57 protein-coding genes and 1 pseudogene are annotated in these 57671 nt (G+C 45.7%); 17 read left to right on the forward strand and 41 right to left on the reverse strand.

What is annotated here, in order from left to right:
- The 5 genes from NI461_RS05910 to NI461_RS05930 form a co-directional block, all read right to left on the reverse strand.
- The coding region (locus NI461_RS05910; RefSeq protein ID WP_072292276.1) for a GTP-binding protein at window positions 1–90 on the reverse strand (90 nt) is incomplete at its 3' end.
- Between the two features lie 93 nt (window positions 91–183).
- Window positions 184–2319, reverse strand: a complete 2136-nt coding sequence (fusA, locus tag NI461_RS05915) for an elongation factor G (protein WP_151203691.1) — start codon at window positions 2317–2319, stop codon at window positions 184–186.
- Between the two features lie 130 nt (window positions 2320–2449).
- On the reverse strand, window positions 2450–2920 hold the full coding sequence (rpsG, locus tag NI461_RS05920) for a 30S ribosomal protein S7 (protein WP_151203689.1): 471 nt from the start codon (window positions 2918–2920) through the stop codon (window positions 2450–2452).
- Between the two features lie 179 nt (window positions 2921–3099).
- A complete protein-coding gene (gene rpsL / locus NI461_RS05925) occupies window positions 3100–3474 on the reverse strand; it encodes a 30S ribosomal protein S12 (protein ID WP_002050319.1) in 375 nt (124 codons plus the stop codon).
- A 149-nt stretch (window positions 3475–3623) separates the two neighbouring features.
- The gene (locus NI461_RS05930; protein ID WP_253156835.1) at window positions 3624–5150 is read right to left on the reverse strand and encodes an EcsC family protein; all 1527 of its coding nucleotides are present in this window, start codon (window positions 5148–5150) and stop codon (window positions 3624–3626) included.
- A 275-nt stretch (window positions 5151–5425) separates the two neighbouring features.
- Between NI461_RS05930 and NI461_RS05935 the strand changes: the two genes are divergently transcribed.
- Together NI461_RS05935 and hemJ are read left to right on the forward strand one after the other, a co-directional pair.
- Complete coding sequence (locus tag NI461_RS05935; RefSeq protein WP_253152226.1) at window positions 5426–6655, forward strand: beta-ketoacyl synthase N-terminal-like domain-containing protein; 1230 nt, start codon at window positions 5426–5428, stop codon at window positions 6653–6655.
- A 23-nt stretch (window positions 6656–6678) separates the two neighbouring features.
- On the forward strand, window positions 6679–7131 hold the full coding sequence (gene hemJ, locus NI461_RS05940) for a protoporphyrinogen oxidase HemJ (RefSeq protein ID WP_151205609.1): 453 nt from the start codon (window positions 6679–6681) through the stop codon (window positions 7129–7131).
- Window positions 7132–7186: 55 nt separating this feature from the next.
- Here the strand turns inward: hemJ and NI461_RS05945 are convergent, their stop codons facing one another.
- The 4 genes from NI461_RS05945 to NI461_RS05960 all read right to left on the reverse strand — a co-directional run bounded on the left by NI461_RS05945 (window position 7187) and on the right by NI461_RS05960 (window position 11593).
- Entirely contained in the window at window positions 7187–8626 is a 1440-nt protein-coding gene (locus NI461_RS05945; RefSeq protein WP_253152224.1) for an amino acid permease, read from the reverse strand.
- 158 nt (window positions 8627–8784) lie between these two features.
- The gene (locus tag NI461_RS05950; RefSeq protein WP_151205607.1) at window positions 8785–9147 is read right to left on the reverse strand and encodes a RidA family protein; all 363 of its coding nucleotides are present in this window, start codon (window positions 9145–9147) and stop codon (window positions 8785–8787) included.
- Between the two features lie 29 nt (window positions 9148–9176).
- Window positions 9177–10295: an alanine racemase gene (gene alr, locus NI461_RS05955; RefSeq protein ID WP_253152222.1), complete on the reverse strand. Its 1119-nt coding sequence runs from the start codon at window positions 10293–10295 to the stop codon at window positions 9177–9179.
- Window positions 10296–10333: 38 nt separating this feature from the next.
- The gene (locus NI461_RS05960) at window positions 10334–11593 is read right to left on the reverse strand and encodes a D-amino acid dehydrogenase (RefSeq protein ID WP_174659404.1); all 1260 of its coding nucleotides are present in this window, start codon (window positions 11591–11593) and stop codon (window positions 10334–10336) included.
- A 140-nt stretch (window positions 11594–11733) separates the two neighbouring features.
- Here NI461_RS05960 and NI461_RS05965 point away from each other — a divergent pair, with 140 nt between their 5' ends.
- Window positions 11734–12201, forward strand: a complete 468-nt coding sequence (locus NI461_RS05965; RefSeq protein WP_151205518.1) for an Lrp/AsnC ligand binding domain-containing protein — start codon at window positions 11734–11736, stop codon at window positions 12199–12201.
- Window positions 12202–12331: 130 nt separating this feature from the next.
- On the opposite strand, the gene lysM is transcribed toward NI461_RS05965, so the two are convergent.
- The 6 genes from lysM to NI461_RS05995 all read right to left on the reverse strand — a co-directional run bounded on the left by lysM (window position 12332) and on the right by NI461_RS05995 (window position 16092).
- Window positions 12332–12811 carry a peptidoglycan-binding protein LysM gene (lysM, locus tag NI461_RS05970; RefSeq protein WP_151205519.1) on the reverse strand — a complete coding sequence of 160 codons (480 nt, stop codon included), beginning with the start codon at window positions 12809–12811 and terminating at the stop codon, window positions 12332–12334.
- A 188-nt stretch (window positions 12812–12999) separates the two neighbouring features.
- Window positions 13000–13236, reverse strand: a complete 237-nt coding sequence (gene acpP / locus NI461_RS05975; protein ID WP_004893297.1) for an acyl carrier protein — start codon at window positions 13234–13236, stop codon at window positions 13000–13002.
- Between the two features lie 86 nt (window positions 13237–13322).
- Complete coding sequence (fabG, locus tag NI461_RS05980) at window positions 13323–14057, reverse strand: 3-oxoacyl-ACP reductase FabG (RefSeq protein WP_151205520.1); 735 nt, start codon at window positions 14055–14057, stop codon at window positions 13323–13325.
- Window positions 14054–15040, reverse strand: a complete 987-nt coding sequence (gene fabD / locus NI461_RS05985; RefSeq protein WP_253152220.1) for an ACP S-malonyltransferase — start codon at window positions 15038–15040, stop codon at window positions 14054–14056. Before fabD ends, fabG begins: the two co-directional genes overlap by 4 nt.
- A 234-nt stretch (window positions 15041–15274) precedes the next feature.
- Window positions 15275–15457: a 50S ribosomal protein L32 gene (rpmF, locus tag NI461_RS05990; RefSeq protein ID WP_151204915.1), complete on the reverse strand. Its 183-nt coding sequence runs from the start codon at window positions 15455–15457 to the stop codon at window positions 15275–15277.
- Between the two features lie 77 nt (window positions 15458–15534).
- Window positions 15535–16092, reverse strand: coding sequence for a DUF177 domain-containing protein (locus NI461_RS05995; protein ID WP_151204914.1), 558 nt, complete (start codon window positions 16090–16092; stop codon window positions 15535–15537).
- Between the two features lie 97 nt (window positions 16093–16189).
- Here NI461_RS05995 and NI461_RS06000 point away from each other — a divergent pair, with 97 nt between their 5' ends.
- From NI461_RS06000 to rluB, 6 genes are all read left to right on the forward strand, one after another.
- Window positions 16190–16852, forward strand: coding sequence for an elongation factor P hydroxylase (locus NI461_RS06000; RefSeq protein ID WP_253152217.1), 663 nt, complete (start codon window positions 16190–16192; stop codon window positions 16850–16852).
- A gap of 85 nt (window positions 16853–16937) precedes the next feature.
- A complete protein-coding gene (locus tag NI461_RS06005; RefSeq protein ID WP_174659401.1) occupies window positions 16938–17555 on the forward strand; it encodes an L-threonylcarbamoyladenylate synthase in 618 nt (205 codons plus the stop codon).
- A 39-nt stretch (window positions 17556–17594) separates the two neighbouring features.
- A complete protein-coding gene (locus NI461_RS06010) occupies window positions 17595–17864 on the forward strand; it encodes a hypothetical protein (protein WP_253152215.1) in 270 nt (89 codons plus the stop codon).
- Window positions 17865–18388: 524 nt separating this feature from the next.
- Window positions 18389–19183 carry a segregation/condensation protein A gene (locus NI461_RS06015; protein WP_253152213.1) on the forward strand — a complete coding sequence of 265 codons (795 nt, stop codon included), beginning with the start codon at window positions 18389–18391 and terminating at the stop codon, window positions 19181–19183.
- A complete protein-coding gene (gene scpB, locus NI461_RS06020) occupies window positions 19180–19770 on the forward strand; it encodes an SMC-Scp complex subunit ScpB (protein WP_151204909.1) in 591 nt (196 codons plus the stop codon). The genes NI461_RS06015 and scpB overlap by 4 nt, the downstream gene beginning before the upstream one ends.
- Before the next feature lie 41 nt (window positions 19771–19811).
- Window positions 19812–20846, forward strand: coding sequence for a 23S rRNA pseudouridine(2605) synthase RluB (gene rluB / locus NI461_RS06025; RefSeq protein ID WP_151204908.1), 1035 nt, complete (start codon window positions 19812–19814; stop codon window positions 20844–20846).
- Window positions 20847–21468: 622 nt separating this feature from the next.
- Here the strand turns inward: rluB and NI461_RS06030 are convergent.
- The 6 genes from NI461_RS06030 to bfr form a co-directional block, all read right to left on the reverse strand.
- Complete coding sequence (locus NI461_RS06030; protein WP_253152202.1) at window positions 21469–23202, reverse strand: ABC transporter ATP-binding protein; 1734 nt, start codon at window positions 23200–23202, stop codon at window positions 21469–21471.
- An 8-nt stretch (window positions 23203–23210) separates the two neighbouring features.
- The gene (locus NI461_RS06035; protein ID WP_253152200.1) at window positions 23211–24356 is read right to left on the reverse strand and encodes an ABC transporter permease; all 1146 of its coding nucleotides are present in this window, start codon (window positions 24354–24356) and stop codon (window positions 23211–23213) included.
- Window positions 24357–24364: 8 nt separating this feature from the next.
- On the reverse strand, window positions 24365–25303 hold the full coding sequence (locus tag NI461_RS06040; protein WP_253152198.1) for an ABC transporter permease: 939 nt from the start codon (window positions 25301–25303) through the stop codon (window positions 24365–24367).
- Window positions 25304–25320: 17 nt separating this feature from the next.
- Window positions 25321–27321: a M3 family metallopeptidase gene (locus tag NI461_RS06045; RefSeq protein ID WP_253152232.1), complete on the reverse strand. Its 2001-nt coding sequence runs from the start codon at window positions 27319–27321 to the stop codon at window positions 25321–25323.
- A gap of 19 nt (window positions 27322–27340) precedes the next feature.
- Window positions 27341–29152 (reverse strand): ABC transporter substrate-binding protein, encoded by a 1812-nt coding sequence (locus NI461_RS06050; RefSeq protein ID WP_308729487.1) that lies wholly within the window; start codon window positions 29150–29152, stop codon window positions 27341–27343.
- Window positions 29153–29461: 309 nt separating this feature from the next.
- The gene (gene bfr / locus NI461_RS06055) at window positions 29462–29926 is read right to left on the reverse strand and encodes a bacterioferritin (RefSeq protein WP_151204903.1); all 465 of its coding nucleotides are present in this window, start codon (window positions 29924–29926) and stop codon (window positions 29462–29464) included.
- 342 nt (window positions 29927–30268) lie between these two features.
- On the opposite strand from bfr, the gene NI461_RS06060 reads away from it, so the two are divergent.
- On the forward strand, window positions 30269–31336 hold the full coding sequence (locus NI461_RS06060) for an aldehyde reductase (RefSeq protein ID WP_253152197.1): 1068 nt from the start codon (window positions 30269–30271) through the stop codon (window positions 31334–31336).
- Between the two features lie 83 nt (window positions 31337–31419).
- Here NI461_RS06060 and ligA read toward each other — a convergent pair whose 3' ends face one another.
- The 5 genes from ligA to NI461_RS06085 all read right to left on the reverse strand — a co-directional run bounded on the left by ligA (window position 31420) and on the right by NI461_RS06085 (window position 39739).
- Window positions 31420–33459: an NAD-dependent DNA ligase LigA gene (gene ligA / locus NI461_RS06065; protein ID WP_253152195.1), complete on the reverse strand. Its 2040-nt coding sequence runs from the start codon at window positions 33457–33459 to the stop codon at window positions 31420–31422.
- Between the two features lie 94 nt (window positions 33460–33553).
- Entirely contained in the window at window positions 33554–34585 is a 1032-nt protein-coding gene (locus NI461_RS06070) for a cell division protein ZipA C-terminal FtsZ-binding domain-containing protein (RefSeq protein ID WP_253152193.1), read from the reverse strand.
- 1 nt (window position 34586) lies between these two features.
- Complete coding sequence (gene smc, locus NI461_RS06075) at window positions 34587–38039, reverse strand: chromosome segregation protein SMC (RefSeq protein WP_253152230.1); 3453 nt, start codon at window positions 38037–38039, stop codon at window positions 34587–34589.
- 11 nt (window positions 38040–38050) lie between these two features.
- On the reverse strand, window positions 38051–38746 hold the full coding sequence (locus NI461_RS06080; protein ID WP_151205026.1) for a GntR family transcriptional regulator: 696 nt from the start codon (window positions 38744–38746) through the stop codon (window positions 38051–38053).
- Between the two features lie 189 nt (window positions 38747–38935).
- Window positions 38936–39739, reverse strand: a complete 804-nt coding sequence (locus NI461_RS06085; RefSeq protein ID WP_174659390.1) for a sulfite exporter TauE/SafE family protein — start codon at window positions 39737–39739, stop codon at window positions 38936–38938.
- A gap of 27 nt (window positions 39740–39766) precedes the next feature.
- Between NI461_RS06085 and NI461_RS06090 the strand changes: the two genes are divergently transcribed.
- Together NI461_RS06090 and NI461_RS06095 are read left to right on the forward strand one after the other, a co-directional pair.
- A complete protein-coding gene (locus NI461_RS06090) occupies window positions 39767–40522 on the forward strand; it encodes a biotin--[acetyl-CoA-carboxylase] ligase (protein ID WP_174659389.1) in 756 nt (251 codons plus the stop codon).
- Between the two features lie 14 nt (window positions 40523–40536).
- Window positions 40537–41277 (forward strand): type III pantothenate kinase, encoded by a 741-nt coding sequence (locus tag NI461_RS06095; protein WP_151205023.1) that lies wholly within the window; start codon window positions 40537–40539, stop codon window positions 41275–41277.
- Here the strand turns inward: NI461_RS06095 and NI461_RS06100 are convergent.
- The 3 genes from NI461_RS06100 to ffh all read right to left on the reverse strand — a co-directional run bounded on the left by NI461_RS06100 (window position 41231) and on the right by ffh (window position 44156).
- Window positions 41231–41836, reverse strand: a complete 606-nt coding sequence (locus NI461_RS06100) for an alpha/beta hydrolase (RefSeq protein WP_174659388.1) — start codon at window positions 41834–41836, stop codon at window positions 41231–41233. The genes NI461_RS06095 and NI461_RS06100 overlap by 47 nt on opposite strands.
- 186 nt (window positions 41837–42022) lie before the next feature.
- Entirely contained in the window at window positions 42023–42598 is a 576-nt protein-coding gene (locus NI461_RS06105; protein ID WP_174659387.1) for an alpha/beta hydrolase, read from the reverse strand.
- Between the two features lie 151 nt (window positions 42599–42749).
- The gene (gene ffh / locus NI461_RS06110; protein WP_151205020.1) at window positions 42750–44156 is read right to left on the reverse strand and encodes a signal recognition particle protein; all 1407 of its coding nucleotides are present in this window, start codon (window positions 44154–44156) and stop codon (window positions 42750–42752) included.
- A 138-nt stretch (window positions 44157–44294) separates the two neighbouring features.
- On the opposite strand from ffh, the gene NI461_RS06115 reads away from it, so the two are divergent.
- The 3 genes from NI461_RS06115 (at window position 44295) to NI461_RS06125 (ending at window position 46869) form a co-directional block, all read left to right on the forward strand.
- Window positions 44295–45104: an inner membrane protein YpjD gene (locus NI461_RS06115; protein WP_151205019.1), complete on the forward strand. Its 810-nt coding sequence runs from the start codon at window positions 44295–44297 to the stop codon at window positions 45102–45104.
- A gap of 89 nt (window positions 45105–45193) precedes the next feature.
- The gene (locus NI461_RS06120; RefSeq protein WP_228723970.1) at window positions 45194–45673 is read left to right on the forward strand and encodes a hypothetical protein; all 480 of its coding nucleotides are present in this window, start codon (window positions 45194–45196) and stop codon (window positions 45671–45673) included.
- 260 nt (window positions 45674–45933) lie between these two features.
- Entirely contained in the window at window positions 45934–46869 is a 936-nt protein-coding gene (locus NI461_RS06125) for a tRNA-dihydrouridine synthase (protein WP_174659386.1), read from the forward strand.
- A 52-nt stretch (window positions 46870–46921) separates the two neighbouring features.
- On the opposite strand, the gene NI461_RS06130 is transcribed toward NI461_RS06125, so the two are convergent.
- The 4 genes from NI461_RS06130 to rpe all read right to left on the reverse strand — a co-directional run bounded on the left by NI461_RS06130 (window position 46922) and on the right by rpe (window position 49804).
- Entirely contained in the window at window positions 46922–47584 is a 663-nt protein-coding gene (locus NI461_RS06130; protein WP_253152191.1) for a nuclease-related domain-containing protein, read from the reverse strand.
- 35 nt (window positions 47585–47619) lie between these two features.
- A complete protein-coding gene (locus NI461_RS06135) occupies window positions 47620–48102 on the reverse strand; it encodes a methylated-DNA--[protein]-cysteine S-methyltransferase (protein WP_253152189.1) in 483 nt (160 codons plus the stop codon).
- A gap of 69 nt (window positions 48103–48171) precedes the next feature.
- Window positions 48172–48489 carry a quaternary ammonium compound efflux SMR transporter SugE gene (sugE, locus tag NI461_RS06140; RefSeq protein WP_151204363.1) on the reverse strand — a complete coding sequence of 106 codons (318 nt, stop codon included), beginning with the start codon at window positions 48487–48489 and terminating at the stop codon, window positions 48172–48174.
- 628 nt (window positions 48490–49117) lie between these two features.
- Entirely contained in the window at window positions 49118–49804 is a 687-nt protein-coding gene (gene rpe, locus NI461_RS06145; protein ID WP_151204362.1) for a ribulose-phosphate 3-epimerase, read from the reverse strand.
- A 169-nt stretch (window positions 49805–49973) separates the two neighbouring features.
- Here rpe and NI461_RS06150 point away from each other — a divergent pair.
- A pseudogene (locus NI461_RS06150) lies at window positions 49974–50277 on the forward strand (DUF2218 domain-containing protein).
- On the opposite strand, the gene NI461_RS06155 reads toward NI461_RS06150, so the two are convergent.
- The 8 genes from NI461_RS06155 to NI461_RS06190 all read right to left on the reverse strand — a co-directional run bounded on the left by NI461_RS06155 (window position 50267) and on the right by NI461_RS06190 (window position 56764).
- Entirely contained in the window at window positions 50267–50449 is a 183-nt protein-coding gene (locus NI461_RS06155; protein WP_253152188.1) for a hypothetical protein, read from the reverse strand. The pseudogene NI461_RS06150 and the gene NI461_RS06155 sit on opposite strands and share 11 nt — an antisense overlap.
- Window positions 50450–50680: 231 nt before the next feature.
- Window positions 50681–51517 (reverse strand): S-formylglutathione hydrolase, encoded by an 837-nt coding sequence (gene fghA, locus NI461_RS06160; protein WP_174659381.1) that lies wholly within the window; start codon window positions 51515–51517, stop codon window positions 50681–50683.
- Window positions 51518–51561: 44 nt separating this feature from the next.
- Complete coding sequence (locus NI461_RS06165) at window positions 51562–52944, reverse strand: C13 family peptidase (protein WP_151204358.1); 1383 nt, start codon at window positions 52942–52944, stop codon at window positions 51562–51564.
- 124 nt (window positions 52945–53068) lie between these two features.
- Window positions 53069–53887, reverse strand: coding sequence for a class I SAM-dependent methyltransferase (locus NI461_RS06170; RefSeq protein ID WP_253152186.1), 819 nt, complete (start codon window positions 53885–53887; stop codon window positions 53069–53071).
- Entirely contained in the window at window positions 53881–54705 is an 825-nt protein-coding gene (locus NI461_RS06175; RefSeq protein ID WP_151204356.1) for an undecaprenyl-diphosphate phosphatase, read from the reverse strand. Before NI461_RS06175 ends, NI461_RS06170 begins: the two co-directional genes overlap by 7 nt.
- 16 nt (window positions 54706–54721) lie before the next feature.
- A complete protein-coding gene (tsaB, locus tag NI461_RS06180) occupies window positions 54722–55387 on the reverse strand; it encodes a tRNA (adenosine(37)-N6)-threonylcarbamoyltransferase complex dimerization subunit type 1 TsaB (RefSeq protein WP_253152184.1) in 666 nt (221 codons plus the stop codon).
- A 217-nt stretch (window positions 55388–55604) separates the two neighbouring features.
- Window positions 55605–56135: a gamma carbonic anhydrase family protein gene (locus NI461_RS06185; protein WP_151204354.1), complete on the reverse strand. Its 531-nt coding sequence runs from the start codon at window positions 56133–56135 to the stop codon at window positions 55605–55607.
- A gap of 14 nt (window positions 56136–56149) precedes the next feature.
- Window positions 56150–56764: a CoA pyrophosphatase gene (locus NI461_RS06190; RefSeq protein WP_151204353.1), complete on the reverse strand. Its 615-nt coding sequence runs from the start codon at window positions 56762–56764 to the stop codon at window positions 56150–56152.
- A 122-nt stretch (window positions 56765–56886) separates the two neighbouring features.
- Between NI461_RS06190 and NI461_RS06195 the strand changes: the two genes are divergently transcribed.
- Window positions 56887–57435, forward strand: coding sequence for an NUDIX hydrolase (locus NI461_RS06195; protein ID WP_174660547.1), 549 nt, complete (start codon window positions 56887–56889; stop codon window positions 57433–57435).
- The last annotated feature ends 236 nt before the right edge of the window (window positions 57436–57671 follow it).

Genomic DNA, 57671 nt, shown 5'->3' on the forward strand with positions numbered 1-57671 from the left:
AGCTGTTAAAGTTGTTTTACCATGGTCAACGTGACCGATTGTGCCCACGTTAACGTGTGGCTTATTACGTTCAAACTTAGCCTTAGCCATGAGATCTTCCTTTTTGAATTACTCATGCAGGATCGCTGCATGAGCACTTGGTTTTTAACTATAAATTAGTTTGGGCTTATAGTAATCCAAAGATTACTCGTCGTCACCTTTTTTACCGCCAGACTGGAATTTAGCAATAATGCCTTCCGCCACGTTACGTGGAGTTTCAGCATATTTAGAAAATTCCATAGAGTAAGTCGCACGACCTTGAGACATAGAGCGCATTTGAGTTGCGTAACCAAACATCTCAGCCAGTGGAACTTCAGCGCGAATGGCTTTAGTACCGCCAGGCAGATCGTCCATACCTTGAACCATACCACGACGACGGTTAAGGTCACCCATGATATCGCCCATATAGTCTTCTGGCGTTTCTACTTCAACTTTCATGATTGGCTCAAGAAGGATAGGATCCGCTTTCATGAAACCATCACGGAAGGCATAAGAACCTGCCATTTTGAACGACAATTCGTCAGAGTCGACATCGTGGTAAGAACCGTCGAACAATGTCGCTTTGATGCCAACTACTGGATAACCAGCAAGGACACCATTCTTCATACGTTCTTGGATACCTTTGTCAACCGCACCGAAGAACTCTTTAGGTACTACACCACCTACAACTTCTTCAGCGAATTCGTAATCTTTACCAGCATCTTCAGCAAGCGGTTCTAAACGTACGTATACGTGACCGAATTTACCTTTACCACCAGTTTGACGTACGAATTTACCTTCTTGTTCAACCGATTTTTTGATCGTTTCACGGTAAGAAACCATTGGTTTACCAATGTTTGCTTCCACACCAAATTCACGCTTCATACGGTCAACAATAATGTCCAGGTGAAGCTCACCCATACCAGCAATAATGGTTTGGCCAGATTCTTCATCAGTACGTACACGGAATGATGGATCTTCTTTTGCCAAACGGCCTAAAGCAACAGACATTTTTTCTTGGTCAGCTTTAGTTTTAGGCTCAACTGCAAGTGCAATTACTGGCTCTGGGAATTCCATACGCTCAAGTGTAATTACTGCATTTTCATCACACAGCGTATCACCAGTCGTTGTATCTTTAAGACCTACACACGCTGCGATATCGCCTGCACGAATTTCTTCGATATCCTGACGATCGTTTGCGTGCATCTGTACGATACGGCCTACACGTTCACGCTTCATTTTCACCGGGTTATAACACGGGCTACCCGCTTTTAGAACACCAGAGTAAACACGTACGAAGGTTAAGTTACCTACGAATTTGTCGTTCATGATTTTGAACGCAAGCGCAGAGAACGGTGCATCATCAGACGCTTCACGAGACGCTTCAGTTTCGTCTTTGTCGTTAAGGATACCCTTAATCGCTGCAACGTCAGTCGGTGCTGGCAAGAATTCAATCACCGCGTCCAACATACGTTGAACACCTTTGTTTTTGAATGCTGAACCACACATTGCCGGTTGAATTTCACAAGCTAATGTACGAGTACGTAAACCTGCAACGATGTCTTCTTTAGAAAGATCACCTTCTTCCAGGTATTTATCCATGAGTTCTTCTGATGCTTCAGCAGCAGCTTCGACCATGTTCGTACGCCACTCTTCAGCAGTCGCCTGAAGTTCAGCAGGAATCTCGCCGTATTCAAACTTCATACCTTGAGAAGCTTCATCCCAGATGATTGACTTCATTTCGATCAAGTCAACAACACCAGTGAAGTTTTCTTCTGCGCCCACTGGAACAACGACTGGCACTGGATTCGCACCAAGACGAGTTTTCATTTGCTCGATAACGCGGAAGAAGTTCGCGCCAGTACGGTCCATCTTGTTGATAAATGCAAGACGTGGAACGCCATATTTGTTTGCTTGACGCCATACAGTTTCAGACTGAGGCTGTACACCACCTACAGCACAGTAAACCATACACGCACCGTCAAGAACACGCATAGAACGCTCAACTTCAATCGTGAAGTCAACGTGTCCCGGGGTGTCAATTACGTTAATACGGTGTTGGTCGAACTGGTTAGCCATACCTTTCCAGAAGCATGTTACAGCTGCTGAGGTAATGGTAATACCACGTTCTTGCTCTTGTTCCATCCAGTCAGTCGTTGCTGAACCTTCGTGAGTTTCACCTAGTTTGTGGCTCTCACCTGTATAGAACAAAATACGTTCAGAGGTAGTTGTTTTACCTGCGTCGATGTGCGCAGAAATACCAATGTTACGGTAACGAGAAATTGGGGTTTGACGTGCCATGATTTCTAGCATTCCTAAATTTTGTTGTTTAAAACAGGACGCTTTAAGCTGCTAGCAACTTAAAGCGCTTTGATGACAATTGCGTGAAAGCAATGTTGTCATCTTCCTGATTAGGGCCTGTTTTATGTGCTTAGAAACGGTAGTGAGAGAAGGCTTTGTTGGCTTCAGCCATACGATGCACATCTTCACGTTTTTTAACCGCTGCGCCTTTGCCTTCAGATGCATCAAGCAACTCGCCAGCAAGACGTAAAGCCATAGTTTTTTCAGAACGCTTAGCAGCAGCATCTACCAACCAACGCATCGCTAGAGCAGTACGACGGGATGGGCGTACTTCCATAGGAACTTGATAAGTAGCACCACCAACACGGCGTGCTTTTACTTCGACCATAGGACGAACTTTTTCAAGCGTAGCTTCAAAAAACTCAACTGGGTCTACTTTAGATTTTTCTTGAACGCGTTCTAAAGCACCGTAAACGATACTTTCAGCAATAGATTTTTTACCATCTTGCATTACGTGGTTCATGAATTTAGCGATTGTTTGGCTGCTGAACTTAGGATCCGGAAGGATTTCACGAGCAGCAACTACGCGACGTCTTGGCATTTTAAACTACCTATATATATGACACTTCAGGTTAATCCAGCAGTAGCACAAAGTGTCATGTGCATTCGCTGGCCTTACTACACGTCGCTTGAATTTTCACAAAATTAAATGAAGAAATCAGACAAGCGAGACGATAAAGGATTACAGTTCTACAGTCTTAGAAAATTGTTCTTAAACAATTATTTCTTAGGACGTTTAGTACCGTATTTAGAGCGAGACTGGTTACGATCTTTAACACCAGCACAGTCTAAAGAACCACGAACAGTATGGTAACGTACACCTGGTAAATCTTTAACACGACCACCACGGATCAGAACAACACTGTGCTCTTGTAGGTTATGGCCTTCACCACCGATGTAGCTAGAAACCTCAAAACCTGAAGTTAAGCGAACACGGCAAACTTTACGCATTGCTGAGTTAGGTTTTTTAGGTGTAGTTGTGTAAACACGTGTACAAACACCACGGCGTTGTGGACAAGCCTTTAACGCAGGAACTTTAGATTTTTCAACTAAAGTCGTACGACCCTTGCGGATCAACTGATTTGTTGTTGCCATGTGGCAATTCTCCCGTTAATAAAAAGCCCCAAAAAACTACTACTTTTTGAGGGCATGCAATTGTAAGTCAAGATGGAAAATCGGTCAATATATCTGTGCCAGACAAAGTCCGATAAGTTCAAGACTTACACTATTCATTACAGCATCATTTACTGCTTGTTTTTTGATTTTTTAGCGGTATTTTTTGTAACATCTTCAGCTTTCTCGGTAGCTTGCGGCTGCTCAGCCTCCACTGCCTGATCCTTCTGTTCCGCCGCATCGATATTTTCTGCTGTAGTAACAGTTTCAATACTTTCAGTATTTTCTGATGGCAGGCCCAACTCTTCGTCCAAGGCGGCATCCGCATCAAAAGCATCTTTAGGAATTGCAGGCCGCTGCATGTGTTTATCTGCTACCGGCTCAACCAATTGATCTGTTAGTTTATCCAGCCCTTCTCTGACTTTTTCATCTTCTTTCACTTCAGCATCTTCAGGGCTCAAATCCTGTTGTTGTTTTTTAACCAGCTTCACCTGAGTGATATGATCATTTCCTTCAAGCGTAATTTCTTTGTCTAAAACTGGCTTGTCTGGGGCAGGAGCAACCTCCTCCGCATCATTTTTTTCCAGTAATTTCGGTGCAGCCTGCTCTAACAGACTCATCGCTTTTTCATAAGCTGAATATGGCGATAAACTGGCATCCTGATGCTGTAACAGATACTGACGTGCATGCGAGAAAACGTCCTGAGCTTTTTGATTCACATCATCCACAAAACGATGGCTATATACTGCACCAATTCCCGCACTAGCCAGTGGAGTCAGCTTAGTTAACTGCTCTAGAATAGAAAACTTCGACATATGGTTCATCCAGTCCCATTTCATGCTGCCATCTTCTTTACTGAGCCATTTTTTCAGAGCTTCGATATCATTATCCGAGCCCAGCATGTTCTGTAATTGAGAGAGATCATGAGTTTTAAGGGTATTGCTGATGGCTTTCAGACCAAGCAGCAAGGTCTGTTTTTCTGCAATCAGGCTGAGATCAATCTGTTTAAAAATATGCTGAACGATTTCTTGGTCATCTTCTTTACTCAGGTCGAAACCATAAGAACGGCCCACCTGATAAATGGTACGTAAAGCCAGTAATAACGACGCGGGAATATCAATTGCCGTTCCCACGACACCTGTGGTACCAGTCACTGCACCCTGTAGCGTAGCAATCCATTTATTCTGTTCGCCAAAAGCCTGAGAAAGACGCTTTGAGCGGTCTATGTCCTGAGTCAGCTCTTCCAGCTCTCGTGCACCTGCTTCATCCAGAATGGCATCAACTGAACTCATCTGGTTACTGAAATGATTTAAATGATCAAAGAAATAATCCGATACTTTTTCAGTAAGCTGCGGAGAAACAAAATGTGCCACGTTATTGACGGTATTAAAGCGACGGCCCAATAACTGACGGGAAACATTCGGGAGATGCTCACGCAACATCTGCTTTGGATTTTCATATTTTTTTGCTGTAAACGGACTTTTCACTTTGGCTGAACCCTCAATTATAGAATTATTATTTAAAACTTTACCGACTTTAGTAACCGAATCAGGTGCGACATGATGTAACAGATCCAATCCTGTTGAGCTGAACTTTTTCGCCACTCCAAACGCATTCGAAATCAGACCATTAGATGATTTATTATTAGCATTTCCCATTTTCCACCTCAGCATGCACGTGCTTGTATTTGGTATAAATACTAGGTGTAGTCAGCATTTATCTCAACCTTATTCTGTTTCATTTGGTAAAAGCCCCACCCAGCACTTTATGCACTCAATTCACTGTCACACGGCATAACATTTGCCATAAGATTTCAAAAACCTTTCTGCTATGATGTTCACCATCGTGAAACAGGTGTCAGCGCCATATTTCGCTGTTTTTACAAGGCCAAATATCTCCCTCTGACCCAGAGATAAACTATAAGGATCTGTAGATGAAACGTGTTGTCATCACTGGTATGGGTATTAACTCGTGCATCGGTAATACATTAGAGGATGTAAACCATTCTTTACAAAACGGGATTTCAGGAACACGTTTTAACCCGACTTATGCCGAACTGAATTTTAAAAGCCATGTCAGTGCAGCTGCTGAACAGAATTTCGATGGAATCGACCGTAAACTGAAACGCTTTATGGGCGTCTGCGCCATGTATGCTTATAACACGGCTATCGCAGCAGTTGAACATGCAGGCTTAAAACAGGAAGACCTGGCCAATAATCCGCGTTATGGTATTGCAGGCGGTTCTGGTGGCAACTCGACGGCATCTGTTGTAGAAATGGTTAAACTGCTGGAAGAAAAAGGCGCACGTAAAGTTGGTCCGTTCTTCGTACCACGCAACATGTCCAATACGATTACAGCAAACGTGGGCGTGGCTCTAAAACTTCAAGGTGTGGCACATTCAATCACCAGCGCATGTGCAACCTCTGCCGATGCCATTGGTTATGCGTACAACCTGATTCAGCTGGGCAAACAGGACCTGATGCTGGCTGGCGGCGGTGAAGAAGATCACTGGTCACAAAGCTTGCTGTTTGATGCAATGGGTGCGCTGTGCTCTAAATATAACGACACACCTGAAACGGCTTCACGTCCGTACTCGGCAGACCGTGACGGCTTCGTCATTGCTGGCGGTGGCGGTTTCGTAGTGCTTGAGTCTCTGGAACATGCGCAGGCGCGTGGTGCCAACATTCTGGCAGAAGTGGTGGCGTATGCGGCTAACTCTGATGGCGCGGATATGGTTGCCCCAAGTGGTGAAGGTGCAACACGCTGTATCCTGATGGCACTGGAAGAAGCCAAGCAACATGGTGTCGATAAAATTGACTATGTGAATACACATGGTACTTCGACGCCAGCGGGTGACGTGACCGAACTTAAAGCAATGGAGCGTGCATTTGGTGAAGGTCAGGTTCCCCCACTGAGTTCAACTAAATCTATGACCGGTCATAGCTTAGGTGCAGCGGGTGTTCAGGAAGCCATTTACTCAGTTCTGATGATGCAGAACGATTTTATTGCACCAAACATCAACGTGACTGAACTGGATGAAGGCGCAAAACCATTTGATATCGTACTTGAAAAACGTGATGCAAAACTGAATACTGTGATGAGTAATAGTTTCGGTTTCGGCGGCGTAAATGCCTGTCTCGTTCTCAAGAAATGGGAAGGTTAAGCTGCCCCAAATAGGGTGACTTGATGGATGCTCCTTCTGATGCTTTCTTGTGGGTAAAAGCATTACATATTATTGCTGTGGTATGCTGGTTCGCTGCCCTGTTCTACTTACCACGGCTTTATGTCTACCATGCGATGAGTGAAGATGCGATCAGCCATCAACGCTTCCAGATCATGGAACGCAAGCTGTACCGCGGCATTATGTGGCCTGCAATGATCGCCACCTTAATTACCGCACACTTTTTGGTAGATTGGGGCGATGCAACGCGCCACTATCATGAAGCCTTATGGTTTTACCTGAAAGTGGGTCTGGTCGGCTTACTGGTGATTTACCATCTGGTTTGTGGTTATTACCGCAAGCAACTGATGAAAAATGCGCATTACAAGTCCCATAAATTTTGGCGTTTTTTTAATGAAATGCCGACCTTCATTCTATTTGCAGTGGTGATTCTGGTGGTGGTTAAACCCGTCTTCTAATGTCATAACAAAATAAAAAAATCCCCGATCATTCGGGGATTTTTTTATTTAACCGTTACTCTCCAGAGAGTAGCTGTTGACGCTTGCGTGCACGTGGTTTGTATAACAGGTGATAAGTCGCAAATAAGATCATCAGCCAGAGCGGACTAATCATGAGTGCCTTCATGGTATCCGGTTCCAGGCTAAGAATGACCAGCGCGAAGAACAAAAAGATTAGCACGATATAAGACATCCAGATACCACCGGGCATTTTAAAGCTGGACGCTTCATGCTTTTCCGGCTGCTGCTTGCGGTAGCGGATATAACACACCATGATCAGGCTCCAGATACTGATAAACAGAATGACACAGAGCGCACTCGCTAAGGTAAAGGCTTCCATGGTATTCGGCACAAAATACTGAAATACCGCACCGGCCATAATAAAACCACAGGAAAATAGCAGGCCTTTAGCCGGAACTGCACGCTTGGAAAGCTCAGCCAGCCCCTGAGGTGCCTGTCCGCCACGTGCCAAACCAAACAGCATACGACTGGTGGAAAATACTCCACTATTCATGGAAGACATGACCGAAGACAGCACTACCAGGTTCATGATAATCGCTGAAACAGGAATACCTGCATGCAGAAACAGCGTCACAAATGGGCTTTGATCGGCTGGAATTTCTACCCACGGGGTCACTGACATAATAACCAGTAAAGACAGTACATAAAACAGGATAATCCGTGTCGGGATTGCATTCACGGCTTTCGGCAGATTCTTTTCAGGATCCTTGGTTTCAGCCGCCATTGTTCCTAACAGCTCCACCCCAACAAAGGCAAACATGGCAATCTGGAAGCCAGCCAGGAAGCCCATGGCTCCTTTCGGGAACATACCGTCATGTACCCAGACATTACTCAAGCTGGCAACCGAGCCATCAGGTGTCTGAAAATTACTAAAGATCATATAGCCACCGATGGCAATCAGACCCAGAATAGCCAGAATCTTGATCAGGGCAAACCAGAATTCAATTTCGCCAAACAGTTTGACTGTAAGCAAGTTAATTCCAAGTACCAGGAGTACACAACCCGCACTGATCAGCGCTTGCCCCAAAGGGGTAAAGACCATATCAGGTGGCAACCAGAAGTTCAGATAATTGATAATCGCGGCCAGATCGGCAATACCGACCAAAACCCAGCCCAGCCAGTAAGACCAGCCAATATAATAACCGGCACCCGGACCAATCAGGTCATGCGCCATATCAATAAAAGATTTATAGTGCAGATTGGATAGCAGAATTTCCCCTAATGCGCGCATCAGAAAAAAAAACATTGCCCCAATGATCATGTAGATAAATAAAATTGAAGGGCCTGCTAGCGCAATGGTTTTACCAGAACCCATAAACAGGCCTGTTCCAATGGCGCCACCAATCGCAATTAATTGTAGATGCCGGTTGGAGAGTTTACGTTGCAACTCATGGGGAGACGCTTGCGTCGCGTCAGTACGGGGAGGTGTTTTCATATCTGAACATCCTTTTAAACATCTACAGGACTTACAAAAAAACTCTTCAAATTCGATCCTGAACTGAAGAGTTAATGCTGCTCACCCCAAAGGAGTGAGCTTGAGCCTGTCTAATGTACTGCAGTTATTTACTAACCGATATAAAACCATAGTTCTATCTAGGCTTGAGCTGCGATCACCGCAATCTCGATCAACCAGTCAGGATTAACCAGATCGGCCTGAATGGTGGCACGCGCAGGTGTACCACAACCTTCCATCCAGTTAATCCAGAGCGCATTCACCTGTTGAAAATCCGCCAGATTTTTCACAAACAGCTGTGCAGACAACAGACGGCTTTTATCCGTCCCTGCCAGTTCCAGCAACTGATCAATCTTGGCCAGCACTTCTTTAGTCTGACCTTCAATATCAAGATGGGTACTGTCCGGTACCTGGCCTGACAGATAAACTGTCTGCTGATGAATGGTCACAGCACTCATGACCTGATTGCTGTTTAAACGTTGAATATTTGCATGTTCCGTCATGAATTGCTCCTCGGTTTGCATTTGATATTTTAAAATTTGCAGGCGTCTATTTGGATAGGCACCCGCGCTGTGATAGCACACATAAGTTCATAGCCTACAGTGCCTGAACCTGCTGCCACCTCATCAATGGGCAAAACAGCCCCCTTAACAGACTGCCCCCACAGCACCACTTCACTTCCAGGCTGTGCCTGCGGAACAGGCCCCAGATCAACAGCCAGCATATCCATACTGACCCGGCCCAAGGTGCGGGTTCTAATCCCATCGACCAGAACTGGAGTTCCGGTTTGGGTAATGCGCTGATAACCATCCGCATAGCCACAGGCCACAATTCCGACCTGCATTTCCTGCTCGACCACAAAACTGGAGCCATAGCCAATCGTATTGCCGGGTGGCACCTGCTGCACCGCAATCAGTTCACTGCGTAGGCTCATGGCCGGTTGCAAATTCCAGTGCGCGATACTATGCGCCGGATAGTCCGGTGAACTGCCATAGAGCATAATGCCGCTACGCACGATATCTGAATGCAGCTGCTGATGTCGGAGAATGGCTGCGCTATTGCTCAGCGAGATTTTGCCCGGCAGACCTTGGGTCGTTTGAGCAAAAACCAGTTGCTGATGTTCAGTGCCCTCTCGGCCCAAACGCATGCTATCGGCATCAGAGAAATGTGTCATATGGCTAATTGAGCGTATCTGCCGGATGCTTTGCAGTTCTTGAAATACTGCGGCATATTGTTCGGGCAGAAATCCGAGCCGGTTCATGCCGCTATTCATTTTCAGAAATACATCCAACTGAGCTTCTGGTTGCAGACTGACAAATGATTTAAGCCATTCCAGCTGATGCGGAGCATGAATGGCAAAGGCCATTGCATACTTGGCACAGTCAAATAAATCTTCTAGACCAAAGATACCTTCGAGCAATAATAGCGGTTTGTCGCAGCCCAAGGCTCTGAGACGTTTGCCTTCAGCAATATCTAGAAAGGCAAAGCCATCCGCCTGTTGCAAGGCCGGATATACCCGCTCAATGCCGTGCCCATAGGCATCTGCCTTAACCACGGCAAAGACCTGACTTTGGGCGGCAAAGGAACGGGCGACTTTCAGGTTATGTTTTAGTGCCTGTTGATGAATGACCGCGTGAATTGGACGTGGCATAACTCGCTTCCCTGAATCCAAAAATCCTTAAAAACTGCTTAAGCTGCCTGCTGATAACGGTTCAGCGACAAGCCCTCAGTACTGATTTCAGGCGTTTGACCCAACACCAGATCACTAATCAGCTTTCCTGAACCACATGCCATAGTCCAGCCCAAAGTTCCGTGTCCGGTATTCAGGAACAGGTTTTTATAACGGGTTTCACCAATAATCGGGGTACTGTCCGGCGTCATTGGACGTAAACCAGTCCAGAAACTGGCCTGCTCCATGTCTCCACCCGGGAACAGGTCACGAGTCACCATTTCCAGAGTCGCACGGCGATCTTCATTTAGGCCTAAATTAAAGCCGGTCAGTTCTGCCATACCACCCACCCGGATACGCTGATCAAAACGGGTCAGGGCAATCTTGTAGGTTTCATCCAGCACTGTCGATTCAGGTGCATGAGCAGCATCCACAATCGGAATGGTCAGTGAATAACCTTTCACCGGATAAACCGGTAAGTCCAGATGCAATGGTTTTAAGAAATCACGTGAATAACTACCAAAAGCCAGCACATATTTGTCAGCAGTCAGCACCTTGCCATTCACCATAACACCTTTGATTTGATCCCCTTCCACAATCAGTTTTTCAACATTCTGATTAAAGCGAAATTCAACTCCCATACCTTTGGCATAGTTTGCAAGCGCATTGGTAAACAGGTAGCAATCCCCAGTCTCATCATTCGGCAAATGCAGACCACCCACCAGTTTGTCCTTGGCTTCGGCCAGAGCAGGTTCAACCTTGGCCAGTCCATCACGGTCTAGCAGCTCAAATTCAACACCCGTTTCTTTCAGGACTTCAATATCTCGCTGGACTGCCTCTACTTGTGCCTCTTTACGGAAGATCTGTAAGGTTCCTTTAGAGCGGTTTTCATAAGAAATACCGATATCACGACGCAAATTGCGTAAACAGTCACGGCTATATTCTGCCACGCGCACCATACGTTCTTTATTGACGGCATAATGCTGGGCATTACAGTTTTTCAGCATTTGCGCCATCCATTTCAGCTGCCACAAGCTGCCATCGACATTAATGGCCAGCGGTGCATGATGCTGAAACATCCACTGCACAGCTTTAAACGGAATACCAGGTGCGGCCCATGGCGTCGAATAACCTGGAGAAATCTGGCCGGCATTACCAAAACTGGTCTCTTCAGCCGGCCCTGCCTGGCGATCAAGAACAGTGACCTCTGCTCCCTGCTGTGCAAGATAGTAGGCACTTGTGACTCCAATGACTCCACCACCCAGTACAATAACGCGCATGACATGATCCTCAATGACATTTATAGTTTATTTCACTAGTATATTTTTGGTTAAATAGTGAATTTCACTGTTTTATGAGGATTAATCCAGTGAATCAGCCAATTTTATCGTGCGAATTTAAAAAAGAGAGGAAATAACAAATGCGTAAACTGGACCGGGTAGACCGCATGATTCTAGACATCCTGCAACACGATGGACGGATTGCCATTAGTGAGCTGGCCGCCCGGGTCAACCTGTCGACAACGCCCTGTTCAGAACGGGTCAAACGACTGGAACGTGATGGTATCATCATGGGATATTACGCCCGTTTAAATCCCGCAAAGGTTGAGCGCAACTTGCTGGTTTTTCTGGAAATCAAGCTCTCTGCAAAATCTGGCGATGTTTTTGATCAGGTGGCGCGGGATTTAATCGAAATCCCGGAAGTACTGGAATGTCATCTAATTTCAGGTGAATTTGATTATCTGGTCAAAGCGCGTCTCAAAGAAATGAGTGCGTACCGTCGGCTACTCGGCGATTTACTCAAAAAATTACCCTCTTCTGCATCTTCGCATAGCTATATTGTGATGGAGGAAGTAAAAGAAAGTTTATATCTGGATGTCGGACTTTAAACGCTTGTTCAGACTCTTCCAAAACCTGAAAATAGCAAAGCCTCTATCCGAGGCTTTGCTATGAGATATTGATCTAAATAAAATGGATTCGGTTCCTCTGTTTAGATAGATCAAGAGGATCATTTAAACCTCAGGTAGGAATACGCAACACCTGACCCGGGAAAATATCATCTGCGTCTTTTAATAAAGGGCGATTGGCCTGAAAGATTTTATTATACTGGTTGGCATCGCCATAAAAATCCTTGGAGATTTTAGATAAAGTGTCTCCAGATTTGACGGTATAAAATTTACTTTCTGCTTCAGGATTGCTTACAGTCAACTGATCATCAACTTGGGCTACATGATCAATATTTCCCACTGCCAGAATAATTTTTTCACGGTCGGCCTGACTCTGTACTTTTCCGCGTACGGTAGCCAGATCGGTTGTCGAATTATAACTAATTGATAAACCGCTAATCGGTAGGCCCAAACTCTTTACATGCCCCAATAATTTATTGGCAACTTCTTGTGCAGAAGGTTCTGCTGCGGCAGCTTGTGGCGTAGTCTGTTGTGGCTCTGCTGCAGCCGTATTTTTCTTGCCTATCCCTTTTACGAAATCAAAAATCCCCATATCCCAACTCCTTTCTCATTGTTAATTAAGATCATTGTTATTAGTATAGTGAAAGCAGCAGATACAGAGTTATACATTGGTAAGCAAGAGTAATGGACTGTAAAGACTTTAAAATCTTTTTAGACAAAAACAAAAAAACCACCTGAATGGTGGTTTTTAAGTTCAGCCCAAGAGCTGAAAATCAGTAATTAACCCAGTTTCTTAGAAACATAGTCAATTGCAGATTGAACAGTAGTGATTTCGTTAGAATCTTCATCAGGAATTGTGATGTCGAAGTCATTTTCGAAAGACATAACAAGCTCAACCAGGTCTAGAGAGTCAGCACCCAAGTCATCCATGAAAGATGCTTCGTTTTTAATCTCTTCGACTTTGATACCAAGTTGTTCTGCAACCGCTTGCTTAACGCGTTGTTCGATATCGCTCACAGGAATTCTCCTCATTGCTTGTGGCGTTTTTAATGCCGTTAGTTTAATTGAATCTAAAAAATTTGGAAAGTTAATACATGTGCTGTTTAGCTCATGTATAAACCACCATTTACGTGAATGACTGTACCAGTAATGTAACTGGCTTTTTCAGAAGCCAGAAAACTTACCGCATTAGCGATATCCTGTGGGTCACCTAAACGGTTTAAAGCCACCTGATCACTCATCTTCTTGCGAATTTCTTCACTTAACTGCTCTGTCATTTCAGTCGCAATAAAACCTGGTGCAACTGAGTTGACTGTAATCTGACGGCTGCCCATTTCTTTGGCCAGACTGCGGCCAAATGCCTCAATTCCTGCCTTTGCCGCAGAATAGTTGGCCTGTCCCGGGTTGGCAAAGTGCGCGACCACAGAACTGATATTGATAATGCGGCCAAAACGCGCCTTGGTCATACCTTTCAGGACACGTTTAGACAAGCGATAGACGGCTTTTAGATGAATGTTCAGAATGTCATCCCAGTCATCTTCCGACATACGCAATAACAGGTTGTCTTTGGTAATTCCGGCATTATTCACCAGCACCAGTACCGAACCGAAGTCTTTTTCAATCTCGGTTACCAGCGCATCAATAGCAGCACCATCGCGCACATCCAGCACCTTGCCTGCACCCTGCTCTGCAAACTGTGCAGAAAGTTTTTCCGCACCAGCTTCAGAAGTTGCAGTTCCTACCACAAAATAACCGTCTTGAATTAATTGTTGTGCAATTGCCGCACCAATACCACGGCTTGCACCTGTCACCAAGGCAACTTTACGTTCCTGTGTCATGCAATTTTCCCTTCTGCCACCAATACGGTGTTTAGTGCGTCTTCCAGACGAGACTGAGTATCGAGTGGAAGTGCTTTTTCAATTTTTGGTAAACGTTTTGCCATATTGGCCAATACATTCCCCGGACCACATTCTACGATGTATTCAATTCCTTCATCTTGCAGGAATTGTAGGGTTTTGGTCCATTGTACCGACTCATAAAGCTGCGCCGTTAAAGCCTGACGAAGCGCATTAACATCAGTCGCTGCTTGAGCGCCTACATTTTGTAATACAGGTATACGCGGCATCTCAATGGCACTTTGTTCCAAAGCCTGAGCAAACTGCTCAGCGGCAGGCTTCATCAACGAGCAGTGAGATGGAACTGAAACAGGCAATGCAATGGCTTTACCGCCATTTTCTTTGGCCAGTGCCATCACTGCTTCAACGCGTTCCTTATTGCCCGCAACTACTACCTGACCTTGTGCATTATAGTTGGCTGCTTCAACCGAACCCTCACCTGCTTCAGTCGCCTGTGCACACAGTTCAATAACTTTAGCATCATCCAGACCCAGGATCGCTGCCATGGCACCCACACCCTGAGGAACAGCCGTTTGCATCAGCTTACCGCGCAGGTTCACCAGTTTCACAGCATCGCCTAGACTCAAAGCACCTGCTGCAACCAGCGCACTGTATTCACCCAGTGAATGACCGGCCAGATATTTTGGCGCTACACCGCCCAATTCCAGCCATACGCGCCATAAAGCAACCGAGGCAGTCAGCAGTACAGGTTGGGTAAATTCAGTCTGGTCTAAACCTTCACCGCTTTGAGCGATTTGCCACAGATCAAAACCTACCGCTTCGGACGCTTCTGCAAAGGTCTCACGAATACCAGCAAACGGTTCTGCCAGTTCAGCCAGCATGCCGGCTTTTTGTGAACCTTGGCCCGGGAATACAAAAGCAGTTTTGCTGGCTTGAGCTGCTTGTTCGAGCTGTTGAGCAGACATAAATAAATCCTTTCATTCAAGAGGTGGCTTTGAATTAAGGGTCATTTGATTGACCAATCCAACCACCTAACTCATGGTGGAGCGCAATTTAACATGGAATTTTGCTGTCTGTAATTGCCAAATACAACAAAATCTGCGGCTTTAGCTTTATAAAGACCAAAAGCAGACATAAAAAAAAGGGAGCTTAATGCTCCCATTTTTTCTACTAAGCTCTAACGCTTAATACATCACCAATTATTCAGCAGATGCTTTAGCGAATAATTGACGACCACGGTAGATACCATCTTTAGATACGTGGTGACGACGGCGAGTCTCACCAGTAGCTTGGTCTACAGTTAATGCATTCTCGGTTAAAGCGTCATGTGAACGGCGCATGTCACGGCGAGAGCGACTTTTACGGTTTTGCTGAACGGCCATGATGGCTCCTTACAAAGATCGAAAAAATGGATCAGAACAAATTCGATTGTCTTATACCTATGAGTATAACACAAAAATTAGTTAAGTTTACCCTTCAAAGCAGCCAAAGCTTCAAACGGATTATCCCGTTTTTCTTCAACTAACTCTTCTTGAGCAGGCTGGTGCTTATGCTCACAAACATCATGCTTAGGAGACAAAGGCAACAACAATAACAGCTCATCTTCTATCAGTGCCAGTAAATCAGCAGTCGCCGGTGCATCATAATCACCTTTGCTCGTTGCTTCACTTTCACCTAGGACGATGAAATCAGCATCCTCATCCAAGCGCTCTATCAGTGACTCATCATCTACAAGAGCCAAATGGAAATCTGAAACAAGTTCAATTTCTACAGGTTCCAGACAGCGCTGGCACTCCATAGGAACTTTTGTTTCAACGTGACCATCTAGCCATGCAATCCGATGATAGGCATCCATTGATAGCTTACAGTCTATGTTAATCAATTGATCATCAATTGATCCAACAGCTTCACGAGCAATACGAACAAAGCGGGATAAAGGCAGTTGACCTGACCATTTAAAGCCCTGTTCAGCCCATTTAAACGGCTCAATCTGTGCCGGAAAGGTATTTGCTGACATAATTAAGGCGGCAATTCTACAAATTCATCAGTACTCTGTCAAAGATTAAGATACAATTTTGTACTTATTTAGACAGACCATTTGGGTAACTTAAGTCATGCATCTGTTGCAGCCGCAAACAGAAGTGAATATTTCATCACTCGTTAGCACACTTTCAACGCCTGATTCTGATAACTCACTCAAGCAATTGCAACTCTCACTCTGGGCGAATTTATCCTCAGAAGCAGAACAGGTTGATTGGCTCATCTTACACTTTAATCACTGGTTTTCCCACTTAAATGTCAGCTTAGTTCGTGGTGATTTTGAACCAGAATATTTCCCGGCCAGCTCGGACGGTCCGGCAAGAATCCAGTTTGCTCATGGCTTTTTCAACAGCGCCCTGCATGAGATCAGTCACTGGACCATTGCTGGCGATGAGCGCCGCAAACTGCCAGACTTGGGCTATTGGTATGCGCCAGATGGCCGGACCCGGGAGCAGCAGGCCTTATTTGAACAGGTGGAAATCAAGCCGCAAGCAATTGAGTGGATGTTTGCCACCGCCTTTGGGCGTAAATTCCGGGTTTCTTTAGATAATCTGACTGGTGAAGGCGGGGATGGAACCAGCTTTAAAGACAATGTTCATGCCCAGGTGCAGCGCTATTTTAATGGCGACGCCAGACTGCCACGCGATGCCAATCGCTTCATTGAGTATATTTGCATCTGTACGCGGAATGGCGAAAGTTTACAAGCTCATGAGTTTTTACGTGAAATGCTTGATTAGATTACACAAATCTACCTGTTTATAATTGCCAGTGGCTCAATATGCGCTTCATAATAGAGCAATGGCAGAGTTTGGAGGAATATTTATGCTGCATTTACGTGTACACCCGGATAATCCGCAACCTCGTTTAATCAGCCAGGCGGTCGAGCGTATCCGTGCCGGGGATGTGATTGTTTATCCTACCGATGCGGCCTATGCGATTGGCTGCCAGATCGGAAATAAAAATGCCATGGAACGGATTGCACAGATTCGTGGACTTGGCCCCAAGCATCAATATGCTATTCTCTGCTGTGACCTGTCCGATATTGCGACCTACGCCAAAGTCGACAATGCCATGTATCGTTTGTTGAAAAACAATACACCGGCCGTCACTACCTTTATTTTACCAGCCACCAGTGAGGTGCCACGCCGCCTGATGCATCCAAAGAAGAAAACTATTGGGCTGCGTATTCCCAGCAATCAGGTCTGCCAGATGCTCCTTAAAGAGCTGGGGGAGCCTTTACTGACCTCCACCCTTATTCTTCCCGGTCAAGACGATCCTCTGGATGATCCTTTTGATATTGAAACCCAGCTCGGCAAGCGTATTGATGTATTTGTGGATAGTGGCTTGGGAACCTTAAGTACCACCTCAATTGTAGATCTTTCGGGGGAAAATCCGGAAATTGTGCGTCGCGGCGTAGGTGATGTAAGTGCTTTTGAGTAAATCCCGTAAATAGATTAAAAAAATACAGGAGGCATATAAATGGATTTATTTTATATCCTCCTGAATTACCATACCTTTCCGGCACATCAGCTGATTTACGCAGAACAGCCTTGGACCTTGCAATCAAGAGCCATCCTGGTCGAAGCTAGTTCTTCTCCGGTCTTGAATCTTGACCAGATTGAATATAGGTTCTTTCTTGAGCTTTCTTGGGTTCACAGACTTTTCCAGCTCTATTCAAACCAGAATTTATGTCTGGCCAGCAGCTATCAACGTATAATTGAATTTGCCTTACGGCAACAGTCCGATTGACGAATTCAGTACCTTTCTGTTCAATTCCAAGCTATAGATAATTTCAGCAAGTATTTTGAAGAGCTTCAAATACATAAACAACTTAAACCAAGAAAGTTCGATCTTGCACCTTTCATTTGTGGACGCTTTAGCCTCTGTGATTCTATATTTTTAAATCCTGGCATGATTCAAGAGAAAATTGACCATGCGATGTAGTGTATCGTTTGAAATTTCATGAGTTCATATCGCTCAATCAGATAATGCTGATCTATACTCATTTTCATGCACTCCAACACATCTAAACTCACCATAGAATTCTGCGAGAAGCTTTCACTCTATTGAGCTTTTTATAAGGATAGAGCAGATTTCAAATACATGAATAGTGGATTTAATTTCGCGTTTTTAGCAAAATTATTTTCAAACAATTTATTTAGCAAGTTTTTTACCGTACAATAGCGCCACCCTTTATGTGCTTTTTCTTTCGATACAATATCGAAGTCCTAGCCCTTTCATGCCTTTGAAAATTCGCGTGGCCTATAATTGTAATGAATCAAACGACCTCTAGTGTGGTGGAATCAGCTCTGCAAATCCGTGTATTGGATGAGTGGCAAGATCAGATTCCAGAGGACCTCTATATCCCGCCTGCCGCATTTGAAATTCTGTTAGAACATTTTGAAGGCCCACTCGACTTCTTAATTTACCTGATTCAGCGCAACGGTTTTGATTTATTACAGGTCGATATTGCACCGATTGCGTCACAGTATTTATCTTATATGAATGCTATGAAGTCCCTGAATATTGAGCTGACAGCTGATTATATGGTGATGGCCGCATTATTGGCGGATCTTAAATCGCGCTTACTGCTTCCCAAGCCTAAAACAACTTCAACTGTCGAGCAAGATCCAAGGCAGGAACTGATTGACCGTCTGGAAAATTATCTACGGATTAAACAGGCAGCAGAGCATCTGGGGCAGATGAGTGTTCTGGAACGTGACACTTTTGCTACCAATGTCAGCCTGGGTGAGTTTATCCAGTCCAATGAAGGCCACAATATTGACCTGCTCCGGGATGCGCTGCTGTGCGTTTTTAATCGTCCTGAACCAGTCATTCATCAGGTTCAGCAAGAACCGGTGTTACTCGAAGAGCGGATTGCTTATATTGAAAGTTGTATTGAATCGGGTGAAGTGCTGTTATTTGATGCACTATTAAAACCGAGTCAGGGCCGTATGGGCATGGTCGTGACTTTTATGGCCGTACTGGAACTGACTCGCCAACAAAAAATCCAGATTATTGCTACAGGCGTAGAAGCCCCGCTCGCAATTCAAGGAGCTCGCTCATGACCCTCGATCCAGCCAGTCCTTTATCTGCCGAAGATAACCGGCATGAAGTGTTAATGCAGCTTGAAGCGATTATATTCGCCAGTGATTCAGCCGTGTCATTGGCACGCCTCAAGGAAGCGTTTCATGACCGTTATAGCAAGCAGGAATTGCGCCAGTATTTACAACAGCTCTCGATGCTATTCCATGGCCGGTCCATTGAACTGATTGAAACGGCCCAAGGTTACCGTTTTCAAGTCCGTGCAAAATATCGTAAAATTATTGCACAGACCTGGCCTGAGCGACCAACACGTCTCTCGCCTGCTTTACTGGAAATACTTGCAGTCATTGCGTATCACCAGCCGGTCACACGAGCCGATATTGAACAGATTCGTGGAGTCACCAATAACAGCCAGATTTTGCGTACGCTGTTTGACTGGAACTGGATTAAGGAATCCGGGTTTCGTGAACTCCCGGGAAGACCTGCGTTGTTAGTCACAACGCCACAATTTTTGAACGCTTTTGGCTTAATCAGTTTAGGCCAATTGCCTCCCTTACAGAATGCCAAGGAAGCTTTTATGATGCTCGATACAAATGGATTGACATCATAAATAGGTGAACTGTTGATAATTATTTCTAAGGTTATGCTGTCATGAGTGAAAAATTGCAAAAGGTACTTGCACGTGTTGGTCTGGGTTCTCGCCGTTATATGGAAGAAGTCATTGCCGCTGGACGTGTAAGTGTAAATGGGCAAATTGCCCAAGTGGGAGAACGTATTGAACCAGGTGATGAGCTTCGCATTGATGGTCGTAAGGTTCATTTCCAGATTGAAGATGAAATTCGTCGTCGTGTACTGATTTATTATAAGCCTGAAGGCGAAATCTGTTCGCGTAATGATCCTGAAAGCCGTCCAACGGTATTTGATAATCTGCCTGCTCTGGCAAATGATCGCTGGGTAATGGTCGGCCGTCTGGATATTAACTCGACCGGGTTGTTACTGTTCACCAATGATGGTGAACTGGCGAATCGCTTGATGCACCCTTCAAATGAAATTGAACGTGAATATGCCGTTCGTGTCATGGGTGAAGTAACTCCACAATTGAAAAACAACATGCTAAAAGGTGTGGTACTGGATGATGGTCCGGCCAAGTTCGAGTCTTTCTCTGAGCTGGGTGGCGACGGTATTAACCGCTGGTATCAAGTAGTGGTAAAAGAAGGTCGTAACCGTGAAGTGCGCCGTATTTTTGAATCACAAGGTCTGAAAGTCAGCCGTCTGTTACGTACACGTTATGGCACGGTAATTCTGCCACGTGAGCTGCGTACAGGTCGCTGGATGGAACTGGATAAACAGGATATTGATAACCTGACCAAGGCAGTTGAGCTTAAGCCGCGCCAAGGTACGGGTCTATACGGTATGGCAAAACGCCGCAATGAGCGTATGCAGGAAAAACCGCTGGCAGCACGCCGTGGGGGGTATTTGCGTCAGCAACGTCGTGATACCGATGATCAGCCACAAAATACTCATGGCCGTGAAGACAGTGGTTTTGTACGTCGCGAAAACCAGAACGGTACCCAGTTCGCACGTCGTGACAATCGTCATGAACAGGGTTTTGGTCGTCGTGAAGAGCGTGATGAAAATGCACCGCGTCGTCCTTATGGCATCAACAAAGGCTTTAAAAAGTTTTAAGCTTTCATTAAGGTAGAGTCACTTCGGTGGCTCTTTTTTTTGCAAGAACAATAATAATGACCCAATATTATCATCTTGTGGCACCTCAGGCTTCCCGGCTTTATGGTTTCTACATACTAATGCTAGTGCATTTTATGCTGGTTCATTACAGCAGCTGGCAAAGAGCAGATCCAGAACGCCGCTCTATCTCTTTCAACGATCTTGATTTTATTCTTGCTTTCATTACACAGCCTATGTAAATGCTAGCTCTATGGATCTGTATACCGATCGGATGTTCTCTATTATTGGTAATCAGCCACCATATTATAAAAACCTATCGAGTACTTGTTATTTCCGAGGGCAATACCGCTTGGGCGCTCTTTGCTGATCCTTCTCATAAGATATGTAAATTCAGTAAGGTTCAACAGATGTAATCTAGTGTGACTTCTCCTGCAGATCAGCAGCAGACTGGGCTGCTCCGCTTCCATACAGCCGCACAGGATCATGATCTTAACCTTAGTCTGTTCAGTACAGCCGACCAGAATCTGATACCTATGCAGCTATCCCACCTGTTTCCTGAGAACATCGTTCAGTCATAAAAAATGCCCAACAATGTGGGCATTTTGATTTGGAACTTAAAATATTATTGTGGAATCCCTTGCGGAATGGCGCTGAGTAAACGCTTGGTATATTCATGCTGCGGAGATTGATACAGTTCATCTGAATTGGCGATTTCTACCAACTCCCCATGATTCAGTATCATGATCTGATCAGAAATATATTTCACTACCGACAAATCATGCGAAATAAAGATATAGCTCAGGCCAAATTCATCCTGTAAATCCTGTAGCAAATTCAGTACTTGAGCCTGAACCGAGACATCTAGTGCCGAGACCGATTCATCACAGATCAGAATTTCAGGCTTGAGCGTCAGGCAACGTGCAATCGCAATCCGCTGACGTTGTCCCCCTGAAAACTCATGCGGATAACGATCAAAGGCCTGCACGGGCAGGCTGACCCGTTTCAGTAGCTCCAGTGCCAGCTGTTTACGTTCTGCATCATTCGCACCAATACTATGAATCTGCATTGGTTCCATCAGGATTTGTCCTACACTAAAGCGTGGATTGAGTGAGGCATAAGGATTTTGGAAAACGATCTGAATCTTGCGTTGGTATGGCTTAAATTCTTTTTCTGACATGGACAAAATATCCTGTCCCTGAAACAGGGCCTGACCGCCTGTAGCTTGGTGTAAACGCATCAGCAACAGCCCAATGGTGGTTTTCCCAGAACCTGACTCACCAACCAGACCCAAGGTTTTACCTTTGGCCAGCTGAAATGACACCCCCTTCACTGCCTGAAATTCTTCTTTTCGAAATAGGCCTTTGGGGCTATAAAATGATTTATTCAGATCGCGTACATCCAGAATAATTTCTTCATTGCCCTTTAAGCCTCGGCTACGTTCTGTCAGTTTTTCAGGATTTGGAGGCACATTTTCAAGCCATTGCTCTCCTTTTTGCTGGATAAAGTCACTGATTACCGGCAGACGCTGTGGCCGATGAGAAAGCTGAGGCCGACAATGTAAAAGCGCTTTGGTATACACGTCTTTTGGATGCTCAAGTACGGATTTGACTGCTCCCTGTTCACGGATTTCTCCATCACGCATTACAATGACCTGATCTGCAATTTCAGCGACCAAGGCCAAGTCATGACTAATCAGCAAAATTGACATTTGCCTGCGCTGACGCAAGGATTCAAGCAAGTCTAGAATCTGCTTTTGAATGGTCACATCCAGCGCTGTGGTCGGTTCATCGGCAATCAGGAGTTTAGGTTCGCAGGCAATCGCCATGGCAATCATCACCCTTTGCTGCTGTCCACCAGATAGTTGGCCCGGATAAGCATCAATCCGGGCTTCCGGTGAAGGAATACCCACTTCCTGCAACAGCTCCAAAGTTCTCTGACGGGCCTGTTTTTTATTCATGCCCAAATGCAGTCTTAATACTTCTGCAATCTGCATACCAACCGTAAAGACCGGATTGAGCGAAGACATGGGTTCCTGAAAAATCATGGCGATGTCTCTTCCACACATCTGGCGCATTTTACGGACAGGTAGTGTAAGCAGATCCTGTCCTTCAAACATAATTTTACTGTCGGGAGAAATCTGGCTATTTTCAGGGGCCAATAGTCCCATGGTGGCCAGCGCAGTCACAGATTTTCCACTTCCCGACTCTCCGACCAAGGCTACGGTGGTATTGGCGGGGATCTCGAACGAAATACTTTTGACCGTTTCAATATATTGTTGATGTTCATCTTTAAAACTGACGCGCAGGTTTTCTACACGGAGCAATACAGGGGCTGGATGAAAGTTCTGATCAGACATGTTGGCTCCTATTTCAGTTTGGGATCTAATGCATCACGCAGTGCATCGCTAAACATCGAAAATGCCGTCACCAACACCGCCATGGCAATGGAGGCGGCTGCCAGTTGCCACCATTTTCCTAAAATCAGCTCACTTTGTGCTTCATTCAGCATGCTGCCCCACGACACCACACCTGTCGGTACGCCAAAGCCCAAGAAGCTTAAAATCACTTCAGACTTGATAAAGGCCACCACCAGAATGGACATCTGTACCAGCGCAATATGGCTTACATTGGGAAAAATATGCACAAACATACGCCGCATATGGCTGACCCCTATAGCTTTGGCAGCCATTACATATTCACGTGAAGTGTGCTTCATATACTCAGCCCGTACCAGACGAAATACCCCGGTCCAGCCCGTCAGCCCTAAAATCAGGATAATGGCTAGAATACCTTTTTGCTGCAATACCGCCGCAATGGCCAGTATCAGTAACAGATAAGGAATTGAGGTAAAAATATTATAAAACCAGTTCAGTGCATCATCGACCCAGCCACTGAAATACCCTGCGACTGCACCCAATAACGTGCCGATAGCCACCGACATTACTGCGGCAACCAGCCCCACCAGAATCGAAGTTTCTGCACCTTTAATGGTTTTTAGCAGTATATCCTGTCCCCATTTATCTGCACCAAAAATCAGGCTCTGTTTCAGCTCATTGCGCTGATCTATTAACTGGCCTCCCAGTTCCTGTTCGATGGCCAGCATATCTTCAGCCAAAGGATCGACCACCCTATAATCCTCTATGATCTGACCTGCTCCCTGCACAGTAGCAACTTGCAGATTTAATGCCGTGCCGTTATTTTGTAAAGGCTCGACTGGTTTTCCTGATGCCGCTCTGAGCTGGCTTTCTTCAGGAAATGAAACCTCGACTGCCGGGGTACTCTTCATAAAAGTGGGAGGTGCATAGCTCACCGCCACTTCCTGATCCCAGTCTTTGGCAAGCATGCCACTGAGAGATAAGATCAGCAGCAGAAAATAGAATCCAACAATCCACAACGACAACATGGCAATACGGTCACGCTTTAGACGGCGCCAGGCCAGTTGCCATAATCCGCTTGAGGCAGATGCAGCTGTCTGGTGAGCCTGCGTTCGTTTTAAAATGGCACTCAGCATACCTTCACCTACTTCAACTGTATACGCGGATCAATCCATTTATAGATGACATCCGCGATCAGGTTGAACAGCATGGTCGCGACTGCCACATATACGGTAATGGCTTTAATAACCGGAAAATCAGAGCGCTCTACCGCAATAATCACTTCACGTCCAATGCCAGGAATACCAAAGAAACGTTCAATCAAAAAAGCACCGATCAGCAGGGCCGGCAAGTTCGACATGACATCCGTAATCATGGGAATTGAAGCATTACGCAGTACATGTACGCCCAGAATCCGGCTTTCCCCCAAGCCCTTTGCCCGTGCGGTACGCACATAGTCCTGATTGACTTCATCCAGTACAAAGCTGCGATATAAGCGCAGCATCGGTGCAATACTGACCACCAGCATAATCAGAATCGGCAGCATGGCATATTGAAACAGGTTGTTAGTCAGACTGTCGCTCCAGCCCTGAACCGGGAACCAGCTCAGCTGATAGGCCAGTACATACTGAAAAACGATGATATACACCAGAATGCTGATCGACATGCCAATGGTGCAGAGCATCATGATCATGCGGTCAGTCAGCGAGCCTCGTACAGCAGCCACAGCCAGTGCCAGAATAATGGCAATTAAAGTTTGTAAAATGGTTAAGGGAATTAAAATGGTCAGTGAAGGTCCCAAACGGGTGATGATAATCTGCGAGACGGGTTCTCCGGTACTCCAGCTCAGGCCATAATCAAAGCTGACGATCTGCTGGATAAATATCCAGAGCTGGACATAATAGGGCTGTTCAACTCCCAGCTGCTGCCGGATATTTTCAATCTGTTCCAGATTGGCCATTTTCCCTGCCAGAATATACGCCGGGTCTCCTCCCACCCAATTAAACAAAAAGAAAATCAGCAAGATCACACCCAGCATGGTGGGAATCATTTGCCAAATCCTGCGAATTATATATGCCAGCATTGTATCCCTGCCCTGACTTAATGTCCTGAAATTTCCTTGAAGAACGCCTGACTGTCTGGCTCACGTCCCAGTAAGTCTTTGACCATCTGCTCACCCGGCTTTTGCCCCCCCTGAGCCAGTACCGTAGCGCGATAACGTGCTCCCACTTTAGGATTCATCAAATGCTCCCCAAAAGCAGACAGCATGTCGAGTGCCAAAACTTGTGACCACATATAGCTGTAATAACCTGCCTGATAGCCCCCCATCAAATGCCCAAACTGGCCCGGAAACTGTTGTCCCGAGACATATCCCAGGGCAGTTTGACTTTCCATTTCCTGCCAGAGTTTTAAGGGATCAAGGCTTAAGGCATTTTGGCCATGCACAGCCATGTCATACTGCGCATATAGGGTCTGACGTGCATAATGCGCTCCCCGGCCATAATTCTTGACGCTTTTTAAGCGCTCGGCCATGGCTGAATCAATGCGTGGACAGGCGGGTTCACAATAGTCGGCCACTTTAGACAGCGTTTCAAAACGGCGCGCCCATTCTTCATACATTTGTGAAGGAGCTTCAACAAAGTCACGTTCTACCGATGTGCCTGACTGCTCACTATAGCGGGTTTTAGATAGCAGGCCATGCAAGGCATGTCCCATTTCATGTACAAAGGTTTCCAGCTCATTGCTGTTCAGCCCTTTACGGTTAAAGTTGGTCACCAAAACGGAGATGGGACGGCGCTCATTTAAACGGCTGCCCCCATACACACCCCACACCGCGGCATGGCCATACTTACCTTTACGTGGGTATTTATCCAGATACAGGCCGCCCAGAAACTCTCCGGAAGCAGTGTCATGCACAGCATAGTATTCCACTTCATCATGCCAGGCTTTGACTTTCACCGGCTTGAACTGGGTGCCGTATAGTTCAGAAGACAGGGCAAATAACCATTTCTGTGCAGCTTCAGTTGGAAAATAATCGCGCAGTTTTTCCTGATCAATCTGGTATTTGGCCTGACGTAGCTTTTCATTCCAGTAAAGCTGGTTCCAACGCTCAATTTTTGCTGTTTCTACAGGAATTTTTAAGCTTTCTGCCTTGAAACGACGTAATTCCTCTATCTCCTGTTTTTCTAGCGGCGCCACCTTGGCATGAACTTCCTCCAGAAAAGCATTGACGGCTTCAGGGGTTTTAGCCATACGATATGCCAGGGCAAAATGGGCATAGCTGTCTTTTCCAAATAGTTGTGCCTGCTCATAACGCAGATCGATTGCCCTTTTCATCAGCTTCAGGTTTTGTTCAGTACCACGCCGGCTATACGCCGTCTGATAGCGTTTACGTGCTGCATCGCTGTCTGCCAGCTCCATAAAAGGCTGATATTCCGGGTAATCAAAGCCTAACTCATAATTCCCACGGGTATTTGTCTTCAGGCCTGCCATATAACTGTCTGGCAAACCTTTCATTTCCTCTGGATTAAATTCAACCTTGTCCTGATTATCCCGTACGTTTTTGGAGAAATCCTGAGAGAGCCTGGTGCTCTCATCCATAATTTCCTTTAAGCGTTTCTGCTTGTCTGCGCTCAGCTGTATACCGTTTTTTTCAAACTGTTCCAGAATATCCTTCAGATATTTCTGATCAATTTCATCTATTGCGGTTAATTTCTTGAATTGGACATAAAGCTGTGGACGCTGATACAGTGCCGTCAGATATTGATCACTTTTAAGCTCACAATCATCTGCGGCCTGACGTATGGCCGGATCAGGATCTATATTGCTATATAGTCCAATCGGTGAAATAAAATCGCTCGCTTCGGCCAGAATGTTGTCCCACTCTGCCAAATAGGCCGAACTCCGGGCATTGTTTTTTATTTTTTTGTTTTCAAACTTTTTAACCTGCTTGTGCATTTTTTTTAAGTTTGCATCACATAAGACGGGAATCTCGCTTGCCTTAAATAAAGGCAAGAATGAGGGCTGAGCCGCGATTGCCCCGGAACTGCTCATCATGAGCAACACACTGAGAGTGCTTATTTTCATTTTCTTTGACTGCATCCATCGCTCCAGTGTTGGATTATTTTTTAGAATCGACATCGAGATACATCCATTCTGCTGACAAAATCGGATGGTTCTTATAGCCAATCACCCGCGCTTGAGTGAGTACATTACGGTAGCTGCTGTACAGCATGAGAACCGGCATATTAACCTCCAGAATGCGTGACATCTTGCGATACAGGGCATCACGTTCAGGACCCGGATTCATGCTCTGGGTCTGCTCATAGAGCCGGTCAAATTCGGGATGCCTGAAACAGGAATTATTGCTCATGTGGATATTTTTACCGTAAAACAGCTGCATAAAGTTATCGGCATCCGGATAGTCTGCAATCCAGGCCGAGCCTTTAAACATGGTCTTGCACTGCTTTTCCAGTTTAAGGGCTTCAGCAAATGGCATGGCTTTACTCACCATCTTGATCTGGATGCTGTCGAGTGCCTTTTTCCAGAATTCAGCCTGCTGTTGGCCACGGCTGGTATTTCCCACAATCAGCTCAATTTCCAGCGGCTTGCCATTCGGCTGACGCCGCCAGCCATCCGTCCCGACCTGATATTGATAGCGGTCCAGCAGCAGATTGGCCGCCTTGACTGAGTAGGGAATACTGCTCTTGTACTGTGGAGAATAACCGACCATCCCGGGAGGAATCGGCATTTGTAGCTGATTGGCATCGCCTTTATACAGAATATTGATCATCTTCTCAGTTGAAAATGCCATTGCCATTGCCCGACGTAAGGCTATTTTTTCCTTTGCCAATCCGCCGACGACCGGATGCCGCATATTCCAGTACTGATAGCCAATTAAAGGATCGCTAATGCGAGAAAGCTGTATGCCCTGCTTTTTTAAATTCGGTTTGAGTACACCATTTTCTAATGCCTGTACCACCAGATCACCCTCAATTTCACTGATATCCAGCTCATTTTTACTAAAAGCCAGCCAGCGAGACTGAGCTTCTTCAATCACCCGAATATCAATGGTACCAATCTGTGGCATTTTCTTTCCTTGCATGGCCTTAATAATAGGCTGATCTGCATGATGACTGGCCTTAAAGTTCCAGACAAAGCCACGATAGTTCGGATTGGCGGTTAAGATGATCCGTGAAGCTGGTGTCCAGTGACTCAGCAGATAGGGCCCGGTGCCCACCGGATGATCCATCACAAAGCCGGCCTTATTACGATATTTTTCAATGACCTCTCTGGCGACCGCCGCTGCCGGCTGATGGGCAAGCAGCATTGCAAAGTTCTGATCCGGTTTAATCAGCTTTAAAATCAGGGTATAGCGATCCGGCGTCTGGATGCCTTCAAAGGGCTGATCATAATCAAACTTGCCGGTTTTTTTAGCCTGTGCCAGTAAGGCTTCCGTCCCCTTGATCCGGCCCTCCAGCAACCAGCTGTTTGGAGAATGTAAGGTCGGGTCTATCAGCCGTTTCAGTGAATAGGCATAGTCAGCAGCCGTCAGTTCACGCTTCTTGCCTTTAAATACCGGATCATCTGCAAAATAAATTCCCTTCTTGATTTGAATAATATAAGTCAGACCATCCGCGCTGACCTGTGGTAAAGCGACTGCCGTATTCGGTACCAGTTTGACCGGGGACGCCAGATAATCATAACTAAATAGATTTTCAAAAATGGCAGCGTTGACCCGGCCAGAATAGACATCATGAGTCGCAGCCGGATCAAAGCCGGTTTCAGCCACAGGAAAAACATCACGCAGGATTTTATTTGGATCGGCTGGATTGGCAGCCCCGACCGGTACTGCAGCAGTTGCAAACAGACAGCTTACGATCAGACAGTGAGTCAGCTGTAAAAATGGAGTTAAAAATTTTTCTTTTAGCATGCACTTGATCTAATTCTTTATTTTTTTAACAGGTTCAAGCTCTAGATAATGCCACAGTCTGCTTAGAATAAGAGCAGCTTTATAAACTTAAATTTAAGATTCATCCGGTTCTGTAGATCTGAGCTACTATTTTTTCCAAGCCTTGTCATTACACGCTTCAATTTTATTGTTTTATATCAATCACTCATTTTATTGCTTGTCATTTAGCAGTCTGCCCGCGTCTGGATTATCAAAAATGGTTGGGTGTTCAAAATAGCGCCTTTCAATATAGAAAATCCCGCCAAAATTGCGGGATTTTCTATCTATGTTTTACATCTGTGACTGGATATAATTTTGCAGACCAATCAACTCAATCAACCTCAGCTGTTTTTCCAGCCAGTAAGTATGATCTTCTTCAGTATCAGACATTTGCTGGCGTAGCAGATCACGGGTGATATAATCCCCTTTTTCCTCGCACAGCTTGATTCCCTGAGCCAGCTTTTCACGCACATGATACTCAAGTTTTAAATCGGCTTTCAAGCAACTGACCACATCTTCACCGACTTCAATATCATCACGCATCATGTTCGGCTTGCCTTCCAGAAACAGGACACGACGGATAATTGCATCCGCATGTTGGGCTTCTTCCTGCATTTCATGATCAATTCGTTCGAAGATCTTGCTCAAGCCCCAATCTTCATACATACGAGAGTGAATCAGATATTGGTCACGGGCAGCCAGCTCGCCGCCAATCAGCATATTCAAATAGTCTACGACTTCTGGATTACCACGCATTTTGAACTACTCCCTATTTTATAAAATCTATTATGAATAAAACTGTGCGGTTTTGCAAAAGTTAAATTTACGTAAATATATGATTTTTATAAAATTAAAATGAGAAGCACTTGCATTTACCCTCTCAATTCAGATAAATCCCGTTTAGAAAACAAGATGTTGCAACTGCTTGTATCTTTTCCAAAGTCAAAATTTTACTAGAAAAATCAAACGTTAAAAATTGTAAAAAATCATCGTGATAAAAAATACTCATCATATTTGTATAAATATCATTATATTGGGGTATTTTATGCATGATTTGTCTTATGATGCAGGGAAATTTAAAACAACAACGGTTTCATTATGATACAACCATCAACTACAGCGCCTGTGCTCGTGACCGGTGCCTCTGGCTATATCGCCAGCTGGGTAATTCAAAAACTTTTAACTCAAGGGTATACCGTTCACGCTACTGTTCGGGATTTAAACAAGACGCAAAGTTTTAAGCATCTGGAGCAGATTGCCGACACTGCTCCTGGCACACTTAAACTGTTTGCAGCCAATCTGCTAACCCCGGGTTCTTTTGATGCGGCGATGCAGGACTGTGAAATCGTGTTTCATATGGCTTCGCCTTTTGTTGTGACCAATTATACAGACCCCGTAAAAGATATCATTGAGCCCGCAGTTGTGGGCACAGAAAATGTATTAAATAGCATCAATAAGACCGAATCGGTTCAACGCGTGGTGGTGACTTCTAGTATTGCCTCGACCTATGGCGATGCCATCGATATCTTACAAACCAAACAGCAGCGTTTTGATGAGTCGCACTGGAATATGACCAGCTCGTCCCATCATCAGCCTTATCCTTATTCCAAGGTGATGGCAGAACGCAAGGCTTGGGAAATGGCGGAGGCGCAGGACCGTTGGGATCTGATTTGTATTAATCCTGCTCTGGTATTTGGAGAATCCCTTACCCCCAACACCCAGTCTGGCAGCGTGGAAGTTCTGCAACAGTTTGCCAATGGTCTGACCCTGCTGGGTGTTCCGCCTATGTGGAATGGGGTTGTCGATGTACAAGACGTGGCTGAAGCACATCTCCGTGCAGCATTTAATCCCGAGGCCGAAGGCCGTTATATTATTTGTAGTGAGACTTTAAGCCTGCTGGAGATGGGAAAAATTTTGCGTAAAGCTTTTGGTGCCAAGTTTCCTTTCCCACGTAATCAGTTACCTAAAACTGCATTTAAGATGTTCGGCCCACTTGCCGGCTTTAGCCGGAAATTTGTCGAACTCAACATGGGCTATCCAATTTATTTTAATGCACAAAAAAGTCAGGATCAGCTCGGAATTCAATATCGTCCGGTACAAGAAAGTCTGGTTGAGCATTTTCAGCAGCTTCTTGATGACGGATTGGTCAAACGCTATATTCCTTAACGGGTAGAGTGATTTGAAAGTAAAAGACACCCGAAGGTGTCTTTTTTAATATTTAGAGGCGATTAAAAAGCCAAGAAAATAGCTTAGGCTTCCAGCAGGCCATAATTATGCATCAAATCAATAAACTGCTCTTCATTCATCACGGGTACGCCCAGTTTTTCAGCCTTATCCAGTTTCGAGCCGGCCTTTTCTCCAGCCACCACACATTTGGTTTTAGCAGATACACTGCCACTCACCCGAGCACCGAGGGCTTGCAATAATTGCGTTGCTTCATCACGTCCCATACTGCTGAGGGTTCCGGTCACCACCCAACTTTCACCATTGAGTGGCTGGCGAGTCGGAGCAACCGGTGCATCCCAGTGAATGCCTGCGGCAAGCAGACGATCCAGCACTTCCAGATTATGCGGTGCCTGAAAGAAATCAATAATCCATTCTGCGGTAATATCCCCCACATCCGGTGTTTTCTTTAAGGTTTCAAGATCAGCATGGCGTAAGGCGTCCAGAGTCTGGAAGGTATTGGCCAGCATCCGCGCCGTGGTTTCACCTACCCCCCGAATACCGAGTGCATAGATAAATGCTGCCAGTGTGGTTTTCTTGCTGTTTTCAATCGCATCCAGCAGGTTCTGAACCGATTTGGCTCCCATCTTTTCAATACCAAGCAAGGTTTCACGATGCTCATGCAGATGGTAAATATCCGAGATATCTTTCAAGAGATTCAGATGCAACAGCGATTCTACCCAACGGTCGCCCAGACCTTCAATATCCATGGCCTTACGCGAAACAAAGTGACGAATCGCCTCGATCCGCTGTGCCGCACAGTATAGCCCCCCTGAACAGCGTGCCAGTGCCTCACCTTCTGGCATAACTACTGGTGAATCACAGACCGGACAGGTATCTGGCAAACGAACCTCAAGTGCATCGGCAGGACGAAATTCCGGCCAGACTTTTTCAACCTTAGGAATCACATCTCCACTGCGATAGACACTCACGGTATCACCAATCCGTACATCCAGACGGTGAATCTCGCCTATATTATGCAAGGTCACATTGGAAACCGTGACGCCACCCACTGCAACTGGATTCAAGCGCGCCACTGGGGTCAAGGTACCAGTGCGGCCGACCTGCCAGTCAATATGCTCAACTGTGGTAATGGCCGCCACGGCTGGGAATTTATAGGCAGTGGCCCAGCGCGGTTCACGGCTCAAGAAGCCGAGTTGCTGCTGCTGTTTCAGGTCATTGACTTTAATGACCAAGCCATCAATTTCTACGCTTAGATCAACCCGCTGCTGAATCATCCGCTCATAAACAGCCTGCACTTCCTCAATCGACTGGCAGATAAAGTGCTGCTCTCCGGTTGCAAACCCGAACTGGCTCAGCCATTCCAGACTGGCTGACATGCTGTCCTGACCATGATGCGGTACGCACTGGGCAATGCCATATGCATAAAATGCCAGAGGGCGTGAAGCGGCAATTTTCGGATCCAGCTGGCGTAAACTTCCTGCCGCAGCATTTCGTGGATTGGCAAAGGTTTTTTCCCCTTTGTCCAGATTGGCGGCATTCAAGCGTTCAAAACCGGACTTCGGCATCAGGACTTCACCGCGCACTTCAAGCAGCTCTGGAATGATTCCATTCACCGCTACCAGAAACTTCGGCAAGTTCCGGATGGTTTTGACATTCTGGGTAATATCTTCACCCGTTTCGCCATCACCCCGCGTGACACCGCGCACCAGTACCCCATGTTCATACCACAGAGAAATCGCTAGGCCATCGAACTTTAATTCGACATCATATTCAATTGTCTGCTTTGGCAAACGCTCTTCAATCCGGCGGGCAAAGGCAAAGAGATCATCCTGGTTAAAGACATTGCCCAGAGACAGCATAGGCACTGCATGAGTCACGGAAACAAATTTTGCCAGCGGCTGCCCTCCGACCTTGTCGGTTGGCGTATCCGGTTGTCTCAAATGTGGATATTGTTGTTCCAGCGCTTTAAGCTGATGAAAAAGCTGATCATATTCACTGTCTTCAATGGTTGGCTGATCCATTACATAATAGGCATGATTATGCCGGGCAAGCAGTTGAATCAGTTGACGCATTTGCGCAATGACAGTGGCATCTTGGGTCATAATTTCACCATAAAAAAGGGCGGTTAATCCGCCCTATACACATTCAGCTGTTGGCTATTATAAAAATCGGAACCGACAGATTCAATATTGCAAATCAAGCTTCTGCAGCAGTTTGTCCGGCACGATAATCGATGGCCTGATGACGCCAGAATTCACGTAATTGCGGGGTAAATTCCTGATGATTCTGATCATAGACAATCCCGTCTACTTCACGGGCAATCAGGCGTGAAACACTGTCCATGGTATCAAAGGCATTTTGTACATCGCTATGCGGCAGTGCCAGGAAGAAAGCCAAACCTTTCACTTCTTCAGTAGATAAGGTTTCCAGATCAAAGCCTTCCATGCCGATATCTGTCATGCGCAGCACCGAAAAAAGCAGTTTGGAACCATCTTCACTATAACGGTGGAAACAGGCCAGCTCGCCATAACGCAAGCCGTATTTTAACAAGACTTTTAGGGTTTTATCACCCGACAGTACACGGTTTTGCGGATAGATATGCAATGAAATGATCATTTCAGCATTGGCCAGCGCACTTTCTTCATCCACAATTTTTTGCTCATGCAGATGTGCATCCAGAATGCTGCTTTCATCATTAAATTCAGAGATTTCAGCTTTTTCGATATTGCTGTTCAGGCTGAACTCAGGCGCTGAGTCATGCACCGTTTCGGTCATATCTGCTTTGCTTTCTTCAGTTTTTATCTGCTCTTGCGGCTGAGATTCTGCTTGATGTTCTAAGCCTGCTTTAGGGGCTGCCACGTCAGCCGGTGTATCTTCTAGCTGTTCTGGGGCAGGTTTAGCCTCTGCTGTAACAGCTTGATGCTTCTCTGCTTTTGCCACACTTGCTGCATCTGCAAGTCCCGGTTCGACTTGGTCGGGATTTGCAGACAGCGCTACAGGGGTTTCTTCATGCAGGCGTGGTTCTACCCGCTCTACCGCTTCTGCTTCTTTTTTGTTGAGCTGTGAACGCACATGACGTGGAATGACGGGCGTCTGGCTATCCGGGTCAATATGGAGATCTGCATCAAGAGAAGGGACAGCTTCAGCAGGTTTTTTAAAGATCATTTTGATGCCGAGCAGCATGATTACAACTGCAATAATAATCCCGATAATTGTGGTGATTTCCATGTTATACCTCCGCAGCTAAGCCGTATTCTTTTGCCTGTTCCAAATTTACTGTCACTAGTTTTGATGTGCCCGGTTCAGGCATGGTTACACCTAACAGATCAGTCGCCATCATCATTGCAAGTTTGTTATGAGTAATATAAATAAATTGCACGTGTTCAGAAAGCTCTTTGACTAAATTACAAAAACGTCCCACGTTGGCATCATCCAGCGGTGCATCCACTTCATCCAGCACACAAAATGGCGCCGGATTTAAACGAAAAATCGCGAAGACCAAAGCCAATGCCGTGAGGGCCTTTTCACCACCAGACAGCAAAGCCAGCGAACTGTTGCGTTTGCCCGGGGGTCTTGCCATCAGTTTTACACCCGATTGCCATCCGTCTTCAAGACTCAAGCTGGCTTCACCGCCTTCAAACACTTTCGGGAACAGGTGTTGCAGCTCGGCATTGACCTGATCAAAAGTGTTCATAAACAGCTTACGGGTTTCCTGATCAATACTTTTCATGGCAGCTTGGAGCTGTTCCACTGTATTTTCTAGGTCCTGCATCTGGTGGCTGAGTTCCTCATAACGTCGGGAAACTTCTTCGTATTCTGCGGAAGCTGCCAGATTGACTGCGCCCAATTTGTCAAACTTAGCCTGGGCTTTTTCCAGCTTGGCCTGATGTGCCTGTACATCCAGCGTCAAACCGGAAATCATCTCACTATTCATTTCTTTTAGCTGTTCTGAATAATGCTGTAAATCTGATTTGGCTGCCTGCCAGGCCAGACGCTTCGCCTCCAGTTCGGTTCGGATTCTCTCATCCTGTTGTTGAAAGCGATGTCGCTGTTCTGTTAAATTTTGCTGTTTGTCCTGCAACTGCTTCAGTTCAAGCTGCCAGTCTGCCCAGGTGTTTTGCAGTTTTTCCGTGATCTGCGCCTGTTCCTTAAACTGGCTATGTAGCGCGGGTAATTCCAGCTGTACCGGATCAACAAACTTTTTGGCCTGCTCAATCTGGAGCGCAATTTGCTGATATTGCTGTTTTAAAAAGACCTGATCTTTTTCCAGTAATTCGAGCTGTTGCTGACTCTGGACACTTTGCCGGCGCAACAATTCCGCTTCCTGCTGTACCTGCTGGCTCAATTGCTGTGCATCTTCCAGCTGAGTATTCAGTTCTTCCAGCTGAAATTGCAGGGTTTTATACTGCGGAAGTGCCTGCTCCAATTTCAGGTTTAAAGCATGCAGATCAATTTCCAGATCATCTTTCTGCATGGCATCTTCTTCCAGCTGCTCTTCCAGCTGTTGCAATTGATTGTGTAACTGCTGCTTCTGTAGCGTAAAGGCCTGTGTCGCACTCTGGGCTTTGGCAATATTTAAATCAAGTTGTTGTAACTGTTTTTGCGCCTGCTTCTGCTGCTCACTACTCGCCTGAATCTGGTGATGTAGGGCTGCGATCTGTTGATTCAGCTCAGGGAGTTGCTGTTCCGCCTCTGTAAGCTGTGGTTCGAGCTCAGCAAGCTGCTGCTCAATCTCATCCAGACGAATACGATGACTGAGCGCACCCTGTCCGGCCTGACTATGTGCATCATAATCCAGCGCAATGACCCAGTCTGGCCCTACATGGTAACCATCCAGACTCAGGATCGACTGACCCGGCTGTAACTGCGGTTGCAGGCTTAAAGCGGCATGAAAAGATTCGGCAACGGCGACCTGCTGCCAGAGTGAATAATGGGGCGCGGCAATCCAGTCCGCCAGACATGGCAAGCCGGCGATTTGTATCTGGAGCTGCACCGTTTGCGTCTTGAGCTGACGTGCATGATTCTCTAAAAAATACTCATCTTGTGTCAGCACTTGAGCCGAGAGCCATTTGGCCAGAAACTTCTCGATCAAAGCGGCATGGACTTTGGCCGCAGGCTGAAGCTTTAAGACCTGCATGAGCTGTACCCTATCGGTCTTGACCGGTGGATGGGCTTTGGTCAGTAACTGGCTCAGGTTTTTCCGTTCTGAATGCAGCACCTGAATTTCCGATTTCAGCCGCATCAGACGCTGTTGATGCGTGGCCTGTTGTGCCTGAAGTTGCTCGAGTTGAGTTTTGAATTCTTGCAGCCGGGCTTCATGGCCTGCAAGCTGCTGTTCAGCCTGGGCTCTATCTTGCTGATCATATTCCAGCTCATCCTGCTGTACTTGCTGCTGAATCTGGCTAACTTGCTGAGCCAAGGTCTGTTTTTGCTGCTCGATACGGGCAATATTTTTTGCCAGCTGTTCGCTTTGCGCCAGCATCTGTAATTGACGCTGTTGTTGCTGCTCTACCTGGGTTTTAATTTGCGTAAATTGGGCCGCGACTGCTGCTTGCTGAGATTTAAGCTCTGCCAGCTGCTGCGTTTGATTCTGCTTCTGGCCTTCCTGTTGGTGTAGCTGTACTGTCTGTTCTTCAAGCTGTGCTTGCAGGGTTTCCAGTTGTAGTTCAGTCAACTGTAGCCGTTCTTTGGTCTGGGCTTTTTGCTCTTCCAGTTTGATTAGACTATTGGAGTTCTGCTGCAACAGGGATTGCTTCTGCTGCAAAGTCATTTCCAGTTCACTGCGCTTTTTTTCAGCCTGCTGCCATTCGCTTTGTAGCGGTGTAGATTGTTGGATCAGGCGCTGGAACAGCTCGCTGGTGGTTCCCAAGTCATGCTCGACCGTCGTCAGCTCTGAACGGACCAGCTTGAAACTTTCACCCAGTTCATTCATCTGCACCGTGTATTCTTCTTGCAGGCGCTGGCTCTGCTCCGACTGGAACGAAAGCACTTCAACCCTGATCCGGCGAATCTCTGCTTCCAGCTCTTTATATTGAATCGCGGTTTCGGACTGGCGTTTCAGGGTTTTTAGCTGAGCTTTCAGTTCAGCAGCAATATCTTCCAGACGGGACAGGTTTTGTGTAGTGTGGTCCAGATGCAGCATGGTTTCGCGGCGACGGGCCTGATAACGCGAAACGCCAGCAGCCTCCTCAATAAAGACCCGCATTTCTTCCGGCTTGGCATCGACCAGACGGTTAATCATGCCCTGTTCAATAATGGCATAGGAACGTGGTCCCAGACCGGTCCCCAGAAAAATATCGGTAATATCACGACGGCGACATTTGCTGCCATTCAGGAAATATTCAGACTTGCCATCCCGGTTGACTTGTCGCCGTACAGCCAGCTCACTATAGGCATTATAAGCCCCGCCCAGCTTGCCATAAGTATTGTCAAAACGTAATTCTACACTGGCCATGCCTACTGGTTTACGCTTGGCGGTTCCGGTAAAAATCACATCCTGCATGCTGCCACCACGCAACTGGCGGGCACTAGATTCACCCATGACCCAGCGAATGGCATCAATCACATTGGATTTCCCACAACCATTGGGCCCGACCACCGCAGTACGATTATCTTTAAAGTGTAGCGTGGTGCTGTCAGCAAAAGATTTGAAGCCTGAAAGTTTTAAGCTGCTTAAACGCATAGTGTCCTGATTTAACGTCGTGAGCGTCTGGCCCACGCGAGTTCAATTTGTTTCATCCGTGTCAGAGATTCCAACACAAGGTTGCGTAAGTGTCGACAAAAATCTTCCATAAATAAAGAGGCCTGATGTGATTTTCGGATTAAAATTGCTTCAGTAACCAGCTTAAACAGCTCGAAAGATTCTTGTAGCTCACGTCTGGAAATATTCAGGGTCAGAAAATAGCTACGGCGCAAGGAGGGTAATAGTTCCTGGTAGTAGCGCATCAGATAAGGATTTCCCACCATTTCCGGTTGCTGGGCCATCCCCTGAAAGATTAAATCATAAAACTTTTCAGTATGACCTTGGCGAGTTTCGGCTTCCAATTGTTCTAATAATAGCTGAATACGCTCAGCTTCATGGCTACGCCAGCTTTCAGCCATACGATGCACCATCTGCCCCAGAAGCAAGGCACTCATTTCAAATAGGGCACGTACCTGCAAAGCGGACATTTCCGAGACCATCGCTCCGCGGCGCGGGAAGATTTCAATCAATTGGGTGCGTTCCAGTAAAAGCAGGGCTTCACGCACTGAACCGCGGCTAGCGTCCAGCTCCGATGCAATTCTAAGTTCCTGAATCCGCTCGCCTTCGACCAGCTCGCCCCGGATGATCTGTTCACTGATGTGCTTGGCAATCTGTACAGATAAACTGTGTGCTTCTTGTTGTTGCATACCGTTCCTGTCTTATTTTTATTGATGCAAATGGAGTCATTCTGAATAACTTTCATTGATTAAACGGTTTTTTTGTAGGAAATACTTTGACATTGTCAGACAATCTTGTGTCTGTACAGCCAATCCAGCCCGATAAAAAGGAGAATACAAGTCGATTCTCCTGATCAAGTTTGGTTTAAAAGAGACAAATCAGGCAATAAAGCCCTGATAGATAAAATATAGCCCGACTGTGGTCAGCAAGCCGGCAAAACATTTTTTGAGCATCGCTGGTGACAATCGATGTGCCACTTTTGCACCCTGCTTTGCGGTAAAGAAGCTCATCAGGCTAATCCCGATAAAAGCATAGATATGGATATAACCGATGGTATTCGCTACATTGACCTGTGCCTGCTGTCCAAACCAGATAAAACCGATCGCTCCGGCAAGTGCAATAGGGAGTCCGCAGGCCGCTGAGGTCGCGACTGCTTTTTGTATCGCGACGCCGCAACGATTTAAAAAAGGTACCGTCAGACTGCCTCCCCCAATTCCGAAAATCGCTGAAGCCACCCCAATCCCTGCACCTGCTGCAAGTTGTAGGGGGGCCGAAGGCAGCTGCTGGTTCGGATTAATCTGTATATGGGCACCCCTAAACATTCTGAAAGCGACCCAGACGGCGAAGAAGCCGATTAAGAGTTGCAGGCCCTGAGCGGATAAATAATCGGCAATTCCCGCTCCGAAAAATGAGCCCACGATCAGACCGGGAGCCAGATTACGAAACACATGCCACAAAACGGCACCTTTTTGATGATGTGCCATCACCGAACTGATCGAAGTGACAATAATTGTGGCCAGAGAAGTGCCTACTGCCATATGCATAATCACGCCTGGATCGTACTGGAGCTGGGTAAAAACAATGTACAGGATGGGTACAATGATCAGACCACCACCGACACCAAACAGGCCTGCGGCGAATCCTGCGATTGCACCAATCAATAAATATATGATTAACTCCATAACGACATTTACCACGTTTAGATTCAAATGGATGTAGAAACTCGCGAACTGCAGCAACGTTTAAGCGATGCAGGCCAACTCCCTGAAGTGTTATTAATCAAGCCCGTGACCACATCAACCAATGATGATGTACGCGAACTGGCCAGCAAAAATGTACAACACGTACTGGTCTGTAGCCGGGTGCAAACCCAGGGGCGCGGACAACGCCAGCGTCAGTGGGTCTCGCCTGAAGGAAATATCTATTTAAGCACATTGCTACATACACAAAAAGCAATAGATGGCCGTCTGGCGCTGGAAATTGCGTTAAATATCCTGCAAATGCCGAGCCTGCAAGGACTGAATCTTCAAGTCAAATGGCCCAATGACCTGTATAGCCCCCAAGGTAAATGGGGCGGCATTCTAGTGGAACCGATTTCAACCCGGCAAGTAGTAGTCGGTGTTGGCCTGAATATTGATCCTCTCTCTGCCGAGATACCCGACCAGCAGGTCAGTTCTTTAAGCGAGTTGGGATTGACGCAGACCTCAAGAGTGGAACTGATTGCCCAGCTTTATCTGGCGATCCAGCAGGCCGGTCAATGGTTTAATTATGACTGCCAAAATCTGGCGGCGCGTTTTAACCGTTCTGCAGCATTTATACAACAAACGGTTGAATTCACGGATCTGCAAGGGCAGTATTCAGGAACTTTTCTGGGCATTCAGGATGATGGTGCAGTAAAAATTGCCACCAGTCAGGGTGTTCAAGCTTTTTATCAGGGTCAACTTCGCCTTAAAAACCCTACCTGAACAGAGCAAGCTCTATGAAAAAACTATGGCTAGATATCGGCAATACCCGGCTTAAATACTGGATCACCGAGCAGGATCAGATTATTGAGCATGCGGCTGAATTGCATTTACAGTCTCCCACTGACCTGTTGCTTGGACTGATCCAGCATTTTAAAGAGCTAGGCTTGCAGCAAGTCGGCGTTTCTTCAGTTCAGGATAAAAAAAGTAATGACCGTATTCTAAAAATACTCAAGAAGCTGAATGTACCTGTCATCTGTGCCAAAGTGCAGGCTGAATATGCAGGATTGCACTGCGGTTATGACCAGCCATCCCAGCTCGGCATCGACCGCTGGCTGCAAGTGCTCGCAGTCGCCAAATCAGCTGAACAAAATTATTGTGTGATCAGCTGTGGCACTGCCTTGACCATTGATCTGACCCAGGGCCAATATCATCTCGGGGGCTATATTCTGCCGAACCTGTATTTGCAACGCGATTCCCTGATTCAAAATACCAAGGGCATTAAAATTCCGGATGCTGCCTTTGAGGAGCTTTCTCCGGGACGCAATACCATTGATGCCGTACATCATGGCATTTTGCTGGGGCTGCTCAGTACCATTCAAAAAGTACTGGAACATTTTCCGGCACAATTGATCCTGACCGGTGGCGATGCTCCCTTATTTGCCCAACATTTGGTACAGTTTGACCCTGTGATTGAACCGGATCTGCTGCTTAAAGGCCTACAGCACTTTGCAGACCATTTGCCAGAAAACGTATGATCACAGTGAGTAACTGAGGAAAATCAGTATAACTGTCCCGTTTACAAAAATGGCCTGCTTCCCTGATTTCAAAAATTTGAGCGTTCAGGGTATGAGCCAGCCGCAGTGAAACTGGTGCAGGCACATAAGGGTCATTGCTGGACACAAACATTACTGCCCGCTGATAATGTTGCGGTAATCCCCTAAAGTTTAATCGTACTGTCTGAATCATTTTATTTAATTCAGACCAAGCCACCAAGGGCGTATCAAAACCCGCCACTATAGCCAATCCTCCAATTTTTTGTTCTTGAAAGCCCGGCTGTTTTTGCAAAAACTGTAAGACACTCAAAGCACTAAACCCATGAGCCACAATAATGCTGTGTTCATCCAGCTGCGGCATCTGCACTTGCAGGTTTTGCTGCCATTCGTCCAGATCGGGTTGAAATGGATTGGCCAGTATGACGCGCTTGGCCTGAAATCCGGCTCTCCTGATCTGATGGCTAAGCCATGGATACCAGTGATCATTAATCGTGGCTTGATAGTCGGGTACGATATACACTTTTTTTATTCTATGGGTCATGGTGATTGACTTATTTTAAATTTTAAAGAAAGCAGACGATTCGCTGCTGTATTCATTTTTATTATTTAGAAAAGAGCATGCCAACAGTGCTGGCTTCTGCTCTGCATACTTTTTGTCTATAGATTAGCTTCTATATAAATCATGTATCTAAAGCCTTTAAGCTCTAAATCAGCAAGTGAGCACAGTTTAATCAGATGGAATTTTAGTTAAATAAGGTTCAATTACCCGCCAGACTTCAGGCAGTTCTGTACAGCCTTGAGAATTAATAAAATGTCCCTGATGCTCGGCACTGATCACGATAGCATCCAGACTTTCTGCCTGCTCTAAACTAAATTCAGGCAATACCCGGTCATCAGCTTCCGAATAAATCACCACACGCTCGTCAATCTGACGTTTCAGTCTCTCAAAATCTACCTGAGCGGCATCAATAAAAGGGTCCACTTCCTCTAAACGCCCGAGCCGGCCATTAAAACCGGCAACCAGCACCAGCTGTCTGATTCTCTGATTTTTTAGTTCACGGCTTAAATAATGCAAGGTGGCCAGACAGCCCAGACTATGCGCAATGAAAATACTGTTTTCATCTATTCCATCAATCTGTTCACGCATCTGCTGATCCCAGGTTTCCAGCTTTGGCGTCGTTGACGGGTCCAGTTTCAAGACTTTTAAACTTACCTGTTGTTGCCGAGCTTTTTCCTGAATCCATGGAAACCAGTTTTCTTCCGGGCTGGCCGTATAACCATGCACCACAATCACCTGAGCCATCTGCATTTTGCCTTTATTTATTTTAATGCTGTCGAGTCTGCCTGATTTTATCGAGGATTTGGGTAAGCAAATGTTGTTTTGTTTAAACAAAAGCGCAAGAAAAACCAGCCCATAAAAAAGGCGCATTGCGCGCCTTTTTTATTTCAACACCTTACTTTTTATCATTGCCGCCGAACAGTGGACCCATGCCACCGCCGCCTCCAAACTGTTTCTGTAAACCGCTGAGTGATTTCATCATTTTTGCCATACCCGACGGATTGGCAAATTTCTTCATCATTTTTGCCATTTGTGCATGTTGCTTGATCAGCTTGTTCACTTCTGACACTTCCATGCCACAACCTGCTGCAATACGCTTTTTACGGCTGGGATTCATCAGCTCCGGATTACGGCGCTCCTTGATGGTCATCGACTGGATAATCGCTTCCATTTTCTTCACTTGCTTTTCAGGATTCGCCTGCGCAATCGCATCTTGAAGTCCTGCATTGCTCATGCCCGGAAGTTTATCCAGAAAGCCCATCATGCCGCCCATCTTGTTCATCTGCTCGAATTGCATCAGCATGTCTTCAAAGTTGAAGCTGCCGCCTTTTTGCAATTTCTTCGCCATTTTTTCGGCTTTTTCTTTGTCGATCTTGCGTTCAACTTCTTCGACCAAAGACAGCACGTCACCCATGCCAAGAATACGCTGTGCCACACGCTCCGGATGGAATGGCTCCAGAGCATCCAGCTTTTCACCCATCCCGAGGAACTTGATCGGTTTACCAGTAATGGCACGTACCGAAAGTGCCGCACCACCACGCGCATCACCATCCGTCTTGGTCAGAATCACACCGGTCAAAGGCAAGGCATCGTTAAAAGCTTTGGCAGTATTGGCCGCATCCTGACCGGTCATGGCATCGACCACGAACAGGGTTTCAGTCGGGTTAATCGCTGCGTGTAGCTCTTTAATTTCATCCATCATGTCATCATCGATATGCAGACGTCCTGCGGTATCGACAATGAGCACATCAGCAAACTGGATTTTTGCCTGCTCAATAGCACGGTTGGCAATGGTAATTGGTTTTTCGTCAGCATTTGACTCTAAGAAGATTGCGCCAACTTCACCGGCAACAGTCTGAAGCTGCTTAATCGCCGCCGGACGATAGACGTCGGCAGAGACCATCGCGACTTTTTTCTTTTGACGTTCTTGCAAGAAGCGTGCAAGTTTGGCTGCAGTGGTGGTTTTACCCGCACCCTGCAAACCGGCCAGCAGCACAACCACCGGGGGTTTAGCAGCCAGGTCAAGGCTTTCATTGGCCTCGCCCATCATTTTGGTCAATTCGTCATAGACAATTTTGACGAAGGCTTGCCCTGGGGATAACTGAGTCATCACTTCCTGGCCCAATGCTTCTTCCTTAACTTTCGCGATAAATTCACGAGTTACAGGTAACGCAACGTCGGCTTCAAGAAGTGCCATACGTACTTCACGTAACGTATCTTTAATATTGTCTTCGGTTAGCTGCCCTGAGCCAGTAACATTTCTTAAACTCTGTGTGAGTCGTTCTGTTAAGGTATCAAACATTGCAAAATCCGCTTAAAATAGCCAGTAGCAAAAAATTGTTTCTTAAAATAGAAAATTTATGCATAGAATGCTATAGGATACTGTAGTTCGCAGCGAATTTATATAAATGAATATTCATCACCCTTAAAAAGGTTTGACATGGTTAGCCTCCCCTTGGTTTATACGATCTTAGCATTAGTCGCTTATACCGCTTCCTTCTGGTATCTGTTCATTCACTTGATGGCTAAACGTGCTCCAAATCAATGGTTTGTTGGCCTGACGGCCTTGGTGGGACTACTACTGCATGCGCTGGTGGTCTCCGGCGATATGTATACGCCACTGGGGATCAATTATGATGTTTTTGCCCTGTTTTCCTTTACCTCGGGGTTGATGTTACTGCTGAGTATTATCTATAGCACATATCGGCCAATTATTGCGCTAAACCTGATTGGTATTCCGGTGGCTGCTACCGGGTTAATTCTGGGTTTTGCCTTTACCCAGCCCGCCAAAATTACTGTACAAAACTCTTTGGGGCTGGATATTCATATTATCCTGTCTCTGTCTGCCTATGCCGTGCTGCTGATGGCCACCATTCAGGCAGTTATTCTGCGTTTTCAGGACCGTGAACTGAAAAAGAAACAGAAACGCCGGGTCTGGGTCAATTTATTGCCCTCTTATCAGGATATGGAATCTTTGCTATTCGATATGCTGATGACCGGCTTCATTTTGCTGACACTGGCACTAAGCTTTGGTTTCTTTACCATTGATAATTTCTTTGCCCAGCATCTGGCACATAAAACGGTGTTTAGTATTATTTCCTGGCTGGTTTATGGTGCCCTGCTTATTGGACACTGGAAATTTGGCTGGCGCGGTCAGAAAGCGGTGCGTTTTACCCTGATTGGCTTTGGTCTGCTGGCACTGGGCTTTATTGGCTCCAAGTTTGTACTGGAAATGATTTTGGTACGCTAACCGAAAGCCAACATTATATCTAAGTGTTGTCATGAGACGGTCATATTCAAAAATTATGGTCAAAGTGCATTAAAAATACCCTAAGGTTCATGATGATAAAAGTCATTTCAGGTTTAGCACTTCTTTGTTTATCGAGCGCAAGTTTCGCAGATTATCACTGTCACGGTAGCATTAAAGATCGTACGATTGATGACAATGTCAGTATCAGTCAACACTGTCAGATTGATAATGCCACGATTAAAGGCAATGTCATGCTGTATCAGGGTGCACAAGTAGTGATTTTAAATACGGCGATTGATGGCAATCTGGAATCGAAAGGACGTTTTAGCTCGGTTCTGGCACAACATAACCAGATCGACGGCAATATCCAGCTAGAAGATGGTCAGACAATTCAGCTTACTGCCAATCAGGTAGAAGGCGATATCCAGCTGAAAAAGAATACCCAAAAAATTACTGTAAATGACAATGTGGTAGACGGTAATTTGCAATGCGAATCTAACCGGATTCAACCGATCGGTGGTAATAACCGAGTCAATGGTGACAAAGAAGGTCAATGTCGCCGTTTATAATTCTGATCAAGACTTGGCTTGTGCTTGAATCAGCTTAAGCCAAGTTTTAAATGCCTTTAATCTTAATCCCCATTTATGATTAATCAAGTAACAACTATTTTGTAAATTAAGGGGGATGTAATTATCAGACATCCTTTTCTTAGTTTTGGTCTTCGCTACAATCACGCTGGCTGTCAGTTAACTGGTAAACATTTAGATTGGCTAGACAACCCTAGTAAAAAAACGTATAACTCCATTTTTCGAATTTACAGGTAGCCACGTTGAAACTTGTTCTTGCACCCATGGAAGGCTTAACCGATCCGATTATGCGCGATGTACTAACATCCGTAGGTAGCTTTGACTGGTGTGTCACCGAGTTTATCCGCGTCACCGACTCCATCCTGCCCGATCATGTTTATCATACCTATTGCCCGGAACTGTTAAATGAGGGCAAAACTGCTGCCGGCACGCCGGTCCATGTGCAGTTTCTGGGCAATAACCCGGAGATGTTGGCAGCGAATGCCGTCAAAGTGGCCGCAATGGGCGCACCGGCAATTGACCTGAATTTTGGTTGTCCGGCAAAAACCGTGAACCGTCATCGTGGTGGGTCGATTTTACTGGATGAACCTGAAGTTGTGCATGAGTTAGTCAAAGCTGTGCGTGATGCCGTTCCTGCACACATTCCAGTATCGGCCAAAATGCGCTTAGGCTACATGGATCGCAATTTCATGCTGGACAATGCGCATGCCATTGAAGATGCGGGAGCGTCTTGGGTCACTGTTCATGCGCGTACCAAAGCCGATGGCTATACTCCGCCTGCATTCTGGGATCAGTTACAGCCGATTCGTGAGGCACTCAAGATCAATGTTATTGCCAATGGTGAAATCTGGAACAATGCCGATGCCAAGCAATGCCGTTTGGAGTCGGGCTGTGAAGACCTGATGATTGGTCGCGGTGCAGTCACCACACCCGACTTGACTCAATGTATCCGTCAAAATTCGGATATGCCGTTACTGAACTGGAATGACCTGCTGCAACTGCAAATTCGTTTTATCAATGGGCCGGCAAAAACTGAAATTGGCATGGTTGGCCGCTACAAGCAATGGCTGGGCATGATGTCGAAACATTATCCGGAAGCCAAAGCCTTATGGGATGAAGTAAAACGGATTAAGGTTCTGGCCGAGATTACCGAAAAACTGAAAGCTTCAAATATTTAAAACCCAAAAGCCTTTGAATGATTCAAAGGCTTTTTGATGAGCCCATAAAAACCTATAACTGCTTACGCTGCTTTAAATTTTCTACGTGTTCCCGATTGGTTTTCCAGGATTTTTTTAAAACTTCTTTTTCTAGTCGCAGTTGTATCCGTTTTAATTTCATTCCCGAAATCATCGGCTGATCAAAACTTTTCACGTAGTCGGTCCAACCTGCCCCCCGAAATACCTGAGGTGGCATCGGCGTTTTAAACACGGCATCCGGCATAAATACAATCACCGAATGCAAAAGATCTGGTTCCACACTATCTGCCAGCAGCTGCTCTAGAACCTTAATATGTTTATAGTTCTGATGAATCGGATTTTGAAATTTATAACTGTTTTTATAGATTTTCTGGGTCCAGATTTTTTGTCGCTCGTTTCCAAATATCCAGCCTTTATAGTTTTTGGTTTCAATCACAAATATTCCGTAAGGACTTAATAACAGGTGATCAATTTGTGTGGTTCCGCCCTCCCCATCCGGCAAGGTCAGATCATTCAGCAGCAGATATTGCGGATCTTTCAGATAAAGTTTGGCATGCATAGCAACGGTAAACTCTCCCAGCTTTCCTTTCAGAAAGGGCTTGAATAATTTAAAAATCATCACACCAAAGAAAAGCAGAAGAATCCACCCTATATTTGACCAGAGTGAGCCAAATATCGATATTGTAGAATTTTCCATATTTTAATTATTCAATTATTTTAGATACTTAAAGCTTAATGTTTTTGTTCAATATTTAACAGAATTTCTTTTTTGTCCAGGCCGCCCGCGAATCCGACCAGCTTGCTGCTACTGCCAATCACGCGATGACAAGGCGCAATAATCGAAATCGGATTTTTACCATTGGCTGCCCCGACAGCACGCACCGCTTTACTGTTGCCAATCTGCTCGGCAATGTCACGATAGCTTCGGGTCTGACCATAGGGAATATTCAGCAAGGCCTGCCAGACTTTTTTCTGAAAATCAGTCCCGATAAATTCTAAAGGTACGTCAAAGGCACTGCGCTGACCGGAGAAATACTCCTGCAATTGGCGTCTGGTTTCAATTAATACCGGATGTTGCAGGCCCTCCACCAGTGACGCCAATTTAAACCAATGGGGCATTTCGCCATCCCAGAGTACAGCCACCAGTGCCGTTTCATGTGCCACCAGTCGCAACTGCCCTACAGGTGAATCCATATTCAGATAACTCAGCTGCATGACCATACTCCTCTAAAATGAAGTGTTCTCTTATTCATTTTAATGGAATTTTGAAACGTGCGACAGGCTTTAAGATGAAGATAATTTCATCAACACAAGACCGGAAATAATCAGCACCGCTGCCAGCATGCGCATGGCAGTAGCCGGCTCACCCAGAATAAACACCCCAACCAGAAATGAGCCAACGGCTCCAATTCCAGTCCAGATGGTATAAGCCGTCCCCAAGGGCAATGTGCGCATGGCATACGCCAGTAGCACAAAACTCAGCACCATAAAAAACAGCGTGACAAGACTTGGGGTGAGCCGGGTAAATCCGTCAGACAATTTCATTGAATATGCCCACACGATTTCAAATAAACCCGCAAGAATTAAGATGATCCAGGCCATTTCGCCTTCCTCCTATATGACAGAGTCAGGCCGTCCTGACGATTTTTCCTGTTAATTTCCATTTAAATAAGCAACTAACAAGGGAGGTCGTTCCTCCTGAATAAGGAAAATAGAGGCTATACAATCCAGTTTCTAGAACTGTAATTTTTACAAAACCTGACTAAAAGAGAGCTAATTTAACCCTGCCTTACTCAAATACTCAAGACAGAGCTTTACATTCAACTTATGCTGAATCTGGAGAAATACCCAGTTACTCTTTCCAATTTAATTTTATTAAAAATAAAACTCACAGTTATCCGCAAATTATTAAGTAATACATATCAATTAAATTTAAAGAATAGTGTGGAGATCTTATATGATTCAAGCCAGACCCTATACTTTTTGACTACTTTTTGACTCGCCTAAATACTCATAACTGGTGAATAAACACTCACCGAATTAAAGGCATACGCTGTATAAAAAGAACTCCAATCGAATTCTTTTTATACTTTTTTTGTCTAATAAGCAATCAAACGAGTCACAAATGTTTACATTTTATGCAACTTATCCATATGGTTATCAACATAGATATCTACACACTTATCCATAAAGTTATCCACAGATTTATGCACTTTAAACATTCTAACGATTAAAGTTGAACCTGTCCGACTTTAGCAAGTTCTGCACGCATTTCATCAATCACAGCTTTATAATCCGGTTTACCAAAGATAGCTGAGCCTGCAACAAACATATCGGCACCTGCTTCCGCAATTTCACGAATATTCGCAGGCCCCACTCCTCCGTCCACTTCCAGACGAATATCACGACCTGAGGCCTCAATCAGCTGACGAGCCTGACGCAGCTTGTCCAAGGTCATTGGAATAAACTTCTGTCCACCAAATCCCGGGTTCACACTCATGAGCAGGATCTGATCAACCTTGTCCATGACATAATCCAGATAATGCAACGGCGTGGCCGGGTTAAAGACCAGACCTGCTTTTGCACCGCCCGATTTGATCAGCTGCAAGGAACGATCGATATGGTCAGAAGCTTCTGGATGAAAGGTAATAATATCCGCACCTGCTTCAAGAAAATCCCCGATCATACGATCAACCGGCTTGACCATCAAATGCACATCAATAGGCGCCTGAATGCCATAGTTTTTTAGAGCTTTACATACGCCTGCACCAAAGGTCAGGTTCGGTACATAATGATTGTCCATCACATCAAAATGAACCACATCTGCCCCAGCGGCTAAGACATTTTCCACTTCTTCCCCTAAACGGGCAAAATCGGCAGACAGAATTGAGGGGGCAATTAAATAAGGTTTGGACATGGAAGAACCTGATGAGCTGAAATTGGATGTGCCTCATTATAGCAAATCCAGTCCGGCGACTGTGCTCTTGATGTTGCAAGAATAAAACACTGTGTCACGCTGATAAGCTTATAACTTGATCAGGACTTGGTTTAAAGTGCAGGATAATGATGAATAGTGTAGAAAACTGATGAAAAGTATTGCCCATATCCAGACGCAACAAGCTTCACGAATTGCCAAACGCCTGGCTAATCACTGGAAACATAAATTTAATATTGATGAAACCGAACAAAATTTCCTGATTCATTTTCCAGGTGCAGAAGTGAGTCTGACACCCGAGGCAGATCATCTTACCGTAACGATTCAAAGCACAGATGAATCTACTGACTGAATAAACTTGAAAATGTGTTCTGGATCATCTGATCCGTATGGGACAGGAGCCACTGACTGCCGAGTGGCAGTACCATGACTCCGATAAAAAATTTAAGGAGTAAGTTGGGCGTGTTCCTGCTCAAAAGCTTTGACTGCCTGAATGCGTTCAGCAGTTGCCGGATGGCTGCTCAGAAAATCCCCGAGAGATTTTTCAGCCGGATTTTTTCCATCTTGTTGCTGATGCCAGCCGTTCAAGGAAATGAGCAAAGTGTCGGGGCGAAATATGCTGCTCATGTAAGGCATTTAAAGCATAACCGCTGGACAGTGCCTAAGCCTAGGCTGCTGACGCGAGGCTCAACTGGAAAAGATAAGGTCCCGGAATCTTCAAAAGAAGACTGAATATTGCTTGAGTTTTGCATGAATTATCCTGGTTTTTATTATAAGAATTGATTCCTAAGAACATGGGCCACGCTCTAATTGGGCCCATGCTATTTTTTCTTTTAGTTATATAAGCCTTAAAGTCACTTAAGGTTGTAATTGTACCGCATGAAACTGCAAATGATCATCGATAAAACTTTGAATAAAGTAATAGCCATGATCATATCCCGGATGTTCACGTAGTGTGAGTTTCTGCTGCACACTGTCACAGGCCTGCTGAAACAGCGCCGGATTCAGCTGATTATAGAACTGATCAGAAGAACCCTGATCAATCAGAATATCATTAAATAAAACCCCTTTGGCTTTGATCAGCTCAGTTGCATCATGTTGCTGCCATTCAGCCCGGTTCTCACCCAAGTAATGGCTAAAGGCTTTTTCTCCCCATGGACACTGACTTGGCGCACAGATCGGGGCAAATGCCGAGACAGAGCTAAATTTTTCAGGATATTTAAAAGCCAGGGTAAGCGCGCCATGTCCACCCATACTATGACCGAAAATCCCGATTTTGCCTGGCTGAATCACAAACTCATCACTCACCAGCTGGTAAAGCTCATCTACGATAAAGCTTTCCATCTGATAATGCTCAGCCCAAGGTGTCTGGGTTGCATTGATATAAAATCCGGCACCTTGACCAATATCCCAGTTGTCGCCTTCTGCCACCCCTTCTCCACGTGGTGAGGTATCCGGAGTAATCAGAATCAGGCCCAATTGTGCCGCCAAACGCTGTGCATGAGCCTTAATTGCAAAAGTTTCCTCAGTACAGGTCAGGCCAGCAAGGTAAAACAGTGCTGGACAGCTCTCCCCGGCCAGCGCTTGAGGCGGCAGAAAAATTCCAAATCTGGTCGGGGTTTTTAAGGTTTTGCAATCAAAACGATAAATCCGCTGTTCACCGTCGAAGCTTCTATTGTTCTGTACAAGTTCCATGCTATATCCCTATTCTGCTTGCAGACCTGCTGCGAAAAAAATATTTAAGGAGACTGTTTCACGGTTGTCATCTCTGGAAATAACTGCTGCTCCAGTTGCGGCAACATCAGTTCCATATTCTTGCCAATCATCCACTGCGGTTCTGATGGCTCAAAACCTTGAGCAGACTCCCATTTGGCTACTGTATTTGCGGCCTGTTCAAAAGACGCTTTTAAACTGCTGTTCTCACGCATGGCTTCATCAAAAAACGCGCGACCAAAATAAGTATAGTCGGCTTCATTCGAACAGCCAAAAGACTGGCGGTCCGCCGCAGAAGCAGTAATAACCAGAGTATTATCATTTTGCAAGGCTGAGACAAAGCTTCCTGAGAAACAGGCGGAAATGACAATCACCCGCCAGCGAATGCCGGAAGCATCCAGCGTCTCGCGTAACCATTTCGGATCGACCTGTGCCAGATCCAAAGGTGCATTTTCCATTTCAAAAGTATTTGGCAAACCATGAGAGGTCATATACAAAAACAGCACATCACTTTCACGGTTCATCTGCTGGCCAATGCGGCGTAGCGCCAACTCCATACTGGTTCTGGAGGCAATCGGTATCTGGGTGCGGGTCGCTGGATGATTCACCAGGGCAATGGAACGGCCATAGGTACCAAAACGGGTATCAAACTGTTCTTTAATCCGCTCGATTTCCGAATAAAACACATCCTGGTAACTGGCGCCAGCAATCCCCATAAAATACCAGTGCGACTGGGCAAACTCACCATACTGAATATTGTCCAGCGCTTTATTCAGCAGCGTCGGCTGTGCATAAAAGGCATCTTCTGCAAAACTTGGCGGAGTTTCCTCCACTTTCCAGATCGGCTGGTCCTTAATCGAAATCTGCCAGACCACCAGAGTAAATAAAGTGGCCAGTATAATCAGCGCCCGTTCCCACCATGGCCATTGCAGCTCACGCGAGATCACCCAGACCACTGCCAGACTTTGCCAGACAAACAGCACCACAAATAGGGTCGGAATATACGGATACAACACATAAGGCAGATAATCGATATCCCCGAGATACTGAATCAGAGATTGAAACAGCATGATATGCGTATCGAGTACCAGCCATAACAAGGCCGGCACCAGCATCAAACGTGGATTATTAATCCGCTGGGACAGAAAAATCCCGACAATCAGGGCAATAAAAGGCCAGAGCGCATAGCTGATCAGACCTTGCGAGTTAAAATCACCAATACGGCCAGAACTCAGCCAGCTAAACAGGCTGTTGGCACAGCCACCCAAAACTCCCCAAAACACCAGCTGGACAATGGAAGGACGCACCAGCTGCAACGAGCGTCGCGATCCTAAAAATAACCATACTCCAGCCATTTGGTTGCTTTTAAAATCATGCCAAAAATTAATGGAGGGTTTAAAGTCGATCATAGGAGGTCAGGGAGATAAATAGCTCGCTCAAGTGTTGAATAAGTGTATGTCTGATAATAGTTTTATCAATGCCAGTTGTTACATATATAACAAATCCTTGATTAATTTAGAAGCAGTTATCATATTAAGCTACAAGTTCATGCTGAAAATATGCATCAAAACGGCAAGCATCACCTTGCCACTGATGATCTGGCTGTTTGCCCGCCAAAAAAACCGCCAGACGCGGACGTTTTACCACCACCCGTTTTGCAATATCCTGTGCCAGTTCCAGCAGATGATCGCCCAGATCCATTTCTCCATCTTCTGGCAGTAGCAGGTGCAAGAGCTGCATCTGCTTTTTGACCTGTGCCTTCTTTTTGGGCGCTTGCTGGTTCTGGTCACGCTGTGGAAACATCGGGTCCAGATACACCACATCGACCAGGTTTTTCTGTTCCACCCGGGATTTTAAATAATCTGCCGAGTCAGAAAAAACCAGATGAATACGCGCAACCACCTGACTCAAAAAGGTATCCTGACGGGCACGGATATGGCTGTCTTCCAGCAGGGTAAATAAAATCGGGTGCCGCTCTACCAGAGTGACTTGGGCACCTAAATGTGCCATTAACAGGCTGTCATGACCCAAACCCGCCGTCGCATCAATCAGAAACGGTTTTTCTGCCAGATTACAGGCACGGGCGATCATTTCCGACTTTAAAGATGCACGCTTTAAACGGGCCGTTTCGGCCTGCCAGTCAGGCTGCATTTTCATGCCATTGGCACATAGCCACAAGCCGTCCACATCGACACACAGACCAAGCTCGGGATGTAAACGGAGAAAGCGAGCATTTAGTTGTTCTACTGTTACAATTTCAGTCTCTACTCCACGAGAAGAAAGCACAGCCTCAAAGTGCTGTGCTTTCTCTACATGGTCAGATTCGGTATAGAGACGAATCTGGTTTACCATAATGTCCAACCTGTATAGGCAAATAACAAGATCAGCAGCCCGGATACAATCCGGTACCAGGCAAAGATCATGAAATCGCGTTTGGCTACATATGCCACCAAAGCACGGATTAATAGCAAGGCCGAAACAAAGGACACCAAAATCCCGACTGCCAGCACGACCCAGTCTTCGGTGGTATGGAAAACCCCATAGCTTTGATACAGGTCGAGCAGACCCGCCCCCACAATCACCGGAATTCCCAGAAAGAAAGAAAACTCGGTTGCCGCCTTACGCGATACACCGAGGAACATCGCCCCAATAATGGTCGCACCCGAGCGTGAAGTGCCCGGTATCAAGGACAAAACCTGAATCAGTCCGATCCAGACCGCATCTTTAATAGTCAGATCTTCCACCTCTTTGGCGCGCACCTGCGGAGGATTCTTTTCGATCCAGATAATGATCAGGCCACCCACAATCAGCCCAATGGCAATCGCAATATTGTTAAATAACAGCTCTTTGACAGTTTGTCCCAAAGTCAGACCGACCAGCACAATCGGAATAGAAGCCAGTATCAATCCAATACCCAAACGGCGTCCCTGAGGTTCGCCACTTACAATCCCGGTCGCCGCACCCCAGAGTCGGGTCCAGTATTCATAAATAACTGCAGCAATTGCTCCCATCTGAATGGCAATCACAAATACATCACTTTTTTCTTTGCTCCAGAAGTTCATTAACTCTGAAGCCAAAATCAGATGCCCAGTACTGGAAATAGGCAAAAACTCGGTAATACCTTCGACTATACCCATGATTGCCGCTTTGAGCAGCAGTAAAAGATCCATGCTTAATCCTAATTAATTATGCTTTGCCTTGTTCTGGAATTTTTTTCCACGCGTTCTCACGTAAATAAACAGGTAATGCTAATTCTGCACTGACCCAGTTTTCATTTTTTGCTGCCGCACGTGCAATGACTGCAATATCCTGTGCAGTTGCACTCACTGTTTTATAATCAGACTGTTCATTTTGAACCAGCTCGACACCTGAACCTACTGGCATAAATATGGCAGCCTTAGCCCCATCGGCATAACTTAATAATTGTTCTTCATGGACTGGCTGCATAATGCCTGCATCATCAAGCCGATAGCTAGCAATGTAAACTTCGTTCATGCGCGCATCCAGCACAGCAGAGACTTCGGTTAGCCCCTGCAAACGATAAGCTGCCTGTGCTAAAGCCTGTAAAGTCGAGACAGGAATCACTGGCAAGTCATTTGACCAGGCCAGGGCTTGAGTCACTGCTGCATTAATCCGGACGCCACTAAATGAACCCGGTCCACGGCTAAAAGCAATCGCGGTGAGATCAGCTACAGCTAGTCCCAACTCGTTCAAGCCTTGTTCAATCATGGGAAGAATGGTTTGCGTTTGTGCCTTGGCGCGCGCATCCAGCTGAAAAAATAACGTTTGAGTATCATCAATCACAGAAACGGAACACTGCTCATTGGCAGTTTCCAGTGCCAGCACTTTCATGCACACCCTTATTCAGAGAATATAAAAACGCAGATATAATACTCCACTGCTATCTTCTAGGCGAGATTTTCACGAGCAGGATACAAAAATGCCTAGAAAAATCTAGGCTTATTGGAGAGTATGCTTATCCTTTTGTGCTGCGAACAAAGCGATGCCTGATCCACAGCCCAATCTATTTATGACGTGTTAACAGCTCTAAGTTTGATAAAATTTTGAATTAGAGCTGAACTTCTTCCAGAGCCTGGAATTTCGGAAAATGCCCGGCATAATGCATCGCGCTCATTTTCAGCTTTTGAATACTGGCTTCATCCAGAGTCTTGACAACCTTGCCAGGAGATCCCATCACGACCGAATTGTCAGGAATTACTTTGCCTTCCGGAATCAAGGCATTGGCGCCAATAATACAATTCTTACCAATCACTGCATGGTTCAGGATCACGGCCTGAATCCCGATCAGGCTATTCTCGCCAATGGTACAGCCGTGCAACATCGCCTGATGACCAATGGTGACATAATTGCCGATATGCATCTCAATGCCCGCATCAGTATGTAGCACAGCATTTTCCTGTACATTGGTAAAATCCCCCAAATGAATTTTACTGTTATCTGCACGGACCACTGCACCAAACCAGATGCTAACCTGCTTGCCGAGTTCGACCTGCCCGATCACTGTCGCAGTCGGGGCAACCCAACCGTCCCACGGTTGATGCAGTGCTTGAGGCATATGTCCCTGAAACTTGTATAACATGGCTGAAATCCTGTTCAATAGTTAAAAAATTTGGAGCGTGTAAACACAGGTGAATTCAGTAAAAATGGCCAGTCTTTTTTATAATCCAAACCATACTGAAATAATGAAATCAACATACGCGCCGTCAGGCCCCAGACAATTTCATTCTCCACCCGCATACTCGGAAAATATAAGGACTGCTGAGCAAAGCGCACTTCATAAGGTATCGGCTGGGCATCCAGCAAATGCTGTAAAGAAACAAAAAATATCCGGTCAATTTCTGAAGGTTGAGCAATCAGCTCAACCTGTGGTGGAATCAGTCCGACAATCGGTTTGACCAGCATGCCATTTCGGGCTTTTTGCATGGGCAGGTCACCCATTAAATGTACATCAAAAGGGCTGAGTGCCGTTTCCTCATAGGCTTCTCGCAGAGCCACGACAATATTACTGGTATCCTGTGGATCACGTTTCCCGCCTGGAAAGGAAACTTCTCCGGCATGACTATTCAGATAAGCCGAACGGCGTGTCAGTAATACTTTGGGATTAGCTTCATCTGTAATAGCAATCAACACAGCAGCATGTGCAATCTGAATACGTTTGGAAAAACGTAAACGTTGCTGTAACTTTTGTGTCAATTCCAGCTCATGCATTGATTTTTCTCCTGATAAGGATGATTTCATCATAGCTGATTTTTGATTCAACTGGATAGAAATGATGCCAAAATTTGATTTTTCAGTTATCCTGACCTTACCCAGTATCATTGATGATGAATATGAACTTCTGTGTGAATTGTGGACATACGACAACAGATAAAATTCCTTTAGGCGACCAGCAGCTTCGCAAGGTATGTACCACCTGTGGATATATTCATTACATCAACCCCAAAATTATTTGTGGTGCCTTGGTGGTCTGGGAAAACAAAGTCTTGCTCTGCCGCCGTGCAATCGAACCACGTTATGGTTTATGGACTTTACCCGCCGGCTATATGGAACTGTTTGAGACCATGGAACAAGGGGCAGCGCGAGAAACTCGTGAAGAAGCCGAGGCTGAAATCGAGATTGAACAGTTGTACTGTATGTATAATATTCCGCGGATTGGCCAGATTTATGTCCTGTTTAAGTCCACCCTGCTTAATGGAAAATTTGGCGCGGGTGAAGAAACCATCGAAAGCCAACTGTTTGAGGAAGAAAATATTCCCTGGTCGGAACTGGCCTTTCCAAGTGTAGAGCAGACACTTCGGCATTATTTTGAAGACCGTAAAACTCATCATTTCCCGCTGCATCTGGAAACTCTCGGTACACGTCTGGATCACACCGGTTAAATGATAAAGTCGGAAAATCAGTAAAAAATTTGGCTTAAAATGAAGCGTGATCAGTAAGAAACCTTAGAAATATTTTTTTATTTTCCCTAACAAACGCTTATTTTTCTAATATATTCAAAAACTTGAATTAAATAAATTATTTTTTCAGCAAAATAAAAACCTCTCATCTACACCAAAAATCTCTGCAAAAGCCAACATCTGTTCTTAGCTTTTATGGATGTCAAAACCGCACTATG

This window comes from Acinetobacter sp. S4400-12, from assembly GCF_024129495.1.
Lineage (GTDB): Bacteria > Pseudomonadota > Gammaproteobacteria > Pseudomonadales > Moraxellaceae > Acinetobacter > Acinetobacter lwoffii_C.

What these genes read in the sequence shown, in the direction of transcription:
- fusA (WP_151203691.1), bottom strand. Translation starts at nt 2,319, where the DNA reads ATGGCACGTCAAACCCCAATTTCTCGTTACCGTAACATTGGTATTTCT.
- rpsG (WP_151203689.1), bottom strand. Translation starts at nt 2,920, where the DNA reads ATGCCAAGACGTCGCGTAGTTGCTGCTCGTGAAATCCTTCCGGATCCT.
- rpsL (WP_002050319.1), bottom strand. Translation starts at nt 3,474, where the DNA reads ATGGCAACAACAAATCAGTTGATCCGCAAGGGTCGTACGACTTTAGTT.
- NI461_RS05930 (WP_253156835.1), bottom strand. Translation starts at nt 5,150, where the DNA reads ATGGGAAATGCTAATAATAAATCATCTAATGGTCTGATTTCGAATGCG.
- NI461_RS05935 (WP_253152226.1), top strand. Translation starts at nt 5,426, where the DNA reads ATGAAACGTGTTGTCATCACTGGTATGGGTATTAACTCGTGCATCGGT.
- hemJ (WP_151205609.1), top strand. Translation starts at nt 6,679, where the DNA reads ATGGATGCTCCTTCTGATGCTTTCTTGTGGGTAAAAGCATTACATATT.
- NI461_RS05945 (WP_253152224.1), bottom strand. Translation starts at nt 8,626, where the DNA reads ATGAAAACACCTCCCCGTACTGACGCGACGCAAGCGTCTCCCCATGAG.
- NI461_RS05950 (WP_151205607.1), bottom strand. Translation starts at nt 9,147, where the DNA reads ATGACGGAACATGCAAATATTCAACGTTTAAACAGCAATCAGGTCATG.
- alr (WP_253152222.1), bottom strand. Translation starts at nt 10,295, where the DNA reads ATGCCACGTCCAATTCACGCGGTCATTCATCAACAGGCACTAAAACAT.
- NI461_RS05960 (WP_174659404.1), bottom strand. Translation starts at nt 11,593, where the DNA reads ATGCGCGTTATTGTACTGGGTGGTGGAGTCATTGGAGTCACAAGTGCC.
- NI461_RS05965 (WP_151205518.1), top strand. Translation starts at nt 11,734, where the DNA reads ATGCGTAAACTGGACCGGGTAGACCGCATGATTCTAGACATCCTGCAA.
- lysM (WP_151205519.1), bottom strand. Translation starts at nt 12,811, where the DNA reads ATGGGGATTTTTGATTTCGTAAAAGGGATAGGCAAGAAAAATACGGCT.
- fabG (WP_151205520.1), bottom strand. Translation starts at nt 14,057, where the DNA reads ATGACACAGGAACGTAAAGTTGCCTTGGTGACAGGTGCAAGCCGTGGT.
- fabD (WP_253152220.1), bottom strand. Translation starts at nt 15,040, where the DNA reads ATGTCTGCTCAACAGCTCGAACAAGCAGCTCAAGCCAGCAAAACTGCT.
- rpmF (WP_151204915.1), bottom strand. Translation starts at nt 15,457, where the DNA reads ATGGCCGTTCAGCAAAACCGTAAAAGTCGCTCTCGCCGTGACATGCGC.
- NI461_RS05995 (WP_151204914.1), bottom strand. Translation starts at nt 16,092, where the DNA reads ATGTCAGCAAATACCTTTCCGGCACAGATTGAGCCGTTTAAATGGGCT.
- NI461_RS06000 (WP_253152217.1), top strand. Translation starts at nt 16,190, where the DNA reads ATGCATCTGTTGCAGCCGCAAACAGAAGTGAATATTTCATCACTCGTT.
- NI461_RS06005 (WP_174659401.1), top strand. Translation starts at nt 16,938, where the DNA reads ATGCTGCATTTACGTGTACACCCGGATAATCCGCAACCTCGTTTAATC.
- NI461_RS06010 (WP_253152215.1), top strand. Translation starts at nt 17,595, where the DNA reads ATGGATTTATTTTATATCCTCCTGAATTACCATACCTTTCCGGCACAT.
- NI461_RS06015 (WP_253152213.1), top strand. Translation starts at nt 18,389, where the DNA reads ATGAATCAAACGACCTCTAGTGTGGTGGAATCAGCTCTGCAAATCCGT.
- scpB (WP_151204909.1), top strand. Translation starts at nt 19,180, where the DNA reads ATGACCCTCGATCCAGCCAGTCCTTTATCTGCCGAAGATAACCGGCAT.
- rluB (WP_151204908.1), top strand. Translation starts at nt 19,812, where the DNA reads ATGAGTGAAAAATTGCAAAAGGTACTTGCACGTGTTGGTCTGGGTTCT.
- NI461_RS06030 (WP_253152202.1), bottom strand. Translation starts at nt 23,202, where the DNA reads ATGTCTGATCAGAACTTTCATCCAGCCCCTGTATTGCTCCGTGTAGAA.
- NI461_RS06035 (WP_253152200.1), bottom strand. Translation starts at nt 24,356, where the DNA reads ATGCTGAGTGCCATTTTAAAACGAACGCAGGCTCACCAGACAGCTGCA.
- NI461_RS06040 (WP_253152198.1), bottom strand. Translation starts at nt 25,303, where the DNA reads ATGCTGGCATATATAATTCGCAGGATTTGGCAAATGATTCCCACCATG.
- NI461_RS06045 (WP_253152232.1), bottom strand. Translation starts at nt 27,321, where the DNA reads ATGCAGTCAAAGAAAATGAAAATAAGCACTCTCAGTGTGTTGCTCATG.
- NI461_RS06050 (WP_308729487.1), bottom strand. Translation starts at nt 29,152, where the DNA reads ATGCTAAAAGAAAAATTTTTAACTCCATTTTTACAGCTGACTCACTGT.
- bfr (WP_151204903.1), bottom strand. Translation starts at nt 29,926, where the DNA reads ATGCGTGGTAATCCAGAAGTCGTAGACTATTTGAATATGCTGATTGGC.
- NI461_RS06060 (WP_253152197.1), top strand. Translation starts at nt 30,269, where the DNA reads ATGATACAACCATCAACTACAGCGCCTGTGCTCGTGACCGGTGCCTCT.
- ligA (WP_253152195.1), bottom strand. Translation starts at nt 33,459, where the DNA reads ATGACCCAAGATGCCACTGTCATTGCGCAAATGCGTCAACTGATTCAA.
- NI461_RS06070 (WP_253152193.1), bottom strand. Translation starts at nt 34,585, where the DNA reads ATGGAAATCACCACAATTATCGGGATTATTATTGCAGTTGTAATCATG.
- smc (WP_253152230.1), bottom strand. Translation starts at nt 38,039, where the DNA reads ATGCGTTTAAGCAGCTTAAAACTTTCAGGCTTCAAATCTTTTGCTGAC.
- NI461_RS06080 (WP_151205026.1), bottom strand. Translation starts at nt 38,746, where the DNA reads ATGCAACAACAAGAAGCACACAGTTTATCTGTACAGATTGCCAAGCAC.
- NI461_RS06085 (WP_174659390.1), bottom strand. Translation starts at nt 39,739, where the DNA reads ATGGAGTTAATCATATATTTATTGATTGGTGCAATCGCAGGATTCGCC.
- NI461_RS06090 (WP_174659389.1), top strand. Translation starts at nt 39,767, where the DNA reads ATGGATGTAGAAACTCGCGAACTGCAGCAACGTTTAAGCGATGCAGGC.
- NI461_RS06095 (WP_151205023.1), top strand. Translation starts at nt 40,537, where the DNA reads ATGAAAAAACTATGGCTAGATATCGGCAATACCCGGCTTAAATACTGG.
- NI461_RS06100 (WP_174659388.1), bottom strand. Translation starts at nt 41,836, where the DNA reads ATGACCCATAGAATAAAAAAAGTGTATATCGTACCCGACTATCAAGCC.
- NI461_RS06105 (WP_174659387.1), bottom strand. Translation starts at nt 42,598, where the DNA reads ATGGCTCAGGTGATTGTGGTGCATGGTTATACGGCCAGCCCGGAAGAA.
- ffh (WP_151205020.1), bottom strand. Translation starts at nt 44,156, where the DNA reads ATGTTTGATACCTTAACAGAACGACTCACACAGAGTTTAAGAAATGTT.
- NI461_RS06115 (WP_151205019.1), top strand. Translation starts at nt 44,295, where the DNA reads ATGGTTAGCCTCCCCTTGGTTTATACGATCTTAGCATTAGTCGCTTAT.
- NI461_RS06120 (WP_228723970.1), top strand. Translation starts at nt 45,194, where the DNA reads ATGATGATAAAAGTCATTTCAGGTTTAGCACTTCTTTGTTTATCGAGC.
- NI461_RS06130 (WP_253152191.1), bottom strand. Translation starts at nt 47,584, where the DNA reads ATGGAAAATTCTACAATATCGATATTTGGCTCACTCTGGTCAAATATA.
- NI461_RS06135 (WP_253152189.1), bottom strand. Translation starts at nt 48,102, where the DNA reads ATGCAGCTGAGTTATCTGAATATGGATTCACCTGTAGGGCAGTTGCGA.
- sugE (WP_151204363.1), bottom strand. Translation starts at nt 48,489, where the DNA reads ATGGCCTGGATCATCTTAATTCTTGCGGGTTTATTTGAAATCGTGTGG.
- rpe (WP_151204362.1), bottom strand. Translation starts at nt 49,804, where the DNA reads ATGTCCAAACCTTATTTAATTGCCCCCTCAATTCTGTCTGCCGATTTT.
- NI461_RS06155 (WP_253152188.1), bottom strand. Translation starts at nt 50,449, where the DNA reads ATGAGCAGCATATTTCGCCCCGACACTTTGCTCATTTCCTTGAACGGC.
- fghA (WP_174659381.1), bottom strand. Translation starts at nt 51,517, where the DNA reads ATGGAACTTGTACAGAACAATAGAAGCTTCGACGGTGAACAGCGGATT.
- NI461_RS06165 (WP_151204358.1), bottom strand. Translation starts at nt 52,944, where the DNA reads ATGATCGACTTTAAACCCTCCATTAATTTTTGGCATGATTTTAAAAGC.
- NI461_RS06170 (WP_253152186.1), bottom strand. Translation starts at nt 53,887, where the DNA reads ATGGTAAACCAGATTCGTCTCTATACCGAATCTGACCATGTAGAGAAA.
- NI461_RS06175 (WP_151204356.1), bottom strand. Translation starts at nt 54,705, where the DNA reads ATGGATCTTTTACTGCTGCTCAAAGCGGCAATCATGGGTATAGTCGAA.
- tsaB (WP_253152184.1), bottom strand. Translation starts at nt 55,387, where the DNA reads ATGAAAGTGCTGGCACTGGAAACTGCCAATGAGCAGTGTTCCGTTTCT.
- NI461_RS06185 (WP_151204354.1), bottom strand. Translation starts at nt 56,135, where the DNA reads ATGTTATACAAGTTTCAGGGACATATGCCTCAAGCACTGCATCAACCG.
- NI461_RS06190 (WP_151204353.1), bottom strand. Translation starts at nt 56,764, where the DNA reads ATGCATGAGCTGGAATTGACACAAAAGTTACAGCAACGTTTACGTTTT.
- NI461_RS06195 (WP_174660547.1), top strand. Translation starts at nt 56,887, where the DNA reads ATGAACTTCTGTGTGAATTGTGGACATACGACAACAGATAAAATTCCT.